The sequence below is a fragment of the Enterobacter cloacae subsp. cloacae ATCC 13047 genome (assembly GCF_000025565.1).
In the GTDB taxonomy this organism is placed as follows: domain Bacteria; phylum Pseudomonadota; class Gammaproteobacteria; order Enterobacterales; family Enterobacteriaceae; genus Enterobacter; species Enterobacter cloacae.
Window position 1 is genome coordinate 4,595,832 of the sequence record NC_014121.1, and the last position, 57,671, is coordinate 4,653,502.

The window sequence follows — 57,671 nt, forward strand, 5'->3', positions numbered from 1 at the left end:
GCGAGCGGCGCGCTGGACTGGAAGATGTTGCGCCCCATGTCCACGCCGGAGGCTCCCTGGTCAATCGCGCGCCAGCACATCTCCAGTGCCTCGTGCTCCGGCAGCTTTTTCCCCCCGGCGATGACGATCGGCACCGGGCAGCTGGCGGTCACTTTTTCGAATCCTTCATCCACATAGTAGGTTTTGACAAACTGCGCCCCCATTTCGGCGGCAATACGGCTGGCGAGCGAGAAGTAACGCGCATCGCGCGCCATATCCTTGCCGACGCCCGTCACCGCCAGCACGGGCATCCCGTAGCGTGCCCCCGCATCCACCAGCTTGATGATGTTGTTGATTGACTGATGCTCGAATTCACTGCCAATGTACACCTGCGCCGCCACCGCACAGACGTTCAGGCGCAGCGCGTCTTCCATTGCCACTGCCACGCACTCGTTCGACAGTTCGCCCAGAATTGAGTTACCGCCGGAGGCGCGCAGGACCACCGGTTTATTGGTGGCGGCCGGTACGGTGCTGCGCAAAATACCACGGGTACACATCAACACGTCGGTTTCGGCGAACAGCGGCGCGATAGAGAGATCGATACGCTCAAGACCGGTGGTCGGCCCCTGGAAGTAACCGTGGTCAAAGGCCAGCATCACCGTGCGGTTGCTTTTTGGGTTGAAGATGCGCGAAAGCCGGGACTGCATGCCCCAGTCCAGCGAGCCACAGCCCTTCAGGGTGAACGGTACATTTTGCTGCGGTGTACCGATGCCAAAATCCTTACCGTCTTTGATGTCGTCTAAATCAGCCATTTGCTCCCCCGTCAGAAATCGTATTTGTTGATGTTCTCTTTGGTGAACACCACGCGCTCTGGCAGCAGCACGATGCCGTTGCCTTTTGCTTCATACTGGTAGCCCTGGACGCTGTTCGGCTCGACCTTCAGCGTACCGATATCTTTTACCTCCACGCTGTCACCGACGTTAAGATCGCCTTTTTTCAACAAACGATCGGCGACATTGACCGCAATTTTGCCCTGTTGCACCACATCCCACAGGCCGAAGGCTTTAACCGTGCCGCGCTCGACGTACGGACGCATGACGTTAGGCGTACTGAATCCGACAATCGCCACCCCTTCCCGCTTCAGGTTTTCCGCCGCCTGCGCCGCGGCAGGCAGAGCGTTGGCATCCGGGGCGATGATCGCATCCAGATCCGGGTACGCTTTTAAGATCCCTTCGGCGGTTTGCAGGGATTTGGTGGCGTCGTTATAGCCAAACTGGGTGGTCACAATCTGCCACTGGGGATGATCTTTTTCGATTTTGGCCTTCGCCTCTTTCACCCACTGGTTCTGGTCGGTGACGGTCGGGCTGGAGTAGAAGAACGCCACTTTGGCATTCGGTTTTGTCACCTGCTTCCCGGCCATCTCCACCAGCAGGCCACCGAGCTGCTCCGGGGTACCCTGGTTGATGTAGATGCTGCGGCACTCCGGTTTGGTGTCGGAATCCCAGGTCAGCACTTTGACGCCGCGCTGCATGGCGCGCTTCAGCGCCGGGCAGAGGCCATCCGGCGACACGGCGGAGACGATAATGGCGTTATAGCCCTGGTTGACGAAATTATTGATGAGCTGCACCTGGCCGGAGACGCTCGGCTCGGTTGGGCCATCGTAGGTGACGTTCACGCCGAGGTCTTTCCCCGCCTCTTTCGCGCCGTTGCCGCCGCTGGTGAAGAAGCCCACCCCCACCAGCTTCGGGATAAAGGCGATGCGGTCCGCCGCCTGCGCCGAGGCGAAGCTGAGGGCCATTGCCAGGACTATCAGTTTTGTTTTCATCTTACGCTCCGGATAGTTTTCTAAAGAGAGAACGCACCCATTCACGGTGCAGACTCAGCGAACGTCCCATCACCACCACAACCAACAGCGCCCCTGACAGCGCGCTCGACACCTGGTTGGGGATGCCGATCATCTGTAACCCCTGCTGCAGGTACCCCACCAGCAGCGCTGCCAGTGCCGTACCGATAACCGAACCTGACCCGCCATAAATATTCGCCCCGCCGAGTACGGCAGCGGTGAGGGCAGGCATCAGCAGATCGCGCCCCAGATCCGAGCGCGCGGAACCGAAATAGGAGACCATCACCAGGGCGGCAATGGCCGAGGCGACGCCCACCAGGCCATACAGCGCGTAGGGCATGCCGTTAACCGACAGCGCCGCATAGCGCGCGGCGCGCGGGTTCTGGCCGATTAAGAACAGATGCCGCCCAAAGCGTCCGCGGTGGGTAATCAGCCAGAAGAAGAGCGTAATGAGCGCAAACAGCACCAGAGGAATGGGCAGACCTGACACGGTCAGGTTAGCGAACGCGGTAAAGCTGTCCGGGAAGCCGCCGATGCCCTCATAGCCCGTCGCGCCCGCCATGCCGGAGAGCAGCAGCGCCCCGCCTCCGTAGAGGTAGAGCGTGCCGAGAGTGATAACTAAAGGGCTGATACCCGTGTAGTGGATCAGCGCCGCATTCACCAGCCCACACAGCAGGCCCAGCAGCAGCGTCAGAGGAATGGCGACCGCCATCGGCCAGCCCGATTGCATCATCACCCCCAGCGCAATGGCGCACAGGCCAATGGTTGAACCGAGGGAGATATCGATCCCGCCGCTGATAATCACCAGCGTCAGCGGCAGCGCCACAATGCCGATGCAGATAAAATCGCTGGTGCTGAACAGCAGCATGTTGATGTCGAGCATCCGCGGGTTGATGGCACCAAAGAGCAGGATCTCCAGCACCAGTAAGATCAACAGCGCGCTTTCCCAGTTAAGCTTCATTTACGCCACCTCTTTTTTGCGTTTGGGAAATGGGGTGACGTGCTTTCCCCCTCTGTTACCCGGCTGGAAGCGACCGTATTTCAGCGCCCGCTGATGACGCGCCAGCGCCTGGCGCAGACGCCCGTCGAGCACCAGCACGCCCAGCAGCACCAGCCCGGCGATAAAGTCATTCCACCACGCCGGGAGCTTAAACAGCACCAGTACGGTGTCGATTTGCGTCAAGAAAAAGGCCCCAAGCAGTGCGCCAATCAGCGTGCCCGTCCCGCCCAGCAGCGAAATGCCGCCGAGCACACAGGCGGCGATGGCTTTCATCTCCAGCCCGCTCCCGGTCTGGTTTGGCACAAAGCCAATCTGCGCGGCAAAGACAATCCCGGCGCAGGCCGCCAGCATGCCGTTGAGAGTAAAGGCGATCATCCGCGTGCGGTTAACCGCCACGCCCAGCTGGCGCGCGGCGGCAAGGTTATCACCCACAGCATAGAAATCGCGTCCAAACGCGGTACGCGAGAGCGTCCACGCGCCGACGGCGGCCAAAAACAGCACCACCATGCCGAGCGGCGAAATGCCCACGGCTACGGGTTCAGAGAGGGATTTCAGCCCCGGCGGTAACCCTTCAATCCACTTTCCACCGGTCCAGAGCAGCATCGCCCCGCGATACAGCCCCAGCGTGCCGAGGGTGGCGACAATCGCCGGGATGCGCAGCGCCACCACCAGAAACCCGTTGAACGCCCCTGCCAGCGCGCCGACAGACAGCGCGAACAGCATCGATACCGGCAGGCTGTAGCCATTGTTCAGCGCCACGCCGACGGCGATGGCGGAGAGCCCCACGGTGGAGCCCACGGAGACGTCAATATTGCGGGTCAGCATCACCAGCGCGGCGCCAAGCGCCAGCAGGATCAGGATTTGCGCGCTGGCGAAGATCATCCCCAGCGTCTGAAGGCTCAGGTACGCCGGATTAAGCGCCACCAGCACGGCAAACAGCGCCAGAATGGCGAGAAACGCGCTCAGCTCGCGGTTTTTCAGTAACGTCTTCATGATTGTCCTCCGAACGCCAGCGCCATCATCCGATCGAGGCTGACGGCATGGCGCGGCAACTCGCCGCTGAGCACGCCCTGATGCATGACCAGCACGCGATCGGCAAGGCCAGGAAACTCATCGAGATCGCTTGAGATCATCAGCACTGCCACGTTCTGCGCGGCCACGCTTTTGATGAGCTGGTAGATATCGGCACGTGCCGACACGTCCACGCCGCGCGTCGGTTCATCGACGATCAGCAGTAACGGGTTGGCTTCCAGACAGCGGGCCAGCAGCACTTTCTGCTGATTCCCGCCGGAGAGGGTGCGCACGGTTTGATCCGCATGGTTGAGTTTGATCCCCAGCGCGCGGTGGTAACGCTCCACCACCGCGGACTCCCGCTTGCGCTGCTGCCAGAGAGACGGCTCGTTCAGCGCCACGGTGTTCCAGCGGATGGGTGCATCCAGGAACAGGCCGGACACCTGCCTGTCTTCCGGCAGATAAACCAGGCCTTTGTCCAGCCGGGCGCCCACGCTCTCGTGAGTGATCTCCTGATTCTCCAGCCAGACCCGTCCGCCACGCACCGGACGCAGGCCGTAGAGCGTCTCGGCAAATTCGGTGCGCCCGGATCCGACCAGCCCGGCCAGACCGACGATCTCGCCAGCGTAGATCTCAAGCGAGAGATCGATAAACCCCTCCCCGGTAAGATCGTCCACGCGCAATACCGGAAAATCCTGCGGCTGGGTGCGACGGTTTCCCGGCAGCGCCAGCCACAGTTTTTGCGCATCGCTTAAGCCTTTCTCCCGGCTCACCGGCGTCATGGCGGCAATCAGCGCGTTATCGTCGAACTGCGCGGTTTCCCCGCTGAGCACTACGGCACCGTCGCGCATCACCGAGACGTGGCTTGCCAGCTGGCGGATCTCCGGCAATTTATGCGAGATAAAGACGATGCCGACGCCCAGATCCTGCAGGGCGCGGATCTGGCGAAACAGACGTTCGGTTTCACCCGGCGTAAGGGAGGCCGTGGGCTCGTCGAGGATCAGGATCGTTGCGTTACGCATCAGACCGCGCAGGATCTCCACCATCTGCTGATCCGCCACTTCCAGCGTGCTGGCGGTGGCATCGAGATTTAGCTGGCACTGCAGCTGCTGCAGCTTCTCCGTCAGCCGATTCTCTCTTTCCCGTTCACGCGGCAGGCGGAAAAGGATGTTTTCCCGCACCGTCAGATTGGGGAACAGGAGCGGTTCCTGAGGCACCAGATAGATACCTAACTTATGGGCCTGCACGGGCGTGAGCCGCGCATATGAATGACCTGCTACGGAAAGTTCACCGCTGTCCGGCGTCTCCACCCCGGCGATGATCTTCATCAGCGTCGATTTACCCGCGCCGTTCCCGCCCATCAGCGCATGCACCTGGCCCGCAAGCAGCGTGAAATCAATGCCTTTCAAAACCGGCACCCCGGAAAACTGCTTGCAGATGGCTCGTGCTTCGATAAGTGGGGTCATCATCGCTCCGCTATTGAACAAATGATTTTTAGATTTAATAATGTTCAAAAGCGTAGACGGTGAACTATATTTACAACCGTGCAGGGATCACAGTTTTATCGATTAAGATCCATCTGAGAAAGAAACTATCTAAATGATCCGTTTTGCCGCGTGGCTCACACTTTCGACCTGCGCCGTCACGAACATATGATCTAAATTTTTATAAGAGTTCAATTATGAGCGATAAACGCACTGCGGAAGAAGGTCGGTTTGCCGGGCTGGCACTGGCGGAAGAGGAGCTGGTTGCCCGCGTGGCCTGGTGTTACTACCACGACGGATTGACGCAAAACGACATTGGCGAACGGCTCGGCCTGCCGCGCCTGAAGATCTCTCGCCTGCTGGAGAAAGGTCGCCAGTCCGGGGTGATCCGCGTGCAGATCAACTCCCGCTATGAGGGCTGTCTGGCACTGGAAACCGAACTGCAGCAGCGCTTTGGGCTAAAGCTCGTGCGCGTGCTGCCAGCACTGAATACCCCGCCGATGAACGTGCGGTTAGGCATTGGTGCCGCGCAGTCGTTAATGGGCGTGCTGGAACCCGGCCAGCTGTTAGCGGTGGGATTTGGTGAAACCACCATGAGCAGCCTGCAACATTTAAGCGGTTTTATCAGCTCGCAGCAGATCCGCCTGGTGACGCTCTCCGGCGGCGTGGGGCCGTATATGACCGGTATCGGCCAGCTGGACGCGGCATGCAGCGTCAGCATGATACCCGCCCCGCTTCGCGTCTCCTCCGCCGAGGTGGCCGGGATCTTAAAACGTGAAACCAGCGTGCGGGACGTGATCCTCGCCGCAACGGCCGCCGACGTGGCGGTGGTCGGGATTGGGTCCGTGAACCAGCGTCGTGATGCAACGATATTGCGCTCAGGCTACATCAGCGAAGGTGAACAGCTGATGTATGCCCGTAAAGGGGCCGTCGGCGACATTCTCGGTTATTTCCTCACTGCCGAAGGAGAGTGCGTTGAGGAGCTGGAGATCCACAAAGAACTGCTGGGCGTCACGCTTGATGAACTGGCGCAGTTACCTACCATCGTCGGCGTGGCCGGCGGTGTTGAGAAAGCCGATGCGATTTACGCCGCACTGAAAGGTCGCCGTATCAATGGCCTGGTGACGGAAGAGACAACAGCCCGCGCGGTGCTGGCCCTGACGTAACGGGGTAAGCCCTGCGCTAACAACGAGGCAAACTCATGAGTTACCTTTTAGCGTTAGATGCAGGGACAGGCAGCGTGCGTGCCGTTATTTTCGATCTGCTGGGCAACCAGGTTGCCGTGGGTCAGGCCGAGTGGCAGCACCTGAGCGTGGAAAATGTGCCGGGCTCGATGGAGTTCGACCTCAATACCAACTGGCGGCTCACCTGCCAGTGCATCCACCAGGCGCTGGATCGCGCGCACCTGAGCGCGGCGGATATCCAGTCCGTCGCCTGCTGCTCCATGCGCGAAGGGATTGTGCTGTATGACCGCAACGGTGAGGCCATCTGGGCCTGCGCCAACGTCGACGCCCGCGCCAGCCGCGAGGTGGCCGAACTCAAAGAGATCCACGACAACCAGTTTGAATCCGAAGTGTACGACGTTTCCGGCCAGACCCTGGCCCTGAGCGCCATGCCGCGTCTGCTGTGGCTGGCGCACCATCGCCCGGATATCTATCGCAAGGCTGCCACTATTACCATGATCAGCGACTGGCTGGCGGCGAAGCTCTCCGGCGAGCTGGCGGTCGATCCATCAAATGCGGGCACTACGGGGATGCTGGATCTCTTCTCCCGCGACTGGCGGCCAGCGCTGCTGGATATGGCCGGGCTGCGCGCCGATATCCTCTCTCCGGTGAAAGAGACCGGCACCGTGCTGGGCGCTATCACTAAAGAGGCCGCGCAGCAGAGCGGCCTGCGTGAAGGCACCCCTGTGGTGATGGGCGGAGGCGACGTGCAGCTGGGCTGTCTGGGGCTGGGCGTGGTCCGCGCCGGGCAAACGGCGGTGCTGGGTGGTACTTTCTGGCAGCAGGTGGTCAATCTGCCGCAGGTGCGCACCGATCCTGAGATGAATATTCGCGTAAACCCGCACGTCATCCCCGGTATGGCGCAGGCGGAGTCGATCAGCTTCTTCACCGGCCTGACTATGCGCTGGTTCCGCGACGCCTTCTGCGCGGAAGAGAAGCTGATCGCCGAACGTATGGGGATGGACACCTATTCCCTGCTCGAGGAGATGGCGAGCCGGGTGCCCGCGGGTTCGCATGGCGTGATGCCCATCTTCTCCGACGCGATGCATTTTAAGCAGTGGTACCACGCCGCCCCGTCGTTTATTAACCTCTCCATCGACCCGGAAAAGTGCAACAAAGCGACGCTGTTCCGCGCGCTGGAAGAGAACGCAGCGATCGTCTCGGCCTGCAACCTGGCGCAGATCTCACGTTTCTCCGGCGTTAACTTCGAGAGCCTGGTGTTTGCCGGAGGCGGGTCGAAGGGGGCGCTATGGAGCCAGATTTTAAGTGACGTCACCGGTTTGCCGGTGCGCGTACCGGAAGTGAAAGAGGTGACGGCGCTGGGTTGCGCCATTGCCGCCGGAGCCGGGGCCGGTCTGTTTGCGGATATGGCCACCACCGGCGAGCGGCTGGTGAAATGGAGCCGCGAGTTTACCCCGAACCCGCAGCTCCGGGCGCTGTACGATGGCATGATGCAGAAGTGGCAGGCGGTGTACGCCGACCAGCTCGGGCTGGTGGACAGCGGGCTGACGACGTCAATGTGGCAGGCGCCGGGGCTGGTGCGTTCCCCCTCACCCCGCCCCTCTCCCTAAGGGAGAGGGAGATTGAGTCCCCTCTCCCTGTGGGAGAGGGTTAGGGTGAGGCATTATTTGAATCCCATCACAATCACTGCATTCCCCTTTTCCCTTTTACTTCGTGCTGGCTAAATTAGTAACTCATCCGACCACATAACAATAATTTTACACTGGAAGAGACTATGAGCCGCTACCCGTCGCTATTCGCCCCCCTCGATCTGGGGTTCACAACGCTCAAAAACCGCGTGTTGATGGGCTCAATGCATACCGGGCTGGAGGAGCATCCGGACGGGGCCGAGCGTCTGGCGGCCTTTTATGCCGAGCGCGCGCGCCACGGGGTGGCGCTGATCGTCACCGGGGGTGTGGCTCCCGCGCCATCAGGCGTGGGGATGGAAGGCGGAGCGGTGCTTAACGATGCGTCACAGCTGCCGCACCATCGCATTGTGACCGATGCCGTTCACAGCGAAGGCGGTAAAATTGCCCTGCAAATCCTGCATACCGGGCGTTATAGCTATCAGCCCAATCTGGTGGCACCGTCGGCCATTCAGGCACCGATTAACCGCTTCAAGCCGCATGCCCTCAGCCACGATGAAGTGCTGGCGCTGATTGACGACTTCGCCCGCTGTGCGGCGCTGGCGCGTGAAGCGGGCTATGACGGCGTCGAGGTAATGGGCTCCGAGGGCTATCTGATTAACGAATTCCTCGCCGCCCGCACTAACCAGCGTGACGACGAATGGGGTGGCGATTATGCGCGACGTATGCGCTTTGCCGTCGAAGTGGTACGCGCCGTGCGCGAACGTGCGGGCGCTGACTTTATTATCATCTTCCGCCTGTCGATGCTGGATCTGGTGGAAGGCGGCGGGACGTTTGACGAGACCGTCCAGCTGGCGCAGGCGATTGAAGCCGCCGGTGCCACCCTCATCAATACCGGGATTGGCTGGCACGAGGCGCGCATCCCGACTATCGCCACGCCGGTACCGCGCGCGGCATTCACCTGGGTTACGCGCAAGCTGAAAGGCAAAGTGTCTGTTCCGCTGGTGACCACTAACCGTATTAACGATCCGCAGGTGGCGGATGATGTCATCTCACGCGGCGATGCCGATATGGTGTCGATGGCGCGTCCGTTCCTGGCAGATGCAGAACTGCTTTCCAAAGCGCAAAGCGGGCGTGCGGATGAGATCAACACCTGCATCGGCTGTAATCAGGCCTGTCTGGATCAGATCTTCGTCGGGAAAGTGACCTCCTGCCTGGTTAACCCCCGCGCCTGCCATGAAACCAAAATGCCGGTGCTCCCGGTAGACAAATCAAAACGCCTGGCGGTTGTCGGGGCGGGCCCCGCGGGGCTGGCGTTTGCGGTAAATGCGGCGTCGCGCGGGCACAGCGTGACGCTGTTCGATGCCGCAGGCGAAATTGGCGGGCAGTTTAATATTGCCAAACAGATCCCCGGCAAAGAGGAGTTCTATGAAACGCTGCGCTACTACCGCCGGATGATCGAGCTCACGGGTGTGGATCTGCGGCTCAACCAGTGGGTAAGTGCGCCAGATCTGCTGGATTACGACGAGGTGATCCTGGCAAGCGGGATCGCCCCGCGCACGCCTGCGATCGAGGGTATCGATCATCCTAAGGTGCTGAGCTATCTCGATGTGCTGCGCGATAAAGCGCCGGTTGGGGAAAACGTGGCCATTATCGGCTGCGGTGGGATCGGCTTTGATACCGCCATGTATTTAAGCCAGCCGGGCGAGGCCACCAGCCAGAACATTGCCGAATTTTGCGTGGAATGGGGCATCGACACCAGCCTGAGCCAGTCCGGCGGCCTGCGCCCGGAAGGGCCACAGCTGCCAAAAAGCCCACGGCAGATCGTCATGCTGCAGCGTAAAGCGAGTAAGCCGGGTGAAGGACTGGGGAAAACAACCGGCTGGATCCACCGCGCCACCCTGCTTTCGCGCGGCGTGAAGATGATCCCGGCGGTGAGCTATCAGAAGATCGACGACGACGGCCTGCACGTCACGATCGGCGGTGAGCCACAGCTGCTGCGCGTGGATCATGTGATTTTATGTGCCGGGCAGGAGCCAAAGCGCGATCTGGCGGATCCGCTGCGTGAGGCAGGTAAAACGGTGCATTTGATCGGCGGATGCGATGTGGCGATGGAGCTGGATGCGCGGCGGGCCATTGCGCAGGGCACCCAGCTTGCACTGGTTATTTAGCGACGACGTCCCAGCTTCACCGCTTTCAGCACCACGAACTTGTTGTTGGTGGCGATGGTGACGCAGTTACCGAAAATCTTCTTCAGCTTGTGGAAGTAGTCCAGGTGACGGTTCGCCACAATATACAGCTCGCCGTTGATTTTCAGGCAGCGGCGCGCATGGTGGAACATCTCCCACGCGACGTTATCCGTCAGGGCGTGCTTCTGGTGGAACGGTGGGTTGCAGAACACGGCGTTGAAGCGGAAAGGCTCTACGCCGGACAGCGCGTTATTGATCATAAACTCGCAGCGATCCAGCGCCTCTGGCATGTTGGTTTCCACGTTCAGACGGCTCGACGCCACCGCCATTGGCGATTCGTCGCTGAAGACCACGCTGGCTTGTGGGTTCTTTGCCAGCAGCGTCAGGCCAATCACGCCGTTACCGCAGCCGAGATCCACAATCTCCCCTTCCAGATTTTCCGGCAGATGTTCAATAAAGAAACGTGCGCCGATATCAAGGCCGGTACGTGAGAAGACGTTCGCGTGATTGTGGATGGTCCAGTCGGTGCCTTCCATCTTCCAGCTCAGCGTCTCTGGCGCGTCAGCCAGTTCCGGCGCGCTGAAGGTACAATTGATCAGGCGCGCTTTTTTCCAGGCCAGCGTCGTGGTGGTCGGGCCCAGCACTTTCTCGAACAGCTCCAGCGTTGAGGTATGAATATCACGCGCCTTCGCGCCCGCGATGATGCGCGTCTCTGGCGTGACGACTTTCCGTAATGCACGCAGTTGCTGCTCCAGCAACGCCATGGTTTTTGGCACTTTGATCAGCACCACGCCCGGCGCCTGCGGGTAGTCTGCGGTGCTGTCGAGGAACTTCACGCTGGATTCATCGAGATCGTTGTGACGCAGGTTTTCACGCGTCGCCAGCTCGCTTAAGTATGAATCGCCAATGCTGTAAGGCGTGTGCGCCGCCAGGGCGCAGCCCAGCGCTCCGAAGGCATCATTCAGGATCAGAACCGGGCCGCGAATTTCAGTGTCATCCAACTGTTGCAGCAGATATTCATCCGCCGCTTCCCACGCCTGAAGCGGGTTAACGTCGTCCGTCTCCGGGAAACGTTTAAGGTTGAGTGAACGGAAACCGTTGTCTAAGTGGCTCATCGGCCCTCCTGAATGGTAAAATTTCGGCGTTATCCCTGAAAAGGGTGCGTGAGTATACCCGTTTTCAACTTATTTTGGGGTTTTGATGAACCAGCTGACTTATCTCCAGGGCTACCCGGAGCATTTGCTCTCCCAGGTACGCACGTTAATTGCCGAGCAAAAACTGGGGGCGGTGCTGGAAAAACGTTATCCCGGCACGCACGATGTCGCGACCGATAAGGCCCTCTGGCAGTATACGCAGGATCTCAAAAACCGGTATCTGAAGAGTGCACCACCCATCAATAAAGTGATGTACGACAACAAGATCCACGTGCTGAAAAACGCGCTCGGCCTGCATACGGCCATTTCACGCGTCCAGGGCGGTAAGCTAAAAGCAAAAGCCGAGATCCGCGTCGCCACCGTCTTTCGCAACGCACCGGAAGCCTTTCTGCGGATGATCGTGGTGCACGAGCTGGCGCACCTGAAGGAAAAAGAGCATGACAAGGCGTTCTATTCCCTGTGCTGCCATATGGAGCCACAGTACCATCAGCTGGAGTTTGATACCCGTTTGTGGCTTACGCATTTATCGTTAAAGAGTAATGCGCAGTAGCGCACTGGTTTTGCAACAATCACGTGCTACAGTGGCTAAAGGTTCCCCGCTATGGAGTACGTAAACGTTTATGATACGTTTCGCAGTCATTGGTACGAACTGGATCACGCGCCAGTTCGTCGACGCCGCCCACGAAACCGGCAAACTTAAGCTCACCGCCGTCTATTCCCGCAGCCTTGAACAGGCGCAGGCCTTCGCGAACGATTATCTGGTTGAACATCTGTTCACCTCGCTTGATGAGATGGCGCAAAGCGACGCCATTGACGCGGTCTATATCGCCAGCCCGAACGCCCTGCACTTCCCGCAAACCCGGCTCTTCCTCAGCCACAAAAAACATGTCATTTGCGAGAAGCCGTTGGCCTCGAATATCGAGGAAGTGGAAGCCGCCATTCAGTGCGCCCGCGACAACCAGGTGGTGCTGTTCGAAGCGTTCAAAACCGCCAGCCTGCCGAACTTCCTGCTGCTACAGCAGTCTTTGCCGAAGGTGGGCAAAGTGCGCAAAGCCTTTATTAACTACTGTCAGTACTCGTCGCGCTACCAGCGTTATCTGGACGGCGAGAACCCGAACACCTTTAATCCGGCCTTCTCCAACGGCTCGATTATGGACATCGGTTTCTATTGCCTGGCCTCTGCGGTTGCCCTGTGGGGCGAGCCGCACGGCGTAACGGCCACTGCCAGCCTGCTGGAGAGCGGCGTGGATGCACACGGTGTCGTGGTGCTGGATTACGGTGATTTCAGCGTCACGCTGCAGCACTCCAAAGTGAGTGACTCCGTCCTGCCAAGTGAAATTCAGGGTGAAAACGGATCGCTGGTTATCGAGAAGATCTCCGAATGCCAGAAGCTGAGCTTTGTGCCACGCGGCGGTAAAGCGCAGGAGCTGACGCAGCCTCAGCATATTAACACTATGCTCTATGAGGCAGAGGTCTTCGCCCGTCTGGTGGAAGACAACGAAGTGAATCACCCGGGGCTTGCGATAAGCCGCACCACGGCGAAGCTGCAAACGGAAATCCGTCGCCAGACCGGCGTGGTTTTCCCGGCAGACGGCGTGAGTACTGAAGCTATCGCGTAAAGCTGTGTAATGAATGACTGAGGACCATTGACGAAACTGATGGTCTGACATATTTTGTTACGAGCAAAGGGGAGTAACTTCCTTGCCGGTGGATCGTCATTACGATGCGTGCAAAACCGCATCCGGTCGCCGGGCAACCTTCGTGGTTGTAAGTGAGACCTTGCCGGAAGGCGAGGTCTATGCATAAAAAGCTAACGGCTATCGTCTTCTGACCATGGCCGTTTTTGTTTTTTATGTGTAAGGAAAATAGTATGCATTCTGTCGGCACTCCAATGTTGTGGGGCGGATTCGCGGTTGTCGTGCTCATCATGCTGGCAATCGACCTCTTTTTGCAGGGCCGTCGCGGCGAGCACGGTATGAGCGTCAAGCAAGCCGCCGTCTGGTCGCTGGTGTGGGTATCCCTCTCACTCCTTTTCTGCGCCGCCTTCTGGTGGTATCTGGCCTCGACCGAAGGCCGTGCGGTGGCTGATCCTCAGGCGCTCGCCTTCCTCACCGGTTATCTGATTGAAAAAGCGCTGGCGGTTGATAACGTCTTCGTCTGGCTGATGCTGTTCAGCTACTTTGCCGTGCCTGCTGCCCTGCAGCGTCGCGTGCTGGTTTACGGCGTGCTGGGGGCAATCGTCCTGCGTACCATCATGATCTTCGCCGGTAGCTGGCTGATAACCCAGTTCGAATGGCTGCTGTACGTCTTTGGCGCGTTCCTGCTGTTCACTGGGGTTAAAATGGCGCTGGCGAAAGAAGACGAAACCGGTATTGGTGATAAGCCGCTGGTGAAGTGGATCCGTGGTCATCTGCGCATGACGGACAAAATCGAGAGCGAGCATTTCTTTGTCCGCAAGAATGGCCTGCTGTTCGCCACCCCGCTGCTGCTGGTGCTGATTCTGGTGGAGCTGAGCGATGTGATCTTCGCCGTGGACAGTATCCCGGCTATCTTCGCCGTCACTACCGACCCGTTCATTGTGCTGACCTCTAACCTGTTCGCTATTCTCGGTCTGCGTGCGATGTATTTCCTGCTGGCAGGCGCGGCTGAGCGCTTCTCAATGCTGAAGTACGGTCTGTCGGTGATCCTGGTGTTTATCGGTATCAAGATGCTGATTGTCGATTTCTACCATATCCCGATTGCCATCTCGCTCGGCGTGGTGTTTGGCATTCTGCTGGTAACGCTGATTATCAATACCTGGGTTAACCGCCAGCACGATAAAAAGCAGCAGGCGTAGTGCGTTTTGCCGGGTGGCGCAGCGCCACCCGGCGCTTTCGTTAATCAATAGTTAAAAAACATGACGCAACACGTAAAATCCAGCATTTTACTCTTCCGCCTTTCCTCGCTTTCCCTGATACTCAACCAGGCAAACAAATACTTACATCCGGACATAAATGTGCCTTAGAGCACAGCCAGGATGGAACGCAATTTCACTCAGGAATAACGTATGAGCACACAATCACGCGGTCTGTTCGCGCGCCTGGCGCAGGGCAGCCTTGTAAAACAAATTCTGGTCGGGTTGGTACTGGGTATTCTGCTGGCTATGGTGTCAAAACCTGCTGCAGAAGCCACGGGGCTGCTTGGAACCCTTTTCGTTGGCGCACTGAAAGCCGTGGCACCGGTACTGGTTCTGATGCTGGTCATGGCGTCGATTGCCAACCACCAACACGGACAAAAAACCAACATTCGGCCGATCCTCTTCCTGTATCTTCTGGGCACCTTCTCCGCTGCCTTAACCGCCGTGGTATTTAGCTTCCTGTTCCCGTCTACGCTGCACCTAACCAGCGCGGCCGGTGATGTCACGCCGCCATCCGGGATTGTGGAAGTGCTGCGTGGCCTGCTGATGAGCATGGTCTCTAACCCAATCACGGCGCTGATGAACGCAAACTACATTGGCATCCTGGTCTGGGCAATTGGGCTGGGCTTCGCGCTGCGTCATGGTAATGAGACCACGAAAAACTTGGTTAACGATGTCTCGAACGCCGTGACCTTCATGGTGAAAATCGTTATTCGCTTCGCCCCAATCGGTATTTTTGGTCTGGTCTCCTCTACGCTGGCAACCACCGGTTTTGACGCGCTGTGGGGCTACGCACAGCTGCTGATCGTCCTGGTTGGCTGCATGCTGCTGGTGGCGCTGGTAGTTAACCCCCTGCTGGTGTTCTGGCAGATCCGCCGCAACCCGTATCCACTGGTAATGACCTGCCTGCGTGAAAGCGGCGTGTACGCCTTCTTTACCCGCAGCTCTGCAGCTAACATTCCGGTTAACATGGCGCTGGCGGAAAAACTGAATCTGGATCGTGATACTTACTCCGTGTCTATCCCGCTGGGTGCAACCGTGAACATGGCGGGCGCGGCGATCACCGTCACCGTGCTGACCCTGGCGGCAGTGCATACGCTGGGTATCGCGGTGGATCTGCCTACGGCGCTGCTGTTGAGCGTGGTGGCCTCGCTGTGTGCCTGTGGCGCATCCGGCGTGGCGGGCGGCTCTCTGCTGTTGATCCCGCTGGCGTGCAATATGTTTGGTATCCCGAACGAAATTGCCATGCAGGTGGTCGCAGTCGGCTTCATTATCGGTGTGCTGCAGGATTCCTGTGAGACGGCGCTGAACTCTTCTACCGACGTGCTGTTCACCGCTGCGGCCTGTCAGGCGGAAGATGCGCGTTTAGCGAAGAACGCATTACGAGGTTAACAGCAAAACGGCAACCCTGAGGTTGCCGTTTTTAGTGTTTGTCCCCTCTCCCGTGGGAGAGGGTCAGGGTGAGGGCACCGGCCCGCACCCAACTTACAACGTCACCCCACTCTTAAAGATCGCCAGCTCACGGAAGTCGTTTTTCTCGTTGCAGGTCTGCTTGCCGTTGGCAAATTCCACAATACTGTCCACAAACTCCGTCAGCAATTCAGGCATTGCTTTACCGTGAATGAGCTGACCGGCATCAAAGTCGATCCAGTGCTTTTTCTTCGCCGCCAGTTCACTGTTGGTGGCAATTTTGACCGTCGGGACAAACCCGCCGTACGGCGTACCGCGGCCGGTGCTGAACAGCACCATGTGGCAGCCGGCACCGGCCAGCGCGCTGGTGGCAACCGCATCGTTCCCCGGGGCGCTCAGCAGGTTCAGTCCGTGGGTTTTCAGGCGTTCGCCGTAGCGCAGGACATCCACCACCTGGCTGGCGCCCGCTTTCTGGGTACAACCCAGTGACTTCTCTTCAAGCGTGGTGATCCCACCCGCTTTGTTACCCGGCGACGGGTTCTCATAAATCGGCTGGTTGTGAGCGATGAAGTACTGTTTGAAATCATTCACCATGGTGACCGTTTTCTCAAACGTCGCTTCATCACGGCAGTGGCTCATCAGGATACGCTCGGCACCGAACATCTCCGGCACTTCCGTCAGCACCGTCGTTCCCCCGTTGGCGATCACATAGTCCGAGAAGCGGCCCAGCATTGGGTTCGCGGTGATGCCGGAAAGACCGTCCGAGCCACCACACTCCAGCCCAAACTTAAGCTCGCTCAGCTTGCCCGGCTCACGTTTATCGTGGCGCATCGCCTCATACAGCTGGTGCAGTTGCTCAACGCCCGCTTCCACTTCATCATCCTGATGCTGACACACCATAAAGTGCACGCGCTCAGGGTCAAACTCGCCCAGCGTCTCCCGGAAGGCATCCACCTGGTTGTTCTCGCAGCCCAGGCCAATCACCAGCACCGCTCCCGCGTTCGGATGACGCACCATGTTTTGCAGCATGGTACGGGTGTTGATGTGATCGTCACCCAGCTGTGAACAGCCGTAGGTGTGGCTGAACAGGTGCACGCCGTCAATGCCTTCGGCATCGTGAGTCTCTTTCAGGAAACGCGTCTGGATTTGACGCGCGATCCCGTTCACGCAACCGACTGTCGGGAGGATCCAGAGTTCGTTGCGGATCCCTACCTCACCGTTGGCGCGGCGGTAGATCTGCACCTCACGATCCGCCGCCTGCTCCTCTTGCGCATGGAAATCAGGTTGATAGCTGTACTCGTCCAGATCGCTCAGATTGGTGCGGGTATTGTGGGAATGAATGTATTCACCCGGCGCAATATCCGCCAGCGCATGGCCAATCGGTAAACCGTACTTCACCACGTTCTCCCCTTTCATAATGGGGATCAGGGCAAACTTATGTCCACGTCCAATGGCCTGGCGCAACGTGACCGATTGATTACCGAAAGTGACCTCTGTTCCTTCGGTCAGATCTGCCAGCGCGACGCCGACGTTATCCAGCGAATGGATTTTGATGTAGTGCATATCAACCTCAAACGGGCTTAGTTCAGTTCAATGGCGAAGTAGTCACGCGCATTGTTAAAGCAGATGTTTCTCACCATCTCGCCAAGCAGCTGGATATCCGCCGGTGCTTCGCCCGCGTGCACCCAGCGGCCAATCATCTGGCACAGAATGCGGCGGAAGTATTCGTGGCGGGTGTAGGAGAGGAAACTGCGGCTGTCGGTCAGCATCCCGACAAAGCGGCTTAACAGACCCAACTGCGCCAGTTGCGTCATCTGACGCTCCATGCCATCTTTCTGGTCATTGAACCACCAGCCGGAGCCGAACTGCATCTTGCCCGGCATCCCTTCCCCCTGGAAGTTGCCGATCATGGTGCCCAGCACTTCGTTATCGCGCGGGTTCAGGCAGTAGAGGATGGTTTTGGGCAGCAGGTTTTGCTCGTTCTGTTTGCTCAGCAGTTTAGAGAGCGCTTCGGCCAGCGGACGGTCGTTGATGGAGTCAAAGCCCACGTCCGCGCCCAGCAGTTTGAACTGACGCTGGTTGTTATTACGCAGCGCGCCAATGTGGTACTGCTGCACCCAGCCGCGACGGGCATATTCAGCGCCAAGGAAGACCAGTACCGCAGTTTTGAACTGGGCGACTTCATGCTCGCTCAGGGCTTCACCGGAGAGACGGCGCGCCAGAATGCTATCCAGCTCGGCTTCGTTAGATTCTGCAAACAGCACCACGTCCAGCGCATGGTCAGAGACTTTACAGCCGTGTGCCGCAAAGTGATCCAGACGTTTGATCAGCGCACTCTGCAGGTCCGCAAAACGACGGATGTCGGTGTCAGAAACCTCGCCCAGCTTCGCCATATAGTCGCTAAAGGTGTCGAGTTCGATGTTAAAGGCTTTATCCGGACGCCAGCTTGGCAGCACTTTGATATCAAACGCGGTGTCTTTTGCAATGACCGCGTGATGTTCAAGCGAGTCGATCGGGTCGTCGGTGGTGCCCACCATCTTCACGTTCATCTGCTTCATGATGCCGCGCGCGGAGAAGTTATCCTGTGCCAGCAAGTCGTTGCACTGCTCCCAGATATCATCCGCCGTAGCCGGTGAAAGCAGCTTACCGGTAATGCCAAACGGACGGCGCAGTTCGAGGTGCGTCCAGTGATAGAGCGGGTTACCGATGGTCTGCGGCACGGTAGCCGCCCAGGCATCAAATTTCTCGCGGTCGCTTGCGTCGCCGGTACACAGGCGTTCAGCGACGCCGTTGGTGCGCATGGCGCGCCATTTATAGTGATCGCCCTTCAGCCAGATGTCATACAGGTTTTTAAAACGGTAATTGTCGGCAACCTGCTGCGGCGGTAAATGGCAGTGGTAATCAAAAATGGGCTGGTCTTTTGCGTAGTCGTGATACAGGCGGCGGGCAAATTCAGTGTCTAACAGAAAATCGTCGGTCATAAACGGTGTCATTATCGTCTTCCTCGTAACGGGAGCGGCAGAAAGCTTATGTTCAGATGCTGCAAAGTTATCACACCAATTTCCAGAGCCTGAGGTTTTTTTCGTGAGTTGGATCAATAAACCCGGACAAAAAATTACCCCGAATGAGGTAAACCCTTCTGCAGACCGCGTCAGAACTGGCTTCGCCTGCGCCAGATAATGCCCCTACAAAGAATCATACATTTGTGATGTCACTCACCTTTTAAAGTTGTATGACAAGTTATCTTTTCGCCGTCGCAAACACGCAGCCGACGGAATGCATTACCGGTGTCAGACATCGGATTTAACGGTACGGAAACCGACTTATGCACGCTTATTTATGGCAAGGTTCGGGCCGTTCCGGGACGTTCTCCCGGTTACGCCCCTCCCGTTACACAGCCCTCCCCCAAACCGGTGAGAGGTTGCCGTGCCCTGGCACGGAAATAACATAACGATGAGGTTTTAGATGCGTAAAATTAAAGGGTTACGTTGGTATATGATCGCACTGGTGACGCTCGGCACCGTGCTGGGCTACCTCACGCGTAACACCGTGGCAGCCGCCGCGCCCACGTTGATGGAAGAGCTGCACATCTCCACGCAGCAATACTCCTACATCATTGCCGCCTACTCCGCGGCTTATACCATCATGCAGCCTGTTGCAGGCTATGTGCTGGACATTCTCGGTACCAAAATCGGTTATGCCTTCTTCGCCATCGCCTGGGCGGTGTTCTGCGGTGCAACGGCGCTGGCAGGCAGCTGGGGTGGCCTGGCGCTGGCACGCGGCGCGGTAGGTGCGGCGGAAGCGGCGATGATCCCGGCAGGGCTGAAAGCCAGCTCTGAGTGGTTCCCGGCAAAAGAGCGTTCTATTGCGGTCGGTTACTTCAACGTCGGCTCGTCCATCGGGGCGATGATTGCCCCTCCTCTGGTGGTGTGGGCCATCGTCATGCACAGCTGGCAGATGGCGTTTATTATCTCTGGCGTACTGAGCTTTGCCTGGGCCATGGCGTGGCTGGTGTTCTATAAACACCCGCGTGACCAGAAAAAACTGTCTGAAGAAGAACGCGAGTACATCATTGGCGGTCAGGAAGCGCAGCACCAGACCAACAACGGCAAAAAAATGTCCGTCTGGCAGATCCTGGGGACCCGTCAGTTCTGGGGTATCGCGCTGCCACGCTTCCTGGCTGAACCGGCCTGGGGCACCTTTAACGCCTGGATCCCACTGTTCATGTTTAAGGTCTATGGCTTTAACCTGAAAGAGATCGCCATGTTCGCCTGGATGCCCATGCTGTTCGCTGACCTGGGCTGTATCGTGGGTGGTTACCTGCCGCCACTGTTCCAGCGCTGGTTTGGGGTGAACCTGATTGTTTCCCGTAAGATGGTCGTGACCATGGGCGCGCTGCTGATGATTGGCCCGGGGATGATCGGCCTGTTCACCAGCCCGTACGTGGCTATCGCCCTGCTGTGCATCGGTGGTTTTGCACACCAGTCGTTATCCGGTGCGCTGATTACCCTCTCGTCTGACGTGTTCGGCCGTAACGAAGTGGCAACGGCCAACGGCCTGACCGGGATGGCCGCCTGGACCGCAAGTACCCTGTTTGCGCTGGTGGTGGGTGCGCTGGCGGATACCATCGGTTTCAGCCCGCTGTTTGCGGTACTGGCTATCTTCGACCTGATGGGGGCAGTCGTTATCTGGACGGTGCTGAAAAGCAAATCTGCCGACGAACTGGCGAAAGAGTCCCTCGGGGGACCGGCGACGCAGAGTTAGCATTGCTGTGCCGGGTGGCGCTGCGCTTACCCGAGCTATAAAACCAGCCGCCTCCGGGCGGCTTTTTTAATGGCAAAATCTGGAGAGTGGCATGCAAAAGTGGTATAACAAATCATCCGCCGTACCCTGCCTGGAGCGCATATGGAAATCACCGAACCACGTCGTTTATATCAACAACTTGCTGCCGAGCTGAAAGATCGCATCGAGCAAGGGGTCTATCTTGTCGGTGACAAACTCCCCGCTGAGCGCTTCATAGCCGATGAAAAAAACGTGAGCCGCACCGTGGTGCGTGAAGCGATCATCATGCTGGAAGTGGAAGGTTACGTTGAGGTTCGCAAAGGTTCCGGCATTCATGTGATTTCTAATCAGCCTAAACACTCTCCTGTTGCGGACGAAAGCCTGGAATTTGCCAGCTATGGTCCGTTTGAGCTGCTCCAGGCCCGCCAGCTCATTGAAAGCAACATTGCGGAATTTGCGGCAACCCAGGTGACCAAGCAGGACATCATGAAACTGATGGAGATCCAGGAGAACGCCCGCAAGGAAAAATGTTTCCGCGATTCGGAGTGGGATCTGCAGTTCCACGTTCAGGTGGCACTGGCAACGCAAAATACGGCGCTGGCCGCAATTGTAGAAAAAATGTGGACTCAGCGCGTTCACAACCCGTACTGGAAAAAACTGCATGATCATATCGATTCACGTACGGTGGATAACTGGTGTGACGATCACGACCAAATCCTCAAGGCGCTGATTCGTAAAGATCCCCACGCCGCGAAACTGGCCATGTGGCAGCACCTCGAGAACACCAAGCAGATGCTGTTCAATGAGACCAGTGACGACTTCGAATTTAACGCCGACCGTTATCTTTTTGCGGATAATCCTGTCGTTCACCTCGATACCGCGTCAAGTCAGGCAAAATAGTTTGCCTCCGTGCTGGCAGGCGCTTCGCTGCGCCTTCCCGCGCTTATGGGTAAGCAAAACATATATAGTGTCAGCCTTTGTAAATCCCCTCGCTCACTTCCAGGGCTTACGCCAAAATCATCACACCCTGCAAATTCTGTGACGCAGAACGTTGGGCTTTGTTACAATTGGATTCAATTCCTTATTTTGTAAGTTAGTGCTTGCTAACCAGCCAATTAACAGGGAACAGTGTTGGCCACACCGCAATGTGTCCGCGAGCGACCATAATGAAATCACAACAATGTCGCCGTGCTGTTTGTCCCGGATAACAGGCGTGACGTTAACCGATTTCCAGGAACACTGAATGGAACTTTTGACCCAACTACTGAATGCCCTCTGGGCTCAGGATTTCGAAACGCTGGCCAACCCTTCCATGATTGGCATGCTCTATTTTGTCCTGTTTATGATCCTGTTCCTTGAGAACGGTCTGCTGCCTGCGGCCTTTTTGCCTGGCGACAGTTTGCTGGTGCTGGTCGGCGTGCTGTGTGCCAAAGGGGCGATGGCGTTTCCGCAAACCATTTTTTTACTGACCGTCGCCGCCAGCCTCGGCTGCTGGGTGAGCTACATCCAGGGACGATGGCTTGGCAATACGCGGATCGTGCAGAACTGGCTTTCGCACCTTCCGGCGCATTATCACCAGCGGGCGCACCATCTTTTCCATAAGCACGGTCTTTCCGCACTGCTGATTGGCCGCTTTATTGCGTTTGTACGTACTTTGTTGCCGACCATCGCGGGTCTGTCAGGTCTCAGCAGCACTCGCTTCCAGTTCTTTAACTGGATGAGCGGCCTGCTGTGGGTGCTGATCCTCACCACGCTGGGCTATGCGCTGGGTAAAACGCCGGTCTTCATGAAGTATGAAGATCAGCTGATGTCATGCCTGATGCTGCTGCCTGTCGTCCTGCTGGTCTTCGGCCTGATCGGTTCACTGGTTGTCCTGTGGAAGAAAAAATACGGAGCCAGGAGCTAACCATGGTTATCTCAGCGCTCACCCTGCGTCGTTGTGCGTACGCACTGATCGCCCTGGTGCTTATCAGCGCCATGCTTCTGGTCTGGAGCGCGCTTTCGCATCAGGAGTCTACGCTGGCCATTCGCCCGGTTAATCAGGGTGTCAGCGTACCGGATGGGTTTTCTGTCTGGCACCATCTGGATGCCAACGGGATCCGCTTTAAAAGTATCACCCCACAAAACGATGTGTTACTGATCAAGTTTGACTCCCGTGCGCAGAGCGCGGCCGCGAAAGTGGTGCTTGACCGCACGCTGCCGCAGGGATACATCATTGCCCAGCAGGACGATGACAGCCGGCCAGCGGCCTGGCTGTCGCTGATTCGCGATACGTCGCATCGATTTGGATAATTACCAGGATTCCGAATCTTTTCACTCACTTTGGTGAATCCCCCGTTTACTTACTATGCTTAAGTACGCGGAGCACCCCTCAAATGTTCTCCGCTTAGTCTGGATAGCGGCGTATGCCGCAACACAATGGAAGGTTTCGATAATGAAATTCCGCATTACTCTGGCTTTGGCCCTTTTATCTTTAAGCACTGCCTCCTTCGCCACTTCTCTCTGTCAGGAGAAAGAGCAGGATATACAGCGTGAGATCGGTTATGCCGAAAAGCACAACAACCAGCATCGTGTTGAGGGGCTGAAAAAAGCGCTGAGCGAAGTGAAAGCGAACTGTTCAGACAGCCAACTGCGTGCCGATCACCAGAAAAAAATCGCTGAACAGAAGGACGAGATAACCGAGCGTCGTCACGACCTGCAGGAAGCGAAAGAGAAAGGGGATGCGGAAAAAATTGCCAAGCGCGAGAGAAAGCTGAAAGAAGCGCAGGACGACCTGAAAGCGCTGGAAGCTCGCGATTATTGAGTTAACGGAAATCTCAACAGGAGAAAATCATGTCAAAAGATACGACGTCTGAACATCTGCGCGCTGAACTGAAATCCCTGGCTGACACCCTTGAAGAGGTGCTGAACTCCTCCGCCGATAAATCAAAAGAAGAGGTCAGCAAACTGCGCAGTAAAGCGGAGCAAGCGCTGAAAGAGAGCCGTTATCGCCTGGGTGAAACCGGTGATGCGCTGGCAAAACAGACACGTGAAGCCGCAGCGCGTGCTGACGAATATGTTCGCGATAATCCGTGGACGGGTGTCGGTATTGGTGCCGCAATCGGTGTGGTACTGGGCGTACTGCTGACGCGTCGTTGATATGGAAGATCCTCGTCACGCACAAGGGCCTGCTAACAACGTCCTCGGCATCGGCCAGCGTATCTTAACGACGCTGGTCGGGATTGCCGAAACGCGCGTCCGGCTGGCAGTGGTAGAGCTGGAAGAGGAGAAAGCCAACCTCTTCCAGATGCTGCTGATGCTTGGACTGACCATGCTCTTCGCCGCGTTTGGTCTGATGAGCCTGATGGTACTCATCATCTGGGCCATCGATCCGCAATATCGACTCAACGCGATGATTGCCACCACCGTCGTTTTGCTGGTTGCAGCACTGATTGGCGGTATCTGGACGATGCGCAAAGCGCGTAAGTCCACTTTCCTGCGCCATACGCGCCAGGAGCTGGCGAACGATCGCGCTCTGCTGGAGGATGACAAACCGTGAGCGATAAAGCCGAACGTGAAAAGCGAAAAGCCTTTCTGTTAAGTCAGATCCAGCAGCAACGGCTGGATCTGTCTGCCAGCCGCCGCGACTGGATTGATGCGACGCGTCGGTTTGACCGTGGCTGGAACACCTTCCTGAGCCTGCGTTCCTGGGCTCTGGTTGGCAGCAGTGTGATGGCAATCTGGACGATCCGTCATCCGAATATGCTGATCCGTTGGGCCCGACGCGGCTTTGGTGCCTGGAGCGCCTGGCGCTTGGTGAAAGCGACGATTCGCCAGCAGCAGCTTCGCTAGCCTTCTCGCCGGGTGGCGGCTACGCCTTACCCGGCCTACTTTTGAATCGTAGGCCGGGTAAGCGCAGCGCCACCCGGCAAAATTCCCCCAGTCTCCCTTACTCAATATCTTTGAAAAAGATTGACAGTTTTCCTTGCTAACAATCGCCAACCGTCACGTTTATGATGCTCTCCATCGACAGCAAAGACGCGGTATCTACCCGAATTTGCAGAGAAATAATGTTCAGCCGCTGATGTGGTTTCCTGGAGAGTAAAATGAAAAAATTAGAAGATGTTGGTGTACTGGTAGCACGTATTCTGATGCCAATTCTGTTCATCGTTGCAGGTTGGGGCAAAATCACCGGTTATGCGGGTACCCAGCAGTATATGGAAGCCATGGGCGTTCCGGGCTTCATGCTGCCACTGACCATTCTGCTTGAGTTCGGCGGCGGCCTGGCGGTACTGTTCGGCTTCCTGACCCGTACCACGGCGCTGTTTACTGCGGGCTTCACCCTGCTGACGGCGTTCATCTTCCACAGCAACTTTGCTGAAGGCGTGAACTCCCTGATGTTCATGAAAAACCTGACCATTGCGGGTGGCTTCCTGCTGCTGGCTGTCACCGGCCCGGGCGCATACAGCATCGACCGCGTTCTGAATAAGAAATGGTAAGCACGCTATACTGAATAAACACAAAGCGAGGAGACCTCTCCTCGCTTTTGCTATCTGACGGAGGAGAAAAAAATGGGACAACTCGTAGACGGCGTCTGGCAGGATGTCTGGTATGACACCAAATCCACCGGTGGACGCTTCAAGCGCTCTGTTTCGGCCTTCCGTAACTGGCTTACCGCCGATGGTGCTCCCGGCCCGAGTGGCGAAGGTGGCTTTGCGGCCGAGAAAGATCGTTATCACCTCTATGTTTCCCTCGCCTGCCCGTGGGCGCACCGCACGCTGATTGTGCGCAAGCTGAAAGGCCTCGAATCCTTAATTCCGGTGTCGGTGGTGAACCCGCTAATGCTGGAAAACGGCTGGACGTTCGACCATGATTTCCCTGCTGTGACGGGTGATGAACTGTATCATCACGATTTCCTCTACCAGCTTTATCTGCGCGCCGACCCGCACTACACCGGGCGCGTCACCGTACCGGTTCTGTGGGATAAGAAAAACCAGACGATTGTCAGCAATGAGTCTGCGGAGATCATCCGCATGTTCAACACCGCCTTCGACGCCCATGGCGCGCGCGCCGGGGATTACTATCCGGTTGAGCTGCGAGACAAAATCGATGAGCTGAACAGCTGGATTTACGACAACGTTAATAACGGCGTTTACAAGGCCGGTTTTGCCACCAGCCAGGAAGCCTACGACGAAGCGGTTGGAAAAGTCTTTGAATCTCTTGAGCGTCTGGAGCAGATCCTCGGCCAGCACCGCTACCTGACGGGCGATCGTCTGACGGAAGCGGATATCCGTCTTTGGACGACGCTGGTTCGTTTTGATCCGGTCTATGTCACCCACTTTAAGTGTGACAAACACCGCATCAGCGATTATCTGAACCTGTATGGTTTCCTGCGCGACATCTACCAGATGCCGGGAATTGCCGAAACGGTCGATTTTGACCATATCCGCACCCACTATTTCCGCAGCCACAAAACCATTAACCCGACGGGTATTATCTCCATCGGGCCGTGGCAGGATCTGAATGAACCCCACGGGCGCGACGTTCGTTTTGGATAAATATTAAGGGCATCGTGAGATGCCCTTTTTTAATTCACAATCTCCATCTATCCTTACCTCGATCGCTTAGAAAACAAGTGATTGACTGATAAATGAGGCAAGGAAATGGATTGGTATTTAAACGTACTGCGCAACTACATTGGATTTGGTGGCCGCGCGCGCCGCAAAGAGTACTGGATGTTCATTCTGGTGAACTTCATTTTTGCTCTGGTGCTGAGCATCGTGGATAAAATTCTGGGCTGGGAGTGGGCGAGTGGGGAAGGCGTCCTTACATCGATTTATGCCATCTTTATTCTTCTGCCGTCCTGGGCCGTACAGTTCCGCCGGCTTCACGACACGGATCGTTCCGCCTGGTGGTTACTGCTGCTGTTAATCCCGGTAGTGGGATGGATTGTGATTTTAATCTTCAACTGTCAGAGCGGGACGCCGGGTGAAAACCGCTTTGGTCCGGATCCGAAGATCGGCGCGTAAATTTATGCCCGATTGCGCTTAGGCACATCGGGCTTACTCTTTTATTTGTTGTGATGCGCAAAGAGCTTTGGAATTTCTCGCAAACACCACGATTTGGCTTCGCCCATGCTGTCGCGACGCCACGCCATAATGATATCCACTTCGCTGGTGTACTCCGGGCTGACAACGCGCAGACGCCCTTCAGCAATATCTTTTTCAACAAACGGATACGGCATAGTCGCTACGCCCAATCCTGCCAGCAATGCCTGGCGCTTATCTTCCAGCGATGTGACCGTCAGACGCGGCTGTTTATCCAGCAACTGCACCGTTAGCACCGGACGTTCGCGCGCGGTATCCGCAACCGCCACGCCCCTGTACTTCACGCGCGTCACTTCAGAAAGCGGCTCCGGCTCCTGGTGAATCGGGTGATTTGGCGCGGTGACGTAAACGTTCATCACGCTGTAGAGTTTACGGGAGTTGATCTCAGACGATGAACGGAAGTGCATATCCGGCGCAATCACGATATCCGCCCTGCCCGTCTCCAGACGCTCCCACGCGCCTGCCAGCACCTCGGTGATGATTGAAAGCTGCGTGTTCGCTTTGTCTGCCAGCCTGTCTACCAGCGGGAATAACGCCTCGGTAGGCACCAGAGCCTCAGTGACCAGCGTCAGGTGAGTTTCCCAGCCGCGTGCCAGCGCCTCGGCGTCCGTCGTTAGTTTATCCGCCGCTTCCAGCAGTACGCGGCCACGTTCCAGCAGCATCCGTCCAACGTTCGTGAATTTTGTTCGATGACCGGAACGGTCAAAGAGCACCACGTCCAGCTCTTCCTCCAGCTTTTGCATGGTATAGCTGAGCGCAGACGGAACGCGCCCCAGTTCATCTGCCGCGGCGGCAAAGCTGCCACGCCTGTCAATCGCGTCCATGACGCGAAGCGCCTCAAGCGTCAATGCTCTCTCTTTAGCCATCTCGTTCTCATTCAGGAAATTTGAACATACCGGGCAGAATATCTGGCTAACAATGAAGCGTCCATACCTTTACCATTGTTTTAGTGTAAAGAGAGGTCAAGTTTATGATTACGACAAGAACAGCTAAACAGTGCGGACAAGCCGATTTCGGTTGGCTGCAGGCCCGCTACACCTTTTCCTTTGGACACTACTTTGACCCTAAACTCCTCGGTTACGCTTCACTGCGCGTGTTAAATCAGGAAGTACTCGCCCCGGGCGCCTCCTTCCAGCCGCGTACGTATCCGAAAGTCGATATCCTGAACCTGATCCTGGAAGGCGAGGCAGAATACCGCGATAGCGAGGGCAATCATGTCCAGGCAAAGGCTGGCGAAGCGCTGTTAATTTCCACGCAGCCGGGCATTAGCTATAGCGAGCATAATCTCAGCAAAGACAAAACGCTGACCCGCATGCAGCTGTGGCTGGATGCCTGCCCTGAGCGGGAAAATCCGTTGGTGCAAAAAATCGATCTGCAGAGCGAAAAGCAACAGCTGATCGCTTCTCCGGACGGGAGCAAAGGCAGCCTGCAACTGCGTCAGCAGGTGTGGTTGCACCATATCGAACTGAAGAAAGGTGAACAGGCGAGCTTTCAGCTTCATGGCCCGCGCGCCTATCTGCAATCGATTCACGGTACGGTGCATGCGGTAACGCACACGGAAGAGAAAGAGGCGCTCACCTGCGGCGACGGGGCATTTATTCGTGATGAAGCGAATATTACGCTGGTGGCCGATACGCCGCTGCGTGCGCTGCTGATTGATTTGCCGGTGTAGAGAATGCCCTCACCCTAACCCTCTCCCACAGGGAGAGGGAACCGATCGAGCCCCTGAACTCGCTACACCTTACTCGCCATAATCTCAATAATCTGCCGGTCCGTTGCCTGCATTGAGCGGCACGCTAACGCGCACAGGTTCGAGATAGACTGTTCCACATCGTGCGCCACAATCCCTTCATTGCCCGTCACGGCAGACTCATCCAGCGCCATCATCACCGCTTTCCAGGCACTGCTGACGCTGGTTGAGACTTTCATCGCACAACTGTTTGACGCGCCGTCGCAAATCATCCCACTGACGTCACCGATCATGCTGCTGATGGCCATCGCGATCGTTTGATAGTTTCCCCCCATCAGCCAGGCCATGCCGGCTGCCGCTCCCATCGCTGCGGTTGTCGCAGCGCACAGCGCCGACAGGCGCGGAAGCTGGGCGTGGATATAGATCGCCGAAAGATGGGACAGCATCAGCGCTCTGGCCAGCCGTTCCTCATCAGCCTGAACGTGCTCCGCCACAACCACTACCGGCATGGTGGCGGTGATCCCCTGATTGCCGGACCCTGAATTGCTCATTGCCGGAAGCGTAGCACCGCCCATTCGGGCGTCAGAAGCCGCGCTGGTGCGGATAACAATGTCCGAGCCAACATCCTTCGCCATCCATCCGCGCGTGCGCTGCTTATTCAGCGTCGCGCCAATATGCAGCCCCCATTTTCCGCTCAGCCCTTCACGAGAAAGGGCATCGTTAAGCTGCCCCGCCTGCAGAATAAAGCGGATCGCCTCACACGGAACCTGCTCCACGAACGTGAGGATCGCCGACAGCGTGGTGTGAGAGAACACCTCCAGCGGATCGTCACCCGCCTCTCCCGGCTGTTCATCACGGGTGAAGCGTGTTTCGCCCTCACAGACCACCTCCACCACGCGAGTATGCCCGCCTGCGATGGTCACCATGGCCGAGGCCTCTCCGGCATAAACACAGGCGCGCGAATAGAGGATTTCCTCGCACGGCACCTGCAGTTTCACCTGGACCTGACCCGCATTGAGCAGGGCTTTGGCGCGTTCCAGCGCATCGGCTGACGCCCCTTTTAGCACCTCCAGCCCGGCGCGGGCATTCCCGCCCGTCGCTCCCAGCGCCGCCGCAATGGGTAGCCCGACCATGCCGGTGCCGGGTACCGTTACGCCAAGCCCGTTTTTCATCAGATTGGGCGATACCCATGCTTCAATGCGCGTTACCTCACCGGGCAGGTGCTCAGCGGCTATCGCACAGGCCAGCGCCAGAGAGATTGGTTCAGTGCACCCCAACGCAGGTTTAACCTCTTCCTGCACCGCGCGAATAAAATGATTCCATAAAGGGTTAGTTTGCTCAGACATCGTTACGACCTTAATTGCTCCTCAGGAGAATGCGAGGAAAGGAGAAACACAAAGCAGCAGCCCGGTAATGATGATAATCACCAGTGATACGCCTTTATATTTATGCAGGGCGGGTACCTTGTAGACCAGCCATGCAGGGATCAGACAGCCCACCATGCCGAAGATGGGGCTGCAAATAGACGTGAAGCTCAGCACCGGCGCGTTTAACACAATCGCGCTCCAGGCCAGCAGGATGGCGAACAGCATGATCCCACGCTGGACGGTGTTTTCATTGATTTTCTCTGCCGGCATTTTGCGACGCAGGATGTTCATCACGATGCCCTGCGTGGCCTCGCGAAAACCAAGATAGACGCCGAAGAAGGCCGTCATAACAGCAAAGATATTGAGGATCACGCTGACGATTTTGACCCAGCCCGCACCTTCTCCGCTGATAAACTGCGCCGCAATCGCCAGGGCAGAGATGTTCTGCTCATAGGCTTTGACCGCTTCATCGTGCCCCATCGCCAGTGTGAAGGAGACGGCGTAGAAGAATACCGTCACAAACAGCACGCCAAAGGCGATATTCATGGCCCGTAGCGCTTTATGACGCGCCACCTCAACGGACTTTTCCCGTGAACGGTAGGAGATCACCATCGGGCTTAAGGTCTGAATAAACAGAATTGAGGTTAAGGTAAAGGGAAGCGTAATGATGGCATTTTTAATCAGCAGCCCCATCGGCGGCAGCATGCCTACGTTGGCTAAATGCCAGAGGCCAATCATCGACAAGCCCAGCGCGGCAACCACAAATAGCTTGGTCAACACCATCAGGCTGGAGACTTTAAACAGCAGCTTTTCACCGCGGGAAGAGATGGCCACCAGAATACAGATCAGCACTAACCCGTAGAACGGGTTTTCTGAGAGTAGCCCCTCGGTAACGCCAAAGGTCTGCAAATAAGAGGCGCTGTCGTTGGTAATGGCGGTGGAATAGACAAACATCCAGATGACCAGCATCACAAAATAGAGTGCGCCTAATAAGATGCCCCAGTTTTTCCCGAGATATCCGCTAATGACGCTCGGATAATCTTTGCATTCCGGTGATTCCGCCAGCGTATTAATAAACAGGCGCTGGAATAAATACATCGCCGGATATCCAATCACGGACGAGAGCAAAAAGACCCACAGCCCCATTAATCCGACCTGCACCGGGAGAAAAACAATCCCCGCGCCGATGGCCATCCCGATACTCATGATGACCCAGCCCGTATCGGTACTGTCGAACTTGATCGCCTCGCGCCATTCGCTCTCACGCATTCCCGCCCGCCTTGCCGCGGGGGAATCATTCACAATCACACTGCTGTTTGTAGCCGTATCCATAAGGCACTCGCTTTTTTGTAGGGTAACTAATTAATTTTTATAGGTTTCCGTTCGCCAGCGATGACGAGTCAGAGGGTGCAGGTGCTTGTTGTTAGAGTGAGAAAATCATAGCCGGAGAGAGGGAGAAAAAAGTCACAAAATAAATAGGGCTTTTCTAATGCTGGAGGAAGATTTGCTTTTGAAATACTCAATAAGGTAGATATTTTCTAAACGTGATGGCATTCACGAAATTAAAAGCCTCCCCAAAGGGGAGGCCCAGCCTTAGCCTGGATTACATCACCTGCGTAAACGTCCTTGAAATCACATCCTGCTGCTGCTCGCGCGTCAGGGCATTAAACCGCACCGCATACCCCGAAACGCGGATCGTCAGGTTCGGGTAATTTTCCGGGTGTTCAATGGCATCCAGCAGCATTTCCCGGTTCATGACGTTGACGTTCAGATGCTGCCCGCCCTCGATGGCTGTTTCGTGGTGGAAGTACCCGTCCAGCAGCCCCACAAGGTTGGTTTTGCGTACCAGCTCGTCCTTGCCCAGCGCCTGCGGCACGATGGAGAAGGTGTAAGAGATCCCATCCTTGGCGTAGGTGAACGGCAACTTGGCAACCGAGGTTAACGACGCCACTGCCCCTTTTCTGTCACGTCCGTGCATTGGGTTGGCACCCGGCGCAAACGGCGTGCCGCCCCGGCGTCCGTCTGGCGTGTTGCCGGTCTTCTGGCCGTACACCACGTTCGAGGTGATGGTCAGGATCGACTGGGTCGGCACCGCGTTACGATAGGTTGGTAACGCCTGAATTTTCTTCATAAAGCGCTCCACCAGGTCACAGGCGATGCTGTCCACGCGATCGTCGTTGTTACCGTACTGCGGATAATCCCCTTCAATGACAAAATCGACCGCCAGACCGGTATGGTCGCGCACCGGTTTCACCGTCGCATATTTAATGGCCGACAGGGAATCGGCGGCCACCGACAGTCCGGCGATACCGCAGGCCATGGTGCGGTAGACGTCCCGATCGTGCAGCGCCATCAGCGAGGCTTCGTAGCTGTACTTATCATGCATGTAGTGAATGAGATTCAGCGCGCTGATGTACTGCACCGCCAGCCAGTCCATAAAGTGATCCAGGCTCGCCATCACGGTGTCGTAATCCAGCACCTCGTCCAGCAGCGGCGCGGTTTTCGGCCCGACCTGGATCTTCAGCTTCTCATCCACCCCGCCGTTGATCGCATACAGCAACGTTTTCGCCAGGTTGGCGCGGGCACCAAAGAACTGCATCTGCTTGCCGATCACCATCGGGCTGACGCAGCAGGCAATGGCGTAGTCGTCGCTGTTGAAGTCGGCACGCATCAGATCGTCGTTCTCATACTGCAGCGACGAGGTGACAATCGAGACCTGCGCGGCGTATTTCTTGAACGCGATCGGCAGTTGTTCAGACCACAGGATCGTCAGGTTTGGCTCTGGCGCAGGCCCCATGGTGTGCAGCGTGTGCAGGTAGCGGAAGCTGTTTTTGGTCACCAGCGTGCGGCCGTCCAGCCCCATTCCGCCAATAACCTCCGTCGCCCAGATCGGATCGCCAGAGAAGAGCGTGTCGAACTCCGGCGTACGCAGGAAACGCACCATGCGGATCTTCATGATGAAGTGGTCGATCAGCTCCTGTGCCTGAACTTCATTCAGCCGCCCGGCCTGCATGTCGCGCTCAATGTAGATATCGAGGAATGACGCGGTACGCCCCAGCGACATCGCCCCACCGTTCTGGGATTTCACCGCTGCCAGGTAGGCAAAGTACAGCCACTGCACCGCTTCCTGCGCATTCATCGCCGGACGCGAGATATCAAAGCCGTAGTTCGCCGCCATCTGCTGGATCTGCAGCAGCGCACGCTTATGCTCCGCCAGCTCTTCGCGCAGGCGGATCGTCGCCTCCAGATCCTCGCCGCGTTCCAGTCTCGGCTGCAGATCCGCGAACTGCAGTTCACGCTCACGCACCAGATAGCTGATGCCGTACAGCGCCACGCGGCGGTAGTCGCCGATGATGCGCCCGCGTCCGTAGCCGTCCGGCAGCCCGGTCAGTACGCCCGATTTACGGCAACGCATCATCTCCGGTGAGTAGACGTCAAACACGCCCTGGTTATGGGTTTTACGCAGGTCGGTAAACAGGTATTCGAACTGCGGATCCATCTCGCGACCGTAGGCTTCAAACGAGCTGCGGATCATGTTGATCCCACCATACGGATGAAGGGCGCGCTTGAGCGGCTTATCGGTTTGCAGGCCGACGATGGTCTCCAGCTCCCGGTCGATATAGCCCGGTCCGTGAGCGGTAATGGTGGTGGCGATGTTGGTATCGAAATCCACCGGGGCGTGGGTGGCATTTTCCTGGCGAATCCCCACCATCACCTTTTGCCACAGCGCCGTCGTTGCTGGCGTCGCCTGCGCGAGGAAAGTTTCGTCGCCTTCATAAGGGGTGTAGTTATGCTGAATAAAATCGCGCACGTTAACGGCGTCTTTCCATTCTTCACCGCGAAACCCGGCCCATGCGTCGCTGTAGGGCGCAACGCGCGTATCAATCGTTACTTTCATGAGATTCTCGCTCTGTCAGGCGTAAGCCGCAGCCGGGGTAACCTTCCCAAGACGGAGGGCGTCCAGCGCGATCATTTTTTCTTCATTGGTAGGGATCACCGCACACGCCACGCGGGACGTATCGGCGCTGATGATGCGTTCACCCGCGCTGCCAGGCAGGCCGTTGCGGGTCTCGTCGAGGATGAGGCCAAAGACCTTGAGATGTTCTGCTACCAGCCTGCGGATGAGCGTAGAGTTCTCGCCAATCCCTCCGGTAAACACCACCCCGTCCAGGCGATGCAGCGACGCCGCGTGGCCGGCGATATGCCGTGCAATGCGGTGCACAAAGGTGTTTATCGCCAGCTGCGCCCGCGGGTTTGCCTCGCGCCAGGCTTTTTCCAGCGTCCTGAGATCGGCGGAAATCCCGGAGATCCCCAGCAAGCCAGATTCTTTGTTAACCACACGCTCCAGATCCTCGAACGACTGGCCGGTTTGCTGGGCAATCCACGCCATCGCGCCAAAATCCACGTCGCCACAGCGCGTGCCCATCATCAGCCCTTCCAGCGGCGTCATCCCCATCGAGGTATCGACGCTTTTGCCGTTACGAACCGCGCAAATCGACGCGCCATTACCCAGGTGGGCAATCACTAACCCGCTGTCGTCCGGTGAAAGTCCGAGAAGCGCATGCGCCTGCCCGGCAACGTAGCGGTGGGAAGTGCCGTGAAAACCGTAGCGCCGCACGCCCAGCTCCTCAAAATAGCGGTACGGCAACCCGTAAAGATACGCCTGCGGCGGCAGCGTCTGATGGAAACTGGTGTCAAACACCGCCACCTGCTGAACGTTAGGGAACAGGCGTTCCGCCGCTTCTACACCGCTTAAGTTGGCGTAGTTGTGCAGTGGTGCCAGAGAAGAAACCTGGCGGATCTCGTTGATAACCTGCTCCGTGATAAGGGTCGACTCGCTGAAGCGTTCACCGCCGTGGGCTATGCGGTGGCCAATTAAGGCCACGCTGCTCATCAGGTCACGCTTCTCCAGCTCCAGGGCGATGGCAGCCAGCGCCCCTTCGTAGTCATGGTGAGCCAGTGTGGCTGGCTCACCCCCGTTCACGGAAATAAAGGCTTTTTCAGTGTTGATACCGTCGGCAATGCCCGTCATCAGGGCATCGCAGCTGCTGGCATCGAGCACTGAAAACTTAACAGAGGACGAACCGCAGTTAATAACCAGTACAACCGGAAACTCAATCATGGTGTGACTCCGCTCTTCCTGAGCATTGATTTAGAACAGTTTGTAAACGATGTTCAGAATGGTCAGCAGGCCGACAACGGTGACGAAGATGTTCTCGGGTCTGCCCTTATACTTCGCCATTGCCGGGGCTTTGCGGATGGCATACATCGGCAGCAGGCACAGCAGAGAAGCGATGATGGGTGCTCCCATGGCCTCAATAAGGTCCAGAATGTTCGGGTTGGCATACGCGACAACCCAGGTGGAGCCCATGATGAAGACCATGCTGATGGTGTTCAGTTTGCCCACCGAGACCTTCTTCTTATCGCCCTTATACCCGAACTTCAGGATCAGGCCGTTCAGCCCTTCCAGCGTGCCCAGATAGTGGCCGAAGAAAGATTTGAAGATTGCGACCAGCGCGATGATAGAGGCGCCGTATTCCAGCACCGTCGCAAACGTCGATTTGGTGCCTGACATCGACGCAAAATGGTTCGCCAGATAAGAGAGCACCGGAATGTTCTGCGCTTTGGCATCAGCCATGTTCTGCGGAGAGAGCGTAAACAGGCAGCTAAAGGCGAAGAACATCACCACGGCGACCATTAGCAGGCTGGCGCGGCCGATGATTCTGGAACATTTCTGCTCGGTGAAGTCTTTACCGAATTCCGGTTCGTACTCTTCGCGCTTGGAGACCACAAACGAGGAGACAATCGGCGAGAAGTTAAAGGAGAAGACCATGATGGAGATCCCCAGCCACACCGTCACCAGTATGCCGTCATGGCCGGTGAAGGCGATATCGCTCAGGTTGACCTGGTCGATCACTGCCGAGTTCCAGTAAGGGATCAGCGACAGGGAAATCAGCACCAGACTGGCGATAAACGGGAACACCAGATAACTCATGACCTTCACCATCAGGTCTTTACCGAACCAGATCACAAAGGCCATCAGCAGCAGCAGGAACAGCGCCACTACGCCGCGGTTTAGCGCCGGCATCTGGAGCTGGTTTTCCCAGAAGGTCATAAAGGTGTTGGTAATAGTGACGCCGTAAATCCACAGCAGCGGGCAAATGGCGAAGAAGTAGAGGAACGTGATGACCACTCCGCCTGTTTTACCAAAATGCTCCTCCACCGTTTCGGTGATATTGCCGGAAACGTTGCTACCGGACAGGCACAGACGCGCCAGCGCGCGGTGGCAGTAGAACGCAATCGGGAACGCGAGAAGCAGCATCAGCAGGATAGGGATCAAGCCGCCGAAACCTGCACGAATAGGGAAGAACAGCACGCCTGCGCCAATGGCGGTACCAAACAATCCCAGCGTCCAGGTGGTGTCTGACTTACGCCAGGAGGACGTTTTTGTCTGGCCAACGATAATGCTTTCAGTGTTGCTCATAGGTCATCCTTATGCGTCAACGAAGCCGGTAATTTGGGAAACACGAGAGAGATCGATATTGCCGCCGGAAATAATGCAGACGGTTTTGCGTCCCTGAATATAATGGTCGAGCTTGCCGCTCAATAACGCCGCGCAGGCCAGCGCCCCCGCCCCTTCGGTCACCACTTTGTTTCGCTGAATTAACGCAATCATGCTGTTACGAATATCGTCTTCGCTGACCAGCACAATGTCGTCGACTAATTCACGAACAATTTCGAAGGTTAATTTACCCGGACGAGAAACGTCGCAGCCGTCTGCTAATGTGCCGGTAACCCGATGGTTAATAATTTCACCTGCCTGATACGACGCCGCCATGGCGTGAACGTTTTCAGACTGTACGCCGATAATATTAATGGTCGGGTTAATCGATTTTATTGCCGTTGCGATGCCAGCAATTAACCCGCCACCGCCGATGGGCACAATGACGTTATCCACATCGTATAAATCTTCGAGAATTTCGAGGCCGATCGTGCCCTGGCCGGCGATCACTTTCGGGTCATCGTAAGGCGGGATAAAAATACGCCCTTCCATCTCGACGATTTCGCTCACTTTGGCGATCGTGTCGTTGAAGTTCTCGCCGTGCAGCACCACTTCCGCCGAGTAGTCACGCGTGGCGGCAACTTTGGATTTTGGCGCGCCCATCGGCATCACCACTTTGCCGTCGATGCCGAGCATGGCACAGGAAAGGGAGACGCCCTGCGCATGGTTTCCCGCAGAGCAGGCCACAACCCCTTTACGTCTTTCAGCATCGGTCAGCGAGCTTAATTTATTAAACGCGCCGCGAATTTTAAAGGAGCCGGTACGCTGCATATTTTCAAACTTCAGAAAGATTTCACCCTTACAGCGTTCGCTGAGATAATTCGAGCGCGGCATGCCGGTTTTATATATCTTTCCTGCCAGTCGTTTTCTGGCGTCCTGAATATCTTCAATGGTTACCGGGAGATCGTAGGTAATATGCATAATATCCTCGTTATAATAATTCATTATTTTCGGGCAAAGTCAGGGTATCAGAGCACAGCTAAAATAAGCTCTGGGGTGTTTTTCAAAAATGAGTAGTACTTATTTGGAAATTAATTATTCATCGTCGTCGTTCACTGGTCAGTGACGCATATTGTTTCGCCAGCTCAACTAACACTGACGCTGATTTTTTAATTCTGTAATTTTTTGACCACACGGCGGCATAGCGTGCCACCGGTAATTCATCTTCCACTGGCAGTACAATAAACTGGTCTGAACCGAACGGCGCAATCATGTCGCGGGGGATCACCGTCAGGTAGTCGGCATTGAGGACAAGGTTATAAATGGTGACGACGGAATCGGTCTGTACGATGTTTTCAATACTGATGTGGTTGTCTTGCAGGGTGGTCAGAAGTTCTTTGTAGTAGCCCATGTCGGTTTGCGGCATCACCCACTGCTCATGGGTGAGCGATGCCAGTGTCGTCGGGGCGGTGCACGTTCGTAATTTGCTGGCCACCAGCACAAATTCAGACTCGAACAGCGGCTCGACATGCAGATCCTGCAGCAGCATTTCATCACTCAGCGTGCCGATGGCAAAGTCCAGCCGCCCGTCACGAATGGCCGGAAGGAAAGAAGAGAGCTGTGCTTCATACATGGAGACCCGCGCTTTCGGGAACACTTCCTTGAATTTTTTGATCATTTCAGAGAGGAACTTGAAGCCAATCAGCGAGGGATAACCAAACGAGACGTCCATGACGGTGCTGAAACTGAGGCTGTTAATCTCGCTCACCATGTTTTTCATCTCACGGGTGATCGACTCTGAGTACGAGAGCAGAACCTGGCCCGCCGCCGTCAGTTTTACGCCCGTGTTTTTACGCACCATCACTTCCACACCGAAGTAAGATTCGATGTCACTGATAATTTTGCTGACGGCGGGTTGCGTCAGACCCAGTTGTCTTGCTGCAGAACCTATGGAGCCACTTTTAATGACTTCCTGAAATACCACGAGGTGCTGTGTTTTCGGTAGAATAATAGTGTTCATAATATTCTGCGCTTATTTCCCTATGACGGGGTGGATTCTACTCAATATTGTTTCAGGGGGTATGTGCTGTTACTCACAATTTGCCTTTTCGTACCCTTACCAGGAACTATCCAACCCCATTAAAAACCTTTTAAATCAATAAAATACAACCAATAAAATACGCTATCACGCTGATATTGATCAACAAAAATGGCGGTAATAAATTTATTTTATGGCGATAACCCGGATAAATTTTTCTGCGTTTAAAAAATCAATAAAGACTATCTTTCAGGCAATTAAAGAACAATAAATAACCATTATTCATGTGAAACATTCTTTCAGTTTTTTGAAATTTACGGGCGTAATTTGACAGAGATTCGGGAAAGAGTGGAATACGTCACACATTCTTAGGGTGAATGTTTTTAATTTCAAAATATACATATCAAATAAGAAAACATTCTGGATCATCCAGTTAACATTCATAACAAATTAATCACACTCAGAATTCAGGATTTTTTAGCGGTAAATTTTGTGATAACGATCGGGATTAGACAGCAGAGCGGAAATGAATGGTTAAAACAGTGAAATGTGCTTAATGTCGCAAATATGAGAATTGGTGTCGTTTGGGGGGTTGCCGGGTGGCGCTGCGTACATACCTCATTAAGCAAAAACCCCGCCGAAGCGGGGTTTTCTAATAAGTTGAAGCTGACCGATAAGCCGGGTTCTGTCGTGGACAGTCATTCATCTAGGCCAGCAATCGCTCACTGGCTCAAGCAGCCTACCCGGGTTCAGTACGGGCCGTACCATGTGAACCCCTATTTGGCCTTGCTCCGGGTGGAGTTTACCGTGCCACGGACTGTTACCAGCCGCGCGGTGCGCTCTTACCGCACCCTTTCACCCTTACCTGATCCCACTTGCGTGGGCCATCGGCGGTTTGCTCTCTGTTGCACTGGTCGTGGGTTTCCCCCCCAGGCGTTACCTGGCACCCTGCCCTATGGAGCCCGGACTTTCCTCCCCTCCGCCCGTCTCCACCCGAAGGTGGACGACGACGAAGCGGCGACTGTCTGGTCAGCTTCGGCGCGCAGTATAGTGGGTTTGCACGCCGCTGTCACCCTTGGTTGTAGGGAAGCCGAAATTAGCGGGAGACTTCCACCTTCGCCAGTTTTTCGTAGTAGCACGCAATGGCACTGTGGTCAGCGGTGCCCAGACCATCGGCACGTAGCGCCTGCATCATCTCCATGACGGCGGCGGTCAGCGGCAGTTGGGCCCCTACGCCGTGAGAAGTGTCCAGCGCGTTAGCCAGATCTTTAATGTGCAGGTCGATACGGAAACCGGGTTTGAAGTTACGATCCATCACCATCGGCGCTTTAGCGTCCAGCACCGTGCTACCCGCCAGCCCACCGCGGATCGCCTGGTAAACCAGATCCGGGTTGACGCCCGCTTTGGTGGCCAGAGTGAGCGCCTCCGACATGGCGGCAATATTCAGCGCCACAATCACCTGGTTTGCCAGCTTGGTTACGTTACCCGCGCCAATCTCCCCGGTGTGCACCACGGAACCGGCCATCGCTTTCATCAGATCGTAGTATTTGTCGAAAATCGCCTTATCGCCGCCGACCATGACCGACAACGTACCGTCGATGGCTTTCGGTTCACCGCCGCTCACCGGGGCATCGAGCATCTCGACGCCTTTCGCTTTCAACGCCTCGCTGATTTCCCGGCTGGCCAGCGGTGCGATGGAGCTCATGTCGATCAACACCAGGCCCGGCTTCGCGCCGTCGATAATGCCGTTCTCACCCAGCGCGACCTCTTTTACATGGGGAGAGTTTGGCAGCATGGTGATAATGACATCGCACTGCTCGGCAATGGCTTTGGCTGTGGTGGCGGTTTCTGCGCCAGCCGCCATCACTTCGGCCACGGCCTGCGAATTATGGTCTGAAACCACCAGGGAGTATCCTGCTTTGATGAGGTTTTTACTCATTGGTTTGCCCATAATGCCGAGGCCAATAAAACCCACTTTCAGCGTCATAATCTGTTTTCCTCAAGATGGTTATTTTTTAAAAGCGTCCGCTAATTTCTGCGTCGCAGAACGGAATACGCCGAGGTCGCTGCCGACGGCAACGAAGGTCGCGCCCCACTCCAGATAGCGGCGTGCGTCTGCTTCAACCGGCGCCAGAATGCCACACGGTTTGCCGTGCGCTTTGGCGCGGGCAAAGATGTGCTGGATGGCGCGCTGCACATCCGGGTGACCCGCATTGCCCAGGTGCCCAAATGCGGCCGCCAGATCGCTTGGGCCGACAAAAATACCGTCCACGCCCTCGGTGGCGGCGATGGCATCCACGTTATCGACACCCTGCTGACTCTCAATCTGTACCAGAATGGTGATGTTGCTGTTGGACTGCGCAAAGTAGTCCGGTACGGTGCCAAACATGTTGGCGCGATGCGAAACGGAGACACCGCGGATCCCTTCCGGCGGATAGCGTGTTGACGCCACGGCCTGTGCCGCCTCCTCCTGCGTTTCGACAAACGGGATCAGGAAGTTGTAGAAGCCGATATCCAGCAGGCGCTTGATGATCACCGGCTCGTTCGTGGGGACGCGGACCACCGGCGCGCTCTGGCTGCCTTTGAGCGCCATCAGCTGCGGAATAAAGGTGCTGATATCGTTCGGCGCATGCTCGCCATCAAGCACTAGCCAGTCGAACCCCGCCAGACCCAGCACTTCGGTGCTGATTGGGTTTGCCAGTGCGGACCAGCATCCAATTTGAATCTGGTGCGCCGCAAGCGCCGCTTTAAATTTATTTGGGAAGATAGCGTTATTCATCGTATTTACCTTTTTAATTCCGCAGCGCTGGTCAGTATATTTATTACCAGCGTTATATTTATTCTCTATTTCGGCGTGATAAAATCGTCATTCAGTATAATCTTCACTTTCCGGCAGCACATTGTTTTAATGCTCAAGTGTTACGCTCTGTTTCAATAATATTTTGAGCATATGCACAACCCACTGGGCGCTGATGCACAGAATCAGCCATTACTGGTTCGGGAGCGATCGCGATCACATTCTCACGCTCTGTCTCCTGACATGCTCTATTTTCGCAAGCTGCGTTTTTATTTTTGCCATAAGAAAATTGGCTGTATTTATTATCAGATTCTTTGCTGGAGAATATTGAACAATGGCCGACATTGAAATTCGACAAGCGTTGCCGACGGCGTTCTATATAAAAGTTCACGACACGGATAATGTGGCAATTATTGTGAACGACAATGGCTTAAAAGCCGGAACCCGCTTCCCGGATGGCCTGGAGCTGATTGAACATATTCCGCAGGGGCATAAAGTGGCGCTGGTGGATATCCCGGCCCAGGGTGAAATCGTGCGTTATGGTGAAGTCATTGGCTATGCCGTCCGTGCCATTCCGCAAGGCAGCTGGATTGATGAGTCTCTGGTTGAGCTGCCAGAAGCCCCACCGTTGAACACCCTGCCGCTGGCAACCCGCGTCCCGGAGCCGCTGCCACCGCTGGAAGGGTACACCTTTGAAGGCTATCGCAACGCAGACGGCAGCGTTGGAACCAAGAATCTGCTCGGCATTACCACCAGCGTTCACTGTGTGGCAGGCGTGGTGGATTACGTGGTGAAACTCATTGAGCGCGATCTGCTGCCAAAGTACCCGAACGTTGATGGCGTGGTGGGGCTGAATCACCTTTACGGCTGCGGCGTGGCGATCAATGCCCCTGCGGCCGTGGTGCCAATCCGAACTATCCACAATATCGCCCTGAACCCGAACTTTGGTGGCGAAGTGATGGTGATAGGCCTGGGTTGTGAAAAGCTACAGCCTGAGCGCCTGCTGCAGGGCACCGAGGATGTAAAAGCCATTCCGGCCGATGAGGCCAGCATTGTACGTCTGCAGGACGAACACCACGTTGGTTTCCGTTCGATGGTTGACGATATCCTTCAGGTTGCAGAGCGTCATCTGGCTAAACTCAATACGCGTCAACGTGAGACCTGCCCGGCTTCCGAGCTGGTGATTGGTACACAATGTGGCGGCAGCGATGCGTTTTCCGGTGTGACCGCCAACCCGGCGGTGGGTTATGCCTCCGACCTGTTTGTTCGCTGCGGGGCCACGGTGATGTTCTCTGAAGTGACAGAAGTGCGAGATGCCATTCATCTGCTCACGCCGCGCGCCATCAACGAAGAGGTGGGCAAACGCCTGCTCGAAGAGATGGCCTGGTACGATAACTACCTCAATATGGGAAAAACCGACCGCAGCGCCAACCCCTCTCCGGGGAACAAAAAAGGGGGCCTGGCGAACGTGGTGGAAAAAGCGCTCGGCTCTATCGCCAAATCCGGTCAAAGTGCCATTGCAGAAGTCCTCTCGCCGGGCCAGCGTCCAACGAAACGCGGTTTGATCTACGCGGCAACCCCGGCCAGTGACTTTGTTTGCGGCACCCAGCAGGTGGCTTCCGGCATTACGGTGCAGGTCTTTACCACCGGACGCGGTACGCCGTACGGCCTGATGGCGGTGCCTGTGATTAAAATGGCCACCCGCACTGAGCTGGCTAACCGCTGGTATGACTTAATGGACATTAACGCAGGCACCATCGCCACCGGGGAAGAGAGCATAGAAGAGGTAGGCTGGAAGCTGTTCCACTTTATTCTGGATGTGGCGAGCGGCAGGAAGAAAACCTTCTCGGACCAGTGGGGGCTGCACAATCAGCTGGCGGTGTTTAACCCGGCACCGGTGACGTGATAGCCCCTCACCCTGCCCTCTCCACAGGGGAGAGGGTTAGGGTTAGGGTGAGGGGAGAAACTACCCTTTCACCAGCACCACATCGATCCCGCTTTTACGCAACCCATCCAGGCTCTCCGCCGGAATGCCTTCGTCGACAATAATCATATCAATCCGTTGTGTATCAATGATTTTATGCAGGCTCGAGCGGTTAAATTTGCTGGAGTCGGTCACGACAATAATACGCTCTGCCACTTCGCACATCCGGCGGTTGAGGCGCGCCTCGTCTTCGTTGTGCGTGCTCACGCCGCGATCGAGATCGATGGCGTCAACGCCCAGGAACAAAAGATCGAAGTGATAATTCTGTAATGACTGCTCCGCCTGGTCGCCATAGAAGGATTGCGACTGACGGCGCAGATGCCCGCCTGTCATCAGCAGTTCCACTCCTTCCGCTTCCAGCAAAGCGTTCGCGACGTTCATGCCATTGGTCATGGCAATCACATCCGTGTGCTGGCGCAGCATTCGGGCAATTTCAAACGTTGTGGTACCCGAATCCAGAATGATGCGATGCCCTGGCTTTACCAGTTCTGCGGCAACTTTCGCGATGCTGCGCTTCACGGCAGTATTCAGCGAGCTTTTATCTTCAACGGAGGGTTCAACGCCCGGCACATTGCCTTCGCAAATCAACGCGCCGCCATAGGCACGAACGGCGATACCTTGCTTCTCCAGAAAAGCCAGATCGTTGCGGATCGTTACCGTCGACACGCCGTATAAATGGGAAAGATCGTTAACCTGTACGCTTCCCTGCGCCCGCAACCGCTGAATGATCTGCTCTCGCCTTTCACTGGTGCCGGTGATGCGCTTTTCCGCGGAGGAATCAGTGCTGCTCATACGCGATCCTTTATAAATAAACTTTCGTTTCATTTCGTTTTGCCTATTAAGGCCTTTCTTTTAGGGGAATGCAAGCCCCATCTACCGTTCTTACCCTCCCCTTCCCGACGCTGAAACCTTTCATTGCGTTTCTTTTGTGAAACAGATCGGAAAACTATTATCTTTCGTTTTATTTTTATACCACCATAATGCAGTATAAAATGAAACAAAACGAAAGATGAATACCATCACCATCCGAAATGGAGAGGAAAGTGAAACATCTGACTGATATGGTGGAACAACATAAACGGGGGAATTCAAACGGGATTTATGCCGTCTGTTCCGCACATCCATTAGTACTTGAAGCTGCAATTCGTTACGCCCATTCGCAACAAACGCCGCTGCTGATTGAAGCAACCTCAAACCAGGTCGATCAGTTTGGCGGTTACACCGGCATGACGCCCGCCGACTTTTACGGGTTCGTCCGCAAGCTGGCGGACTCTCTTGGCTTCCCCGCGTCACAGTTGATCCTCGGCGGCGACCACTTAGGGCCAAACCGCTGGCAACACCTGCCCGCGCAGCAAGCGATGGCCAATGCTGACGATCTTATCAAAAGCTATGTCGCAGCCGGGTTCAAAAAGATCCACCTCGACTGCAGTATGTCCTGCGAGGATGATCCGGTTCCTTTGACCGACGCGATCGTCGCCGAACGCGCGGCACGTCTGGCGAAAGTCGCCGAACAGACCTGCCGTGAACAGTCTGGTGAATCCGATCTGGTCTATGTCATTGGCACTGAAGTCCCTGTGCCGGGTGGCGCACACGAAACGCTTACCGAGCTTGAAGTCACCACGCCGGACGCGGCTCGCGCGACGCTTGAGGCGCATCGTCATGCGTTCGAAAAGGAAGGGTTAGGTGACATCTGGCCACGCATTATTGGCCTGGTGGTTCAGCCTGGCGTGGAGTTCGACCATGCGCACGTCTGTGACTACCAGCCGCAAAAAGCCCATGCCCTGAGCACCATGGTTGAAGCCTACGATACGCTGGTTTTTGAAGCGCACTCTACCGACTACCAGACGCCACAGGCGCTTCGCCAGCTGGTAAAGGATCACTTCGCCATTTTAAAAGTCGGCCCGGCCCTTACCTTCGCTCTGCGTGAGGCACTCTTTGCGCTGGCTGCCATAGAAGAAGAGCTGCTGCCAGCGAAAGCCAGCTCGGGCCTGCGTCACGTGCTGGAAAACGTGATGCTCGATCGGCCGGAATACTGGCAAAGCCACTACCATGGCGACAGCAACGCACGCCGCCTGGCGCGTGGCTACAGCTACTCTGACCGCGTACGCTACTACTGGCCGGACAGCCAGATTGACGATGCCTTTGAACGTTTGGTGCGTAACCTGGCGGACGAACCGCTACCGTTGCCGCTGATTAGCCAGTATTTGCCGTTGCAGTACAGCAAAGTTCGCGAGGGGGCTCTCAAGTCAACGCCGCGAGAACTCATCATCAACCACATTCAGGACATACTTCAGCAGTACCACGCCGCCTGCGAAGGCGTAACGACTCAGCATGCATAATTAAAAAGAGGAAAAAGCTATGCCAAACATTGTCTTATGCCGAATTGATGAACGTCTGATCCACGGTCAGGTGGGCGTGCAATGGGTGGGGTTCGCGGGGGCGAACCTGGTACTGGTCGCGAATGACGAGGTGGCAGAGGATCCGGTTCAACAGAACCTGATGGAAATGGTGCTCGCGGAGGGGATCGCCGTGCGTTTCTGGTCATTGCAAAAAGTGATCGACAACATTCATCGCGCCGCTGATCGCCAGAAAATTCTGCTGGTCTGTAAATCTCCCGCTGATTTTCTGAAGCTGGTTGAGGGGGGCGTGCCCATCACCCGTATCAACGTAGGAAACATGCACTACGCCAGTGGCAAACAACAAATTGCCAAAACGGTATCTGTAGACGCGGACGACATAGCCGCCTTCAACGGCCTGAAAGCGGCCGGGGTGGAATGCTTCGTTCAGGGCGTTCCAACAGAGACTGCTTTGGATCTCTTTAAACTGCTTTGAGGGATTCACAATGGAAATCAGTCTGTTGCAGGCTTTCGCGCTGGGGCTTCTCGCCTTTATCGCGGGTCTGGATATGTTTAATGGCTTAACACACATGCACCGTCCGGTCGTACTCGGGCCGCTGGTTGGCCTGATCCTTGGCGATCTGCACACCGGGATTTTAACCGGCGGGACGTTAGAGCTGGTCTGGATGGGTCTGGCACCGCTCGCGGGCGCACAGCCGCCAAACGTCATTATCGGCACCATCGTCGGGACCACGTTTGCCATCACCACAGGCGTGAAACCGGATGTCGCCGTCGGGGTCGCCGTGCCGTTTGCCGTCGCGGTACAGATGGGAATTACTTTCCTCTTCTCGGTAATGTCCGGCGTGATGTCCCGCTGCGATCGCATGGCGGCTAATGCAGATACCAACGGCATTGAACGGGTTAACTATCTGGCTCTGCTGGCACTTGGCCTCTTCTATTTCTTGTGCGCATTTCTGCCCATTTACTTTGGTGCGGAGCACGCGAAAACCGCCATTGATGTGCTGCCGGAGCGCCTGATTGATGGCCTTGGCGTCGCGGGCGGCATCATGCCTGCCATTGGCTTTGCCGTGCTGCTCAAAATCATGATGAAAAACGTCTACATCCCCTACTTCATTATCGGTTTTGTCGCTGCGGCCTGGCTCAAGCTTCCGGTTCTGGCGATTGCCGCTGCCGCGCTGGCCATGGCTTTGATAGACCTGATGCGTAAATCACCTGAACCGGTGGCACCTGCAGCCCAGAAAGAGGAATTCGAAGATGGCATCTAATCACACAACATTACCGGGCGTGTCTGAAAGCGAAGAGACGCTGCTGACCGGCGTCAATGAAAACGTCTACGAAGACCAGAGCATCGGTGCCGAACTGACCAAAAAGGACATCAACCGCGTCGCCTGGCGTTCTATGCTGCTGCAGGCCTCATTCAACTATGAACGTATGCAGGCCTCCGGCTGGCTTTATGGGTTACTGCCTGCGTTGAAAAAGATCCATACCAACAAGCGCGATCTGGCACGCGCCATGAAAGGTCACATGGGGTTCTTTAATACCCACCCGTTCCTGGTGACCTTTGTTATTGGCATTATTCTGGCGATGGAACGCTCCAAACAGGATGTAAACAGTATTCAGAGCACCAAAATTGCCGTCGGTGCCCCGCTTGGCGGCATTGGTGACGCCATGTTCTGGCTGACCCTGTTGCCTATCTGCGGCGGTATTGGTGCCAGCCTGGCGCTGCAAGGTTCGATTCTGGGTGCGGTGGTGTTTATCGTGCTGTTTAACGTGGTGCATCTCGGCCTGCGTTTTGGCCTGGCGCATTACGCTTACCGGATGGGCGTCGCAGCCATTCCGTTGATCAAAGCCAATACTAAAAAGGTCGGCCATGCGGCTTCCATCGTCGGGATGACGGTAATCGGTGCGCTGGTGGCAACCTATGTTCGTCTCAATACCACACTCGAAATCAAAGCCGGGGATGCGGTCGTTAAACTGCAGGCTGACGTTATCGATAAGCTAATGCCTGCGTTTCTGCCGCTGGTCTACACCCTGACCATGTTCTGGTTAGTGCGTCGTGGCTGGAGCCCGCTGCGGCTGATTGGTATCACCGTGGTGCTGGGTGTTGTCGGTAAATTCTGTCACTTCCTGTAAAAACAAAGAGGTTGCGATGTTAGGCATTATTTTGACGGGTCACGGTGGATTTGCCAGCGGGCTTGAGCAGGCTATGAAGCAAATCCTCGGCGAGCAGCCGCAGTTTATCGCCATCGATTTTCCGGAAACCTCCACCACCGCGCGGCTGACCGCGCAGCTTGAGCAGGCGGTGAGCGAGCTCGATGCCCGGCACGATATTGTGTTCCTTACCGATCTGCTGGGCGGGACGCCGTTTCGCGTTGCTTCTACGCTCGCTATGAAAAGACCGGGCAGCGAAGTGATCACCGGCACCAACCTGCAATTGCTGCTGGAGATGGTGCTCGAACGTGAGGGTCTGAGCAGCGAAGCGTTTCGTCGGCAGGCGCTGGAGTGTGGTCACCGCGGTCTGACGAGCCTGGTAGATGAGCTTGGCCGCTGTCGCGAGGAAGCGCCCGCTGAGGAAGGGATATGAGTCAGCTACTGCGCGCGCGGCGGGTACTGACCGAACAGGGCTGGCTGGATGACCACCAGCTTCGTATCGAGAACGGCGTTATCACGGCGATTGAACCTGTCCCGGCGGGGGTTAACGCCCGCGATGCCGGGCAGCTTTGTCCGGCGTACATCGATATTCACGTTCATGGTGGCATGGGCGTGGATGTGATGGATGACGCCCCCGATGCGCTGAACGTTTTGGCTCTTCATAAAGCACGTGAAGGCGTCGGGGCATTTTTGCCCACAACGGTCACCGCGCCGCTGGAGGCGATTCACGGCGCACTCACGCGGATCGCCCGACGCTGTCAGTCAGGCGGCCCTGGCGCGCAGATTCTGGGCAGCTATCTGGAGGGCCCGTACTTTACGCCGCAGAACAAAGGGGCGCATCCGCCTGCACTGTTTCGTGAACTGGATATCGCCGAGCTGGACGCGTTGATTGCGGTATCGCACAACACACTGAAGGTGGTGGCACTGGCACCGGAAAAGCCCGGCGCGCTACAGGCCATTCGCCACCTGAAGCAGCGGGGTATCCGTGTGATGCTGGGCCACAGTGGCGCCACGTACGAGCAAACCCTCGCCGCCTTTGACGCCGGTGCAGACGGACTGGTGCACTGCTTTAACGGTATGACGGGGCTGCATCACAGAGCGCCGGGTATGGTCGGTGCCGGGCTGACGGACAAACGGGCGTGGCTGGAGCTTATTGCCGACGGTCATCATGTTCATCCGGGCGCCATGCGTATATGCAGCTGCTGTGCGAAGGACCGCGTGGTGCTGATTACCGATGCCATGCAGGCGGCAGGTATGCCGGACGGGCGGTATATGCTCTGTGGCGAAGAGGTCACAATGCACCACGGCGTAGTGAAAACCGCCTCCGGCGGGCTGGCGGGAAGCACGCTGTCGCTGGATGCCGCCGTCAGGCATATGGTGGAACATGCGGGTGTGACAGCAGAAGAGGCTATTCATATGGCTTCGCTGCATCCTGCCCGCCTGCTGGGCATTGATCATCAGCTTGGCTCCTTAGCGCCAAGGAAACGCGCCAATATTATTGCGCTGGATGACGGTTTACACCTTCAGCAGATCTGGATTCAGGGCCAGGCTCTCCCCCTTTAGCCCTTTTATTGTGTCTCCTTTTGGCTTTACGGCGCCAAACCGTAAGGCCTTTCTTTTCCTTTCCTTAAGTTTACCCTTTCCTTTCGCGATCACACTTTTCGTTTTATTTCTTTTCTTTCATTGAACTTTCGATTTCTTTTCTATAGATTTTATTTAACTGCTTAAGTGAACAAGTGAAACGAAACGAAAGATAGCGACACATTTGCCAGCGTCTGATGTGGAATTCACACGACTAAGGACTGAGTTATGCCACAGATCACTCCCACCGCCACCACCGGCACCTGGACCGAAGAAGAGATTCGCCAGCAGCCTGCCAGCTGGATCCGCTCGCTCCACAACATCGATAATTTGCGCTCCTCAATTGACAGTTTCCTGACGCCACTGCTGCGTAAGCACGATCTGCGGATCGTACTGACCGGCGCGGGCACGTCCGCGTTTATAGGCGATATCATTGCGCCATGGCTTGCGGGCCACACCGGGAAAAACATCTGCGCCGTTCCGACAACCGATCTGGTCACAAACCCGATGGATTACTTCAGCCCTGCACATCCGCTGCTGCTGATCTCTTTTGCCCGTTCCGGTAACAGCCCTGAGAGCGTCGCCGCCGTTGAGCTGGCCAATCAGTTCGTGCCGGAGTGCTACCACCTGTCGATCACCTGTAACGAGGCGGGAAACCTGTATCAGAGCGCTATCGACAGTGATAACGCCTGTGCCCTGCTGATGCCTGCCGAAACGCACGATCGCGGTTTCGCGATGACCAGCAGTATCACCACCATGATGGCAAGCTGCCTGGCCGTATTCGCGCCAGAGACGATCAACAGCAACACCTTCCGCGACGTGGCCGATCGCTGTCAGGCGATCCTCACCTCACTTGGTGATTTCCGCCATGGCGTATTTGGTAACGAGCCCTGGAAACGGATCGTCTACCTGGGAAGCGGTGGCCTGCAGGGGGCGGCGCGCGAATCGGCGCTGAAGGTACTGGAACTGACCGCGGGCAAGCTGGCGGCATTCTACGATTCCCCAACGGGGTTCCGTCACGGGCCTAAGTCGCTGGTAGATAACGAAACGCTGGTGGTGGTGTTTATCTCCAGCCATCCGTATACGCGTCAGTACGATCTGGATCTTCTGGCCGAATTGCGTCGCGATCGCCAGGCCCTGCGCGTTGTCGCCATCGCCGCTGAAAACGATCCGGTGATTGAAGCGGGCCCGCACATCCTGCTGCCGCCTTCACGCCCGTTTATTGATATGGAACAGGCGTTCTGCTTCCTGATGTACGCCCAGGTATTTGCGCTGTCCCAGTCCCTCAGCGTGGGCAATACACCCGATACGCCATCCGCCAGCGGCACGGTCAACCGCGTGGTACAGGGCGTTGTTATTCACCCGTGGCAGGCTTAAGAGGATCGCATCATGAGCATTATCTCAACGAAATATCTTCTGCAGGACGCACAGGCAAAAGGCTACGCCGTACCGGCGTTTAACATCCACAACGCAGAGACGATCCAGGCGATCCTCGAAGTGTGTAGCGAGATGCGATCGCCAGTGATCCTCGCAGGCACGCCGGGCACGTTCAAACATATTGCCCTGGAAGAGATCTACGCCCTGTGCAGCGCATATTCATTAACTTACGACATGCCGCTGGCGCTGCATCTCGATCATCACGAATCCCTCGACGATATTCGTCGCAAGGTTAACGCTGGCGTGCGTAGCGCGATGATCGACGGCAGCCACTATCCGTTTGAACAAAACGTGAAGCTGGTGAAATCGGTAGTCGATTTCTGCCACCTCAACGACTGTAGCGTCGAGGCTGAGCTGGGCCGTCTGGGCGGCGTGGAAGATGACATGAGCGTCGACGCGGAGAGTGCATTTCTCACCGACCCGCAGGAAGCGAAACGCTTTGTCGAACTGACCGGCGTCGATAGCCTCGCCGTCGCCATCGGCACCGCACATGGCCTGTATACCAAACGCCCTAAAATTGACTTTCAGCGCCTGGCCGAGATCCGCGAAGTGGTCACCGTGCCGCTGGTGCTGCATGGCGCGAGCGATGTGCCGGATGAGGATGTACGTCGCACCATCGCGCTGGGTGTGTGCAAAGTCAACGTGGCGACCGAGCTGAAAATCGCCTTCTCTGACGCAGTGAAAGCCTGGTTTGCTGAAAACCCGCAGGGTAACGATCCGCGTTTTTATATGCGGGTCGGAATGGATGCCATGAAAGAGGTGGTCAGAAGCAAAATTACCGTGTGTGGCTCGGCAAACCGCTTGCTGCTTCCGGCAGAAGCCTGATGAAAAAGGATCTTACCCTGATGAAAAAAATCCTCACCCTATCCATGCTTGCCCTGTGTGTTTCCCATAGCGCGATAGCAGCGAATTACTCCCTTAATAACGACAACATTGCCCTGTCATTTGATGACGCGAACTCGACGGTCGTGGTGAAGGACACCAGGGCTAATCATCCGCTGAAGCCGCAGGAGCTGTTCTTTCTGACGCTGCCGGACGAGACTAAAATTCACACGGCGGATTTTAAGGTCAAACATGTCGAAAAACAGGACAGTGGAATTGTCGTCGACTTCACCCATCCTGACTTTAACGTGACGGTGAAGTTGAACCTGGTGAAGGGCAAATACGCCAGCATCGACTACACCATCGCCGCCGTCGGGCAGCCACGGGATGTGGCGAAAATCACCTTCTTCCCGACCAAAAAGCAGGCTCAGGCACCTTACGTAGATGGGGCAATTAACAGCTCGCCGATTATCGCAGACTCGTTCTTTATCCTGCCGGATAAACCCATCGTTAACACGTACGCCTATGAAGCGACGACTAACCTCAATGTGGAGCTGAAAACCCCCATTCAGCCGGCAACACCGGTCAGCTACACCACCTACTTCGGTACCTTCCCGGAGACCAGCCAACTGCGCCGTAGCGTAAACCAGTTTATCGATGCCGTGCGTCCGCGTCCGTATAAACCTTACTTACACTACAACAGCTGGATGGATATCGGCTTCTTTACACCTTACTCCGAGCAGGATGTGCTGGGGCGGATGGACGAATGGAACAAGGAGTTTATTGCCGGGCGGGGTGTCGCGCTGGATGCTTTCCTGCTTGACGATGGCTGGGATGACCTTACCGGGCGATGGCTGTTCGGCCCGGCTTTCAGCAAAGGTTTTGGCAAGGTACGGGAGAAAGCAGACAGCCTGCACAGCTCTGTTGGCCTGTGGCTCTCGCCATGGGGCGGATATAACAAACCGCGCGATACGCGCGTCTCGCATGCAAAAGAGTACGGTTTCGAAACGGTAGACGGGAAGCTGGCGCTGTCAGGCCCGAATTATTTTAAAAATTTTAATGAGCAGATCGTTAAGCTTATCAAAAACGAGCACATTACCTCGTTCAAGCTCGACGGGATGGGTAATGCCAATTCGCATATTAAGGGCAGCCCGTTCGCCTCGGATTTTGACGCCTCTATTGCACTGCTGCATAACATGCGCAGCGCCAATCCGAATCTGTTTATTAACCTGACGACCGGTACCAATGCCAGCCCATCCTGGCTGTTCTACGCCGATTCCATCTGGCGTCAGGGAGACGACATCAACCTGTACGGCCCCGGCACACCGGTGCAGCAGTGGATGACCTATCGCGATGCGGAGACGTATCGCTCTATTGTGCGTAAAGGTCCGCTATTCCCGCTGAACTCCCTGATGTATCACGGGATCGTCAGCGCGGAGAATGCGTATTACGGTCTGGAGAAGGTGCAAACGGACAGCGATTTTGCTGACCAGGTCTGGAGCTACTTCGCCACCGGCACCCAGTTGCAGGAGCTGTATATCACCCCTTCAATGCTCAACAAGGCGAAGTGGGATACCCTGGCGCAGGCTGCCAAATGGTCCCGGGATAACGCCAGTGTGCTGGTGGATACCCACTGGATTGGCGGAGACCCAACGGCGCTTGAGATCTACGGCTGGGCGTCGTGGAATAAAGACAAAGCCATTTTTGGATTACGAAACCCGTCGGATAAGCCGCAAAGCTATTATCTGGATTTGACGAAAGATTTCGAAATCCCGACCGGAGATGCGACGCCGTTTAGCCTGAAAGCGGTCTATGGCAGTAACGCCACGATACCGGCAGAGTATAAAAACGCGGTGGTGATTACCCTCAAACCGCTGGAAACGCTGGTATTTGAGGCGATGCCTGTTCACTAATCGTAGGCCGGGTAAGGCGCAGCCGTCACCCGGCAAAATAAGCACGCAGGGGCTTACTCCCCCTGCTGCTCCAGCGCATATTTATAGAGCGCATTCTTCTTCACGCCGTGGATTTCTGCCGCCAGTGCTGCTGCTTTCTTAAGCGGCAATTCAGCCTGTAGCAGTGCCAGAGTACGCAGCGCATCGGCAGGCAGTGCGTCCTCCTCCGCTTTATGCCCTTCGACAATCAGCACCATCTCACCCTTGCGACGGTTTTCGTCCTCTTTTACCCACGCCAGCAGTTCGCCGACCGGCGCGCCGTGAATGGTTTCCCAGGTTTTGGTCAGCTCGCGCGCCAGCACCACGTAGCGGCTCTCTCCCCAGACGGTCACCATATCTTCCAGGCTTTCCAGCAGGCGATGCGTGGATTCGTAGAAAATCAGCGTACGCGGTTCAGCTTCCAACTCTTTTAACACGTCACGGCGGCCTTTGGATTTGGCGGGCAGGAAACCTTCATAGCAGAAACGATCGGACGGCAGGCCCGCTGCGCTCAACGCAGCAATCGCAGCACACGGTCCCGGCAGTGGGACCACCCGGATCCCGGCTTCACGGCAGGTACGCACCAGATGGTAGCCCGGGTCGTTAATCAGCGGCGTACCGGCGTCAGAGACGAGCGCAATGTTCTGCCCCTCTTTGAGCTTCGCCACCAGCGTTTCTGCTTTTTGCTGCTCATTATGATCGTGCAGGGCGAAGAGACGAGCGTTAATCGCAAAGTGTTGCAGCAATAAACCGGTATGCCGGGTATCTTCAGCGGCAATTAAATCAACAGCTTGCAATACGGTCAGCGCACGTTGGGTAATATCAGACAAATTCCCGATAGGAGTAGGTACAATATAAAGCTGGCCTTGAGAATTCTCTGCCGTTTCGTGTTGTTTCATTGTTTCGTCCGTATTGCCGATTTAATATTGAGCATTGCGTAAAAAAAATCACTGGATACAGTATGGTACCGTTAACGTTTCTTCGAAAAAAAGCCACGCGCAGCGTGCCGCTTCTGCTGGCAGCCCTGATCTTTGCAGGCTGTGGCACCCAGGCACCTGACCAGAGCACGGCCCATCTGCAGGGATCCGCTCAGGCTGATTCTGGCTTTTATCTGCAACAAATGTCGCAAAGCTCAAATGATACCAGGATCAACTGGCAATTACTCGCCATTCGTGCACTGCTGAAAGAGGGCAAAACCCAGCAGGCCGCCGAACTGTTCAACCAGCTTCCGCACGAGCTTAACGATGCCCAGCGTCTTGAGCAGAGCCTGCTCTCTGCCGAGCTGAAAGTCGCGCTGAAAGATTATGCCGCCGCGAAAAAGATCCTTGGCGACATCGACGTGAGCGCGCTGGATAAAAATCAGCAGGCCCGTTTCTGGCAGGCGGGTATCACCGCTGAGCAGGGACGTCCTTCCCTGACGCTGCTGCGGGCGCTGATCGCCCAGGAGCCGCTGCTCGGCGGTGCGGACAAGCAGAAAAATATCGATTCCACCTGGCAGGCGCTCGCCTCAATGACCCAGGAACAGGCGCAGGCGCTGGTCATCAATGCTGATGAAAACGTGTTGCAGGGGTGGCTGGATCTGCAACAGATGTGGTTTAACAACCGCAGCGATCCAAACATGCTGAAAGCCGGTATTACCGACTGGCAAACGCGCTACCCACAAAACCCGGGCGCGAAAATGCTGCCGACACAGCTGGTGAACGTGCAGAACTTTAAGCCTGCCTCCACCAGCAAAATCGCCCTGCTTCTGCCGTTGAACGGCCAGGCGGCGGTATTTGGCCGCACCATTCAACAAGGTTTTGAAGCGGCGAAGAACGGTACCACGCCAGTGACCGGCAGTGCAGTTCCGGCGCAGGCAGCTCAGGCGGCAAACGTGAACGACGTTGTCAGCCCTTCCGCCGCGGAAACCAGCGACCTGACCACAGCACAAACGCCGCCGCAGGGGACGATGCAGAACCCGGTGACGGCACCGACCACACCTGCGGCCGCAGCACCCGCGCCTGCGACTCCGGTAGAGACACAATCCGCACCGGCGACAGAGCCTGCAACAGCGGAGCAACCTCAACCGCAGACCACTGAGCCCGCAGCACAACCTGCCGCTCAGCCTGCTGCCCAGCCACAGGCCGCAGCCACCACCAGCGCTAACCCGGGCGCTGAGCTGAAAATATACGACACCAGTTCTCAACCGCTCGATCAGGTTCTGGCGCAGGTGCAACAGGACGGTGCCAGCATCGTTGTGGGTCCGCTGCTGAAAAACAACGTCGAAGAGCTGATGAAGAGCAACACTGCGCTGAACGTGCTGGCGCTCAACCAGCCTGAACAGGTTCAGAACCGCGCCAATATCTGCTATTTCGCCCTCTCTCCGGAAGATGAAGCCCGCGATGCGGCGCGTCATATTCACGAGCAAGGGAAACAGTCTCCGCTGCTGCTGATCCCTCGCAGTACGCTGGGCGATCGCGTCGCCAACGCCTTTGCCGAAGAGTGGCAGAAGCTGGGCGGCGGCATCGTGCTGCAGCAGAAATTCGGCTCCGTCTCTGAACTGCGCGCGGGCGTTAACGGCGGCGCGGGTATTGCGCTTAACGGCAGTCCGGTGAGTGCAAGCCTGCCACAGCAGCAGAGCGTGACGATTGGCGGTCTGACCATCCCTGCCCCACCTACCGACGCGCAGATTAGCGGTGGCGGTAAAGTGGATGCGGCCTATATCGTCGCTACGCCGCAAGAGATTGCCTTTATCAAGCCGATGATCGCCATGCGTAACGGCAGCCAGAGCGGCGCCACGCTCTACGCCAGCTCTCGCAGCGCACAAGGCACCGCAGGCCCGGATTTCCGCCTGGAGATGGACGGCCTGCAATACAGCGAAATTCCGATGCTGGCGGGCAGCAATCCGGCCCTGATGCAGCAGGCGCTGAGCGCAGTCCGTAACGACTACTCACTGGCGCGTCTGTACGCGATGGGCGTCGATGCCTGGACGCTGGCGAACCACTTTACCCAAATGCGTCAGGTGCCGGGCTTTGAGCTAAACGGCAATACCGGCGATCTGACGGCCACTCAGGATTGCGTGATTAACAGGAAGTTATCATGGCTCAAATACCAGCAGGGACAAATCGTCCCGGCCAGTTAAGCCGTAAAGAGACCGGCGACGCCTGGGAATTAAAAGCGCGTCGCTGGCTTGAGGGCAAGGGACTGCGCTTTATCGCCGCTAACGTTCGCGGACGTGGCGGCGAAATCGATCTGATCATGAAAGAGGGTCAGGTCATTGTGTTTGTGGAAGTACGCTACCGACAGTCTTCCCGTTTTGGCGGTGCTGCCGCCAGCGTGACGCCCGCCAAACAACATAAATTATTACAGACTGCCCACTTGTGGCTTGCCCGCCATAATGGGAGTTTTGATACTGTGGATTGCCGGTTCGATGTGTTAGCCTTCACCGGAAACGAGATCGAATGGCTGAAAAACGCTTTTGGCGAAGACGCATAATTAAGATTTAAAAGGGATAACGTGCTCGAAAGAATTAAAGTGTGCTTCACAGAAAGCATTCAGACTCAGATTGCCGCGGCAGAAGCCCTCCCTGACGCAATCTCTCGCGCCGCCATGACGCTGGTGCAGTCCCTGCTCAATGGCAACAAAATCCTCTGTTGTGGCAATGGCACGTCCGCTGCCAACGCACAGCATTTTGCTGCCAGTATGATCAATCGTTTTGAAACAGAACGCCCCAGTTTACCTGCCATTGCACTTAATACCGATAATGTGGTCTTAACAGCGATTGCTAACGATCGTCTGCATGACGAGATTTACGCTAAGCAGGTGCGTGCCCTGGGCCATGCGGGCGATGTGCTGCTGGCCATCTCCACGCGCGGCAATAGCCGTGACATTGTCAAAGCCGTCGAAGCCGCCGTTACCCGCGATATGACTATCGTTGCCTTAACCGGCTATGACGGGGGCGAGCTGGCGGGCCTGCTGGGGCCGCAGGATGTGGAAATCCGCATTCCGTCTCACCGTAGTGCACGCATTCAGGAGATGCATATGCTCACGGTGAACTGCTTATGTGATTTGATCGATAACACGCTTTTCCCTCACCAGGATGATTAAGGAGTTCTCATGAAGGCTTTATCGACCCTCGCAGTCCTTATGTCTGCATTACTGCTGCAGGGATGTATCGCTGCGGCTGTCGTGGGTACCGCTGCCGTCGGCACCAAAGCAGCGACCGATCCGCGCACCGTTGGCACCCAGGTAGATGACGGCACGCTGGAGCTGCGCGTCAACAGTGCGCTGTCGAAAGACGAGCAAATTAAGAAAGAAGCGCGCATCAACGTGACGGCTTACCAGGGCAAAGTGCTGCTGACAGGCCAGGCGCCAAATAGCGAACTCTCCAGC

Annotated in this window: 53 protein-coding genes and 1 other RNA gene (2 of these 54 cut by a window edge); 33 read left to right on the forward strand and 21 right to left on the reverse strand. The window is 56.3% G+C overall.

The window, feature by feature from the left end:
- The 5 genes in view from lsrF to lsrA are tightly spaced (at most 11 nt apart) and all read right to left on the reverse strand, a layout consistent with a single transcriptional unit that may run on beyond the window.
- Positions 1–791 carry the 5' portion of a 3-hydroxy-5-phosphonooxypentane-2,4-dione thiolase gene (gene lsrF / locus ECL_RS22330; RefSeq protein WP_013098846.1) on the reverse strand. The gene continues 97 nt to the left of window position 1, outside the view, so 791 of the gene's 888 nt are visible here — the first part of the coding sequence; its start codon is at positions 789–791; the stop codon falls past the left edge of the window.
- Positions 792–802: 11 nt separating this feature from the next.
- The gene (gene lsrB / locus ECL_RS22335) at positions 803–1,804 is read right to left on the reverse strand and encodes an autoinducer 2 ABC transporter substrate-binding protein LsrB (protein ID WP_013098847.1); all 1,002 of its coding nucleotides are present in this window, start codon (positions 1,802–1,804) and stop codon (positions 803–805) included.
- Between the two features lies 1 nt (position 1,805).
- Positions 1,806–2,783 carry an autoinducer 2 ABC transporter permease LsrD gene (gene lsrD / locus ECL_RS22340; RefSeq protein WP_013098848.1) on the reverse strand — a complete coding sequence of 326 codons (978 nt, stop codon included), beginning with the start codon at positions 2,781–2,783 and terminating at the stop codon, positions 1,806–1,808.
- Positions 2,784–3,815: an autoinducer 2 ABC transporter permease LsrC gene (gene lsrC, locus ECL_RS22345; protein WP_013098849.1), complete on the reverse strand. Its 1,032-nt coding sequence runs from the start codon at positions 3,813–3,815 to the stop codon at positions 2,784–2,786.
- Positions 3,812–5,299: an autoinducer 2 ABC transporter ATP-binding protein LsrA gene (gene lsrA / locus ECL_RS22350; RefSeq protein ID WP_013098850.1), complete on the reverse strand. Its 1,488-nt coding sequence runs from the start codon at positions 5,297–5,299 to the stop codon at positions 3,812–3,814. Before lsrA ends, lsrC begins: the two co-directional genes overlap by 4 nt.
- 215 nt (positions 5,300–5,514) lie before the next feature.
- Here lsrA and lsrR point away from each other — a divergent pair, with 215 nt between their 5' ends.
- The 3 genes from lsrR to ECL_RS22365 all read left to right on the forward strand — a co-directional run bounded on the left by lsrR (position 5,515) and on the right by ECL_RS22365 (position 10,297).
- Positions 5,515–6,483, forward strand: a complete 969-nt coding sequence (gene lsrR / locus ECL_RS22355; RefSeq protein WP_013098851.1) for a transcriptional regulator LsrR — start codon at positions 5,515–5,517, stop codon at positions 6,481–6,483.
- Between the two features lie 35 nt (positions 6,484–6,518).
- Positions 6,519–8,111, forward strand: coding sequence for an autoinducer-2 kinase (gene lsrK / locus ECL_RS22360; RefSeq protein WP_013098852.1), 1,593 nt, complete (start codon positions 6,519–6,521; stop codon positions 8,109–8,111).
- A gap of 164 nt (positions 8,112–8,275) precedes the next feature.
- Positions 8,276–10,297: an NADPH-dependent 2,4-dienoyl-CoA reductase gene (locus ECL_RS22365; protein WP_013098853.1), complete on the forward strand. Its 2,022-nt coding sequence runs from the start codon at positions 8,276–8,278 to the stop codon at positions 10,295–10,297.
- Here the strand turns inward: ECL_RS22365 and rlmG are convergent.
- On the reverse strand, positions 10,294–11,430 hold the full coding sequence (gene rlmG / locus ECL_RS22370) for a 23S rRNA (guanine(1835)-N(2))-methyltransferase RlmG (protein WP_013098854.1): 1,137 nt from the start codon (positions 11,428–11,430) through the stop codon (positions 10,294–10,296). The genes ECL_RS22365 and rlmG overlap by 4 nt on opposite strands.
- Positions 11,431–11,515: 85 nt before the next feature.
- Here rlmG and ECL_RS22375 point away from each other — a divergent pair, with 85 nt between their 5' ends.
- The 4 genes from ECL_RS22375 to sstT all read left to right on the forward strand — a co-directional run bounded on the left by ECL_RS22375 (position 11,516) and on the right by sstT (position 15,757).
- On the forward strand, positions 11,516–12,019 hold the full coding sequence (locus tag ECL_RS22375; RefSeq protein WP_013098855.1) for a YgjP-like metallopeptidase domain-containing protein: 504 nt from the start codon (positions 11,516–11,518) through the stop codon (positions 12,017–12,019).
- Positions 12,020–12,089: 70 nt separating this feature from the next.
- Positions 12,090–13,088 carry a Gfo/Idh/MocA family protein gene (locus ECL_RS22380; protein ID WP_013098856.1) on the forward strand — a complete coding sequence of 333 codons (999 nt, stop codon included), beginning with the start codon at positions 12,090–12,092 and terminating at the stop codon, positions 13,086–13,088.
- Positions 13,089–13,339: 251 nt separating this feature from the next.
- A complete protein-coding gene (locus ECL_RS22385) occupies positions 13,340–14,305 on the forward strand; it encodes a TerC family protein (protein ID WP_013098857.1) in 966 nt (321 codons plus the stop codon).
- 210 nt (positions 14,306–14,515) lie between these two features.
- Positions 14,516–15,757 carry a serine/threonine transporter SstT gene (gene sstT / locus ECL_RS22390; RefSeq protein WP_013098858.1) on the forward strand — a complete coding sequence of 414 codons (1,242 nt, stop codon included), beginning with the start codon at positions 14,516–14,518 and terminating at the stop codon, positions 15,755–15,757.
- 93 nt (positions 15,758–15,850) lie between these two features.
- Here the strand turns inward: sstT and ECL_RS22395 are convergent, their stop codons facing one another.
- Positions 15,851–17,338, reverse strand: coding sequence for a UxaA family hydrolase (locus ECL_RS22395; RefSeq protein WP_013098859.1), 1,488 nt, complete (start codon positions 17,336–17,338; stop codon positions 15,851–15,853).
- 17 nt (positions 17,339–17,355) lie between these two features.
- Entirely contained in the window at positions 17,356–18,768 is a 1,413-nt protein-coding gene (uxaC, locus tag ECL_RS22400; protein WP_013098860.1) for a glucuronate isomerase, read from the reverse strand.
- 472 nt (positions 18,769–19,240) lie between these two features.
- Here uxaC and ECL_RS22405 point away from each other — a divergent pair, with 472 nt between their 5' ends.
- The 11 genes from ECL_RS22405 to ECL_RS22455 all read left to right on the forward strand — a co-directional run bounded on the left by ECL_RS22405 (position 19,241) and on the right by ECL_RS22455 (position 26,565).
- Positions 19,241–20,539, forward strand: a complete 1,299-nt coding sequence (locus ECL_RS22405) for an MFS transporter (protein ID WP_013098861.1) — start codon at positions 19,241–19,243, stop codon at positions 20,537–20,539.
- Between the two features lie 141 nt (positions 20,540–20,680).
- Complete coding sequence (gene exuR, locus ECL_RS22410) at positions 20,681–21,457, forward strand: transcriptional regulator ExuR (RefSeq protein ID WP_013098862.1); 777 nt, start codon at positions 20,681–20,683, stop codon at positions 21,455–21,457.
- Positions 21,458–21,800: 343 nt separating this feature from the next.
- Positions 21,801–22,463 (forward strand): DedA family general envelope maintenance protein YqjA, encoded by a 663-nt coding sequence (gene yqjA / locus ECL_RS22415; protein WP_013098863.1) that lies wholly within the window; start codon positions 21,801–21,803, stop codon positions 22,461–22,463.
- A 2-nt stretch (positions 22,464–22,465) separates the two neighbouring features.
- The gene (gene mzrA, locus ECL_RS22420; RefSeq protein ID WP_013098864.1) at positions 22,466–22,849 is read left to right on the forward strand and encodes an EnvZ/OmpR regulon moderator MzrA; all 384 of its coding nucleotides are present in this window, start codon (positions 22,466–22,468) and stop codon (positions 22,847–22,849) included.
- A 142-nt stretch (positions 22,850–22,991) separates the two neighbouring features.
- Positions 22,992–23,360 carry a DUF1090 domain-containing protein gene (locus ECL_RS22425; protein WP_013098865.1) on the forward strand — a complete coding sequence of 123 codons (369 nt, stop codon included), beginning with the start codon at positions 22,992–22,994 and terminating at the stop codon, positions 23,358–23,360.
- A gap of 29 nt (positions 23,361–23,389) precedes the next feature.
- The gene (locus ECL_RS22430; protein ID WP_013098866.1) at positions 23,390–23,695 is read left to right on the forward strand and encodes an ElaB/YgaM/YqjD family protein; all 306 of its coding nucleotides are present in this window, start codon (positions 23,390–23,392) and stop codon (positions 23,693–23,695) included.
- Position 23,696: 1 nt separating this feature from the next.
- Positions 23,697–24,095, forward strand: a complete 399-nt coding sequence (locus ECL_RS22435) for a phage holin family protein (RefSeq protein WP_013098867.1) — start codon at positions 23,697–23,699, stop codon at positions 24,093–24,095.
- A complete protein-coding gene (locus ECL_RS22440) occupies positions 24,092–24,388 on the forward strand; it encodes a YqjK-like family protein (RefSeq protein WP_013098868.1) in 297 nt (98 codons plus the stop codon). Before ECL_RS22435 ends, ECL_RS22440 begins: the two co-directional genes overlap by 4 nt.
- A gap of 254 nt (positions 24,389–24,642) precedes the next feature.
- Positions 24,643–25,035 carry a DoxX family protein gene (locus tag ECL_RS22445; protein WP_013098869.1) on the forward strand — a complete coding sequence of 131 codons (393 nt, stop codon included), beginning with the start codon at positions 24,643–24,645 and terminating at the stop codon, positions 25,033–25,035.
- A 72-nt stretch (positions 25,036–25,107) separates the two neighbouring features.
- Positions 25,108–26,094, forward strand: coding sequence for a glutathione S-transferase family protein (locus ECL_RS22450; RefSeq protein WP_013098870.1), 987 nt, complete (start codon positions 25,108–25,110; stop codon positions 26,092–26,094).
- Positions 26,095–26,199: 105 nt separating this feature from the next.
- Positions 26,200–26,565 carry a DUF805 domain-containing protein gene (locus ECL_RS22455; protein ID WP_013098871.1) on the forward strand — a complete coding sequence of 122 codons (366 nt, stop codon included), beginning with the start codon at positions 26,200–26,202 and terminating at the stop codon, positions 26,563–26,565.
- Positions 26,566–26,606: 41 nt separating this feature from the next.
- Here the strand turns inward: ECL_RS22455 and ECL_RS22460 are convergent, their stop codons facing one another.
- A complete protein-coding gene (locus ECL_RS22460) occupies positions 26,607–27,509 on the reverse strand; it encodes a LysR family transcriptional regulator (protein ID WP_013098872.1) in 903 nt (300 codons plus the stop codon).
- 104 nt (positions 27,510–27,613) lie between these two features.
- Between ECL_RS22460 and ECL_RS22465 the strand changes: the two genes are divergently transcribed.
- Entirely contained in the window at positions 27,614–28,315 is a 702-nt protein-coding gene (locus tag ECL_RS22465; protein WP_013098873.1) for a pirin family protein, read from the forward strand.
- A gap of 62 nt (positions 28,316–28,377) precedes the next feature.
- On the opposite strand, the gene ECL_RS22470 is transcribed toward ECL_RS22465, so the two are convergent.
- The 10 genes from ECL_RS22470 to garL form a co-directional block, all read right to left on the reverse strand.
- Complete coding sequence (locus ECL_RS22470) at positions 28,378–29,679, reverse strand: L-cysteine desulfidase family protein (protein WP_013098874.1); 1,302 nt, start codon at positions 29,677–29,679, stop codon at positions 28,378–28,380.
- 21 nt (positions 29,680–29,700) lie between these two features.
- The gene (locus tag ECL_RS22475) at positions 29,701–31,032 is read right to left on the reverse strand and encodes an SLC5/6 family protein (RefSeq protein WP_038420680.1); all 1,332 of its coding nucleotides are present in this window, start codon (positions 31,030–31,032) and stop codon (positions 29,701–29,703) included.
- Between the two features lie 271 nt (positions 31,033–31,303).
- Positions 31,304–33,598: a formate C-acetyltransferase gene (pflB, locus tag ECL_RS22480; RefSeq protein ID WP_013098876.1), complete on the reverse strand. Its 2,295-nt coding sequence runs from the start codon at positions 33,596–33,598 to the stop codon at positions 31,304–31,306.
- A gap of 15 nt (positions 33,599–33,613) precedes the next feature.
- Positions 33,614–34,822: a propionate kinase gene (tdcD, locus tag ECL_RS22485; protein WP_013098877.1), complete on the reverse strand. Its 1,209-nt coding sequence runs from the start codon at positions 34,820–34,822 to the stop codon at positions 33,614–33,616.
- A gap of 30 nt (positions 34,823–34,852) precedes the next feature.
- Positions 34,853–36,184: a threonine/serine transporter TdcC gene (gene tdcC, locus ECL_RS22490; RefSeq protein WP_013098878.1), complete on the reverse strand. Its 1,332-nt coding sequence runs from the start codon at positions 36,182–36,184 to the stop codon at positions 34,853–34,855.
- Positions 36,185–36,193: 9 nt separating this feature from the next.
- Positions 36,194–37,183, reverse strand: a complete 990-nt coding sequence (gene tdcB / locus ECL_RS22495) for a bifunctional threonine ammonia-lyase/L-serine ammonia-lyase TdcB (protein ID WP_013098879.1) — start codon at positions 37,181–37,183, stop codon at positions 36,194–36,196.
- 118 nt (positions 37,184–37,301) lie between these two features.
- Positions 37,302–38,222 carry a transcriptional regulator TdcA gene (gene tdcA / locus ECL_RS22500; RefSeq protein ID WP_013098880.1) on the reverse strand — a complete coding sequence of 307 codons (921 nt, stop codon included), beginning with the start codon at positions 38,220–38,222 and terminating at the stop codon, positions 37,302–37,304.
- 676 nt (positions 38,223–38,898) lie between these two features.
- Positions 38,899–39,277, reverse strand: an RNA gene (gene rnpB / locus ECL_RS22505) — RNase P RNA component class A.
- Between the two features lie 59 nt (positions 39,278–39,336).
- The gene (garR, locus tag ECL_RS22510; protein ID WP_013098882.1) at positions 39,337–40,227 is read right to left on the reverse strand and encodes a 2-hydroxy-3-oxopropionate reductase; all 891 of its coding nucleotides are present in this window, start codon (positions 40,225–40,227) and stop codon (positions 39,337–39,339) included.
- A 21-nt stretch (positions 40,228–40,248) separates the two neighbouring features.
- Positions 40,249–41,019, reverse strand: coding sequence for a 2-dehydro-3-deoxyglucarate aldolase (gene garL / locus ECL_RS22515; RefSeq protein ID WP_013098883.1), 771 nt, complete (start codon positions 41,017–41,019; stop codon positions 40,249–40,251).
- Positions 41,020–41,371: 352 nt separating this feature from the next.
- Here garL and garD point away from each other — a divergent pair, with 352 nt between their 5' ends.
- Complete coding sequence (garD, locus tag ECL_RS22520; RefSeq protein ID WP_013098885.1) at positions 41,372–42,943, forward strand: galactarate dehydratase; 1,572 nt, start codon at positions 41,372–41,374, stop codon at positions 42,941–42,943.
- A gap of 60 nt (positions 42,944–43,003) precedes the next feature.
- Here the strand turns inward: garD and ECL_RS22525 are convergent, their stop codons facing one another.
- Entirely contained in the window at positions 43,004–43,813 is an 810-nt protein-coding gene (locus ECL_RS22525; RefSeq protein WP_013098886.1) for a DeoR family transcriptional regulator, read from the reverse strand.
- A 239-nt stretch (positions 43,814–44,052) separates the two neighbouring features.
- On the opposite strand from ECL_RS22525, the gene kbaZ reads away from it, so the two are divergent.
- From kbaZ to ECL_RS22570, 9 genes are all read left to right on the forward strand, one after another.
- Positions 44,053–45,360 carry a tagatose-bisphosphate aldolase subunit KbaZ gene (gene kbaZ / locus ECL_RS22530; protein WP_013098887.1) on the forward strand — a complete coding sequence of 436 codons (1,308 nt, stop codon included), beginning with the start codon at positions 44,053–44,055 and terminating at the stop codon, positions 45,358–45,360.
- Positions 45,361–45,379: 19 nt separating this feature from the next.
- Positions 45,380–45,853, forward strand: coding sequence for a PTS N-acetylgalactosamine transporter subunit IIB (gene agaV / locus ECL_RS22535; RefSeq protein ID WP_013098888.1), 474 nt, complete (start codon positions 45,380–45,382; stop codon positions 45,851–45,853).
- A gap of 10 nt (positions 45,854–45,863) precedes the next feature.
- Positions 45,864–46,643, forward strand: a complete 780-nt coding sequence (agaW, locus tag ECL_RS22540; protein ID WP_013098889.1) for a PTS N-acetylgalactosamine transporter subunit IIC — start codon at positions 45,864–45,866, stop codon at positions 46,641–46,643.
- Entirely contained in the window at positions 46,633–47,511 is an 879-nt protein-coding gene (gene agaE, locus ECL_RS22545; RefSeq protein WP_013098890.1) for a PTS N-acetylgalactosamine transporter subunit IID, read from the forward strand. The genes agaW and agaE overlap by 11 nt, the downstream gene beginning before the upstream one ends.
- 16 nt (positions 47,512–47,527) lie before the next feature.
- A complete protein-coding gene (gene agaF / locus ECL_RS22550; protein WP_013098891.1) occupies positions 47,528–47,962 on the forward strand; it encodes a PTS galactosamine/N-acetylgalactosamine transporter subunit IIA in 435 nt (144 codons plus the stop codon).
- Positions 47,959–49,092 (forward strand): N-acetylglucosamine-6-phosphate deacetylase, encoded by a 1,134-nt coding sequence (nagA, locus tag ECL_RS22555; RefSeq protein WP_013098892.1) that lies wholly within the window; start codon positions 47,959–47,961, stop codon positions 49,090–49,092. The genes agaF and nagA overlap by 4 nt, the downstream gene beginning before the upstream one ends.
- A 246-nt stretch (positions 49,093–49,338) precedes the next feature.
- Positions 49,339–50,487, forward strand: a complete 1,149-nt coding sequence (locus tag ECL_RS22560) for an SIS domain-containing protein (RefSeq protein WP_013098893.1) — start codon at positions 49,339–49,341, stop codon at positions 50,485–50,487.
- 12 nt (positions 50,488–50,499) lie between these two features.
- A complete protein-coding gene (gene kbaY / locus ECL_RS22565; RefSeq protein WP_013098894.1) occupies positions 50,500–51,372 on the forward strand; it encodes a tagatose-bisphosphate aldolase subunit KbaY in 873 nt (290 codons plus the stop codon).
- Between the two features lie 20 nt (positions 51,373–51,392).
- Entirely contained in the window at positions 51,393–53,282 is a 1,890-nt protein-coding gene (locus ECL_RS22570; RefSeq protein WP_044159238.1) for an alpha-galactosidase, read from the forward strand.
- Positions 53,283–53,335: 53 nt separating this feature from the next.
- Here the strand turns inward: ECL_RS22570 and rsmI are convergent, their stop codons facing one another.
- Positions 53,336–54,199: a 16S rRNA (cytidine(1402)-2'-O)-methyltransferase gene (gene rsmI, locus ECL_RS22575; RefSeq protein ID WP_013098896.1), complete on the reverse strand. Its 864-nt coding sequence runs from the start codon at positions 54,197–54,199 to the stop codon at positions 53,336–53,338.
- Positions 54,200–54,261: 62 nt separating this feature from the next.
- On the opposite strand from rsmI, the gene ECL_RS22580 reads away from it, so the two are divergent.
- The 4 genes in view from ECL_RS22580 to dolP are tightly spaced (at most 21 nt apart) and all read left to right on the forward strand, a layout consistent with a single transcriptional unit that may run on beyond the window.
- Entirely contained in the window at positions 54,262–56,421 is a 2,160-nt protein-coding gene (locus ECL_RS22580; protein ID WP_013098897.1) for a penicillin-binding protein activator, read from the forward strand.
- A complete protein-coding gene (locus tag ECL_RS22585) occupies positions 56,379–56,774 on the forward strand; it encodes a YraN family protein (protein WP_013098898.1) in 396 nt (131 codons plus the stop codon). The genes ECL_RS22580 and ECL_RS22585 overlap by 43 nt, the downstream gene beginning before the upstream one ends.
- Positions 56,775–56,795: 21 nt before the next feature.
- Positions 56,796–57,386 (forward strand): DnaA initiator-associating protein DiaA, encoded by a 591-nt coding sequence (gene diaA / locus ECL_RS22590; RefSeq protein ID WP_003861754.1) that lies wholly within the window; start codon positions 56,796–56,798, stop codon positions 57,384–57,386.
- 9 nt (positions 57,387–57,395) lie between these two features.
- Positions 57,396–57,671, forward strand: the beginning of a protein-coding gene (gene dolP, locus ECL_RS22595; RefSeq protein ID WP_013098899.1) for a division/outer membrane stress-associated lipid-binding lipoprotein. 300 nt of this gene lie beyond the right edge of the window; 276 of the gene's 576 nt are visible here — the first part of the coding sequence; the start codon lies at positions 57,396–57,398; its stop codon lies beyond the right edge, outside the window.

Excerpts from the sequence above, each read along its gene's own strand:
- rlmG (WP_013098854.1), bottom strand. The coding sequence starts at position 11,430 with ATGAGCCACTTAGACAACGGTTTCCGTTCACTCAACCTTAAACGTTTC.
- ECL_RS22405 (WP_013098861.1), top strand. The coding sequence starts at position 19,241 with ATGCGTAAAATTAAAGGGTTACGTTGGTATATGATCGCACTGGTGACG.
- agaW (WP_013098889.1), top strand. The coding sequence starts at position 45,864 with ATGGAAATCAGTCTGTTGCAGGCTTTCGCGCTGGGGCTTCTCGCCTTT.
- rsmI (WP_013098896.1), bottom strand. The coding sequence starts at position 54,199 with ATGAAACAACACGAAACGGCAGAGAATTCTCAAGGCCAGCTTTATATT.
- nagA (WP_013098892.1), top strand. The coding sequence starts at position 47,959 with ATGAGTCAGCTACTGCGCGCGCGGCGGGTACTGACCGAACAGGGCTGG.
- garL (WP_013098883.1), bottom strand. The coding sequence starts at position 41,019 with ATGAATAACGCTATCTTCCCAAATAAATTTAAAGCGGCGCTTGCGGCG.
- tdcB (WP_013098879.1), bottom strand. The coding sequence starts at position 37,183 with ATGCATATTACCTACGATCTCCCGGTAACCATTGAAGATATTCAGGAC.
- pflB (WP_013098876.1), bottom strand. The coding sequence starts at position 33,598 with ATGAAAGTAACGATTGATACGCGCGTTGCGCCCTACAGCGACGCATGG.
- ECL_RS22385 (WP_013098857.1), top strand. The coding sequence starts at position 13,340 with ATGCATTCTGTCGGCACTCCAATGTTGTGGGGCGGATTCGCGGTTGTC.
- agaE (WP_013098890.1), top strand. The coding sequence starts at position 46,633 with ATGGCATCTAATCACACAACATTACCGGGCGTGTCTGAAAGCGAAGAG.
- tdcD (WP_013098877.1), bottom strand. The coding sequence starts at position 34,822 with ATGATTGAGTTTCCGGTTGTACTGGTTATTAACTGCGGTTCGTCCTCT.
- tdcC (WP_013098878.1), bottom strand. The coding sequence starts at position 36,184 with ATGAGCAACACTGAAAGCATTATCGTTGGCCAGACAAAAACGTCCTCC.
- ECL_RS22570 (WP_044159238.1), top strand. The coding sequence starts at position 51,393 with ATGAAAAAAATCCTCACCCTATCCATGCTTGCCCTGTGTGTTTCCCAT.
- ECL_RS22395 (WP_013098859.1), bottom strand. The coding sequence starts at position 17,338 with ATGCACTACATCAAAATCCATTCGCTGGATAACGTCGGCGTCGCGCTG.
- uxaC (WP_013098860.1), bottom strand. The coding sequence starts at position 18,768 with ATGACACCGTTTATGACCGACGATTTTCTGTTAGACACTGAATTTGCC.
- lsrA (WP_013098850.1), bottom strand. The coding sequence starts at position 5,299 with ATGACCCCACTTATCGAAGCACGAGCCATCTGCAAGCAGTTTTCCGGG.
- yqjA (WP_013098863.1), top strand. The coding sequence starts at position 21,801 with ATGGAACTTTTGACCCAACTACTGAATGCCCTCTGGGCTCAGGATTTC.
- ECL_RS22450 (WP_013098870.1), top strand. The coding sequence starts at position 25,108 with ATGGGACAACTCGTAGACGGCGTCTGGCAGGATGTCTGGTATGACACC.
- sstT (WP_013098858.1), top strand. The coding sequence starts at position 14,516 with ATGAGCACACAATCACGCGGTCTGTTCGCGCGCCTGGCGCAGGGCAGC.
- agaV (WP_013098888.1), top strand. The coding sequence starts at position 45,380 with ATGCCAAACATTGTCTTATGCCGAATTGATGAACGTCTGATCCACGGT.
- ECL_RS22435 (WP_013098867.1), top strand. The coding sequence starts at position 23,697 with ATGGAAGATCCTCGTCACGCACAAGGGCCTGCTAACAACGTCCTCGGC.
- ECL_RS22475 (WP_038420680.1), bottom strand. The coding sequence starts at position 31,032 with ATGGATACGGCTACAAACAGCAGTGTGATTGTGAATGATTCCCCCGCG.
- ECL_RS22465 (WP_013098873.1), top strand. The coding sequence starts at position 27,614 with ATGATTACGACAAGAACAGCTAAACAGTGCGGACAAGCCGATTTCGGT.
- tdcA (WP_013098880.1), bottom strand. The coding sequence starts at position 38,222 with ATGAACACTATTATTCTACCGAAAACACAGCACCTCGTGGTATTTCAG.
- ECL_RS22425 (WP_013098865.1), top strand. The coding sequence starts at position 22,992 with ATGAAATTCCGCATTACTCTGGCTTTGGCCCTTTTATCTTTAAGCACT.
- ECL_RS22375 (WP_013098855.1), top strand. The coding sequence starts at position 11,516 with ATGAACCAGCTGACTTATCTCCAGGGCTACCCGGAGCATTTGCTCTCC.
- exuR (WP_013098862.1), top strand. The coding sequence starts at position 20,681 with ATGGAAATCACCGAACCACGTCGTTTATATCAACAACTTGCTGCCGAG.
- lsrK (WP_013098852.1), top strand. The coding sequence starts at position 6,519 with ATGAGTTACCTTTTAGCGTTAGATGCAGGGACAGGCAGCGTGCGTGCC.
- ECL_RS22525 (WP_013098886.1), bottom strand. The coding sequence starts at position 43,813 with ATGAGCAGCACTGATTCCTCCGCGGAAAAGCGCATCACCGGCACCAGT.
- garD (WP_013098885.1), top strand. The coding sequence starts at position 41,372 with ATGGCCGACATTGAAATTCGACAAGCGTTGCCGACGGCGTTCTATATA.
- ECL_RS22585 (WP_013098898.1), top strand. The coding sequence starts at position 56,379 with ATGGCTCAAATACCAGCAGGGACAAATCGTCCCGGCCAGTTAAGCCGT.
- kbaY (WP_013098894.1), top strand. The coding sequence starts at position 50,500 with ATGAGCATTATCTCAACGAAATATCTTCTGCAGGACGCACAGGCAAAA.
- ECL_RS22470 (WP_013098874.1), bottom strand. The coding sequence starts at position 29,679 with ATGTCTGAGCAAACTAACCCTTTATGGAATCATTTTATTCGCGCGGTG.
- ECL_RS22455 (WP_013098871.1), top strand. The coding sequence starts at position 26,200 with ATGGATTGGTATTTAAACGTACTGCGCAACTACATTGGATTTGGTGGC.
- agaF (WP_013098891.1), top strand. The coding sequence starts at position 47,528 with ATGTTAGGCATTATTTTGACGGGTCACGGTGGATTTGCCAGCGGGCTT.
- ECL_RS22380 (WP_013098856.1), top strand. The coding sequence starts at position 12,090 with ATGATACGTTTCGCAGTCATTGGTACGAACTGGATCACGCGCCAGTTC.
- ECL_RS22580 (WP_013098897.1), top strand. The coding sequence starts at position 54,262 with ATGGTACCGTTAACGTTTCTTCGAAAAAAAGCCACGCGCAGCGTGCCG.
- lsrC (WP_013098849.1), bottom strand. The coding sequence starts at position 3,815 with ATGAAGACGTTACTGAAAAACCGCGAGCTGAGCGCGTTTCTCGCCATT.
- ECL_RS22560 (WP_013098893.1), top strand. The coding sequence starts at position 49,339 with ATGCCACAGATCACTCCCACCGCCACCACCGGCACCTGGACCGAAGAA.
- mzrA (WP_013098864.1), top strand. The coding sequence starts at position 22,466 with ATGGTTATCTCAGCGCTCACCCTGCGTCGTTGTGCGTACGCACTGATC.
- lsrB (WP_013098847.1), bottom strand. The coding sequence starts at position 1,804 with ATGAAAACAAAACTGATAGTCCTGGCAATGGCCCTCAGCTTCGCCTCG.
- ECL_RS22460 (WP_013098872.1), bottom strand. The coding sequence starts at position 27,509 with ATGGCTAAAGAGAGAGCATTGACGCTTGAGGCGCTTCGCGTCATGGAC.
- kbaZ (WP_013098887.1), top strand. The coding sequence starts at position 44,053 with ATGGAGAGGAAAGTGAAACATCTGACTGATATGGTGGAACAACATAAA.
- ECL_RS22430 (WP_013098866.1), top strand. The coding sequence starts at position 23,390 with ATGTCAAAAGATACGACGTCTGAACATCTGCGCGCTGAACTGAAATCC.
- lsrD (WP_013098848.1), bottom strand. The coding sequence starts at position 2,783 with ATGAAGCTTAACTGGGAAAGCGCGCTGTTGATCTTACTGGTGCTGGAG.
- garR (WP_013098882.1), bottom strand. The coding sequence starts at position 40,227 with ATGACGCTGAAAGTGGGTTTTATTGGCCTCGGCATTATGGGCAAACCA.
- ECL_RS22365 (WP_013098853.1), top strand. The coding sequence starts at position 8,276 with ATGAGCCGCTACCCGTCGCTATTCGCCCCCCTCGATCTGGGGTTCACA.
- lsrR (WP_013098851.1), top strand. The coding sequence starts at position 5,515 with ATGAGCGATAAACGCACTGCGGAAGAAGGTCGGTTTGCCGGGCTGGCA.
- ECL_RS22445 (WP_013098869.1), top strand. The coding sequence starts at position 24,643 with ATGAAAAAATTAGAAGATGTTGGTGTACTGGTAGCACGTATTCTGATG.